This is a genomic window from Cohnella baijiui (genome assembly GCF_020731285.1).
Classification (GTDB): Bacteria; Bacillota; Bacilli; order Paenibacillales; family Paenibacillaceae; genus Cohnella.
In genome coordinates, this window is sequence record NZ_JAJFOW010000027.1 from 1 (window position 1) to 56764 (window position 56764).

General features: G+C 62.3%; 57 protein-coding genes and 1 other annotated feature (1 of these 58 cut by a window edge). Of the genes, 44 read left to right on the top strand and 13 right to left on the bottom strand.

Annotated elements, in window-relative coordinates; genetic code table 11:
* Positions 1 to 133 precede the first annotated feature (133 nt).
* Positions 134 to 955 (bottom strand): S-layer homology domain-containing protein, encoded by an 822-nt coding sequence (locus LKX83_RS21220; RefSeq protein ID WP_227884637.1) that lies wholly within the window; start codon positions 953 to 955, stop codon positions 134 to 136.
* Positions 956 to 1123: 168 nt separating this feature from the next.
* Between LKX83_RS21220 and LKX83_RS21225 the strand changes: the two genes are divergently transcribed.
* From LKX83_RS21225 to LKX83_RS21245, 5 genes are all read left to right on the top strand, one after another.
* Entirely contained in the window at positions 1124 to 2569 is a 1446-nt protein-coding gene (locus LKX83_RS21225; protein ID WP_227884640.1) for an extracellular solute-binding protein, read from the top strand.
* Positions 2570 to 2658: 89 nt separating this feature from the next.
* Positions 2659 to 3540 (top strand): carbohydrate ABC transporter permease, encoded by an 882-nt coding sequence (locus LKX83_RS21230; protein ID WP_227884642.1) that lies wholly within the window; start codon positions 2659 to 2661, stop codon positions 3538 to 3540.
* Entirely contained in the window at positions 3540 to 4370 is an 831-nt protein-coding gene (locus LKX83_RS21235; RefSeq protein WP_227884643.1) for a carbohydrate ABC transporter permease, read from the top strand. Before LKX83_RS21230 ends, LKX83_RS21235 begins: the two co-directional genes overlap by 1 nt.
* A gap of 23 nt (positions 4371 to 4393) precedes the next feature.
* Positions 4394 to 4573 (top strand): hypothetical protein, encoded by a 180-nt coding sequence (locus LKX83_RS21240; protein ID WP_227884644.1) that lies wholly within the window; start codon positions 4394 to 4396, stop codon positions 4571 to 4573.
* A gap of 44 nt (positions 4574 to 4617) precedes the next feature.
* Positions 4618 to 5154, top strand: coding sequence for a DNA-deoxyinosine glycosylase (locus LKX83_RS21245; RefSeq protein ID WP_227884646.1), 537 nt, complete (start codon positions 4618 to 4620; stop codon positions 5152 to 5154).
* A 96-nt stretch (positions 5155 to 5250) separates the two neighbouring features.
* Here the strand turns inward: LKX83_RS21245 and LKX83_RS21250 are convergent, their stop codons facing one another.
* The 4 genes from LKX83_RS21250 to LKX83_RS21265 all read right to left on the bottom strand — a co-directional run bounded on the left by LKX83_RS21250 (position 5251) and on the right by LKX83_RS21265 (position 9034).
* Positions 5251 to 6366 carry an HD domain-containing phosphohydrolase gene (locus LKX83_RS21250; protein WP_227884648.1) on the bottom strand — a complete coding sequence of 372 codons (1116 nt, stop codon included), beginning with the start codon at positions 6364 to 6366 and terminating at the stop codon, positions 5251 to 5253.
* 168 nt (positions 6367 to 6534) lie between these two features.
* The gene (pepF, locus tag LKX83_RS21255; protein WP_227884781.1) at positions 6535 to 8331 is read right to left on the bottom strand and encodes an oligoendopeptidase F; all 1797 of its coding nucleotides are present in this window, start codon (positions 8329 to 8331) and stop codon (positions 6535 to 6537) included.
* Between the two features lie 255 nt (positions 8332 to 8586).
* The gene (locus LKX83_RS21260; RefSeq protein ID WP_227884651.1) at positions 8587 to 8766 is read right to left on the bottom strand and encodes a hypothetical protein; all 180 of its coding nucleotides are present in this window, start codon (positions 8764 to 8766) and stop codon (positions 8587 to 8589) included.
* 34 nt (positions 8767 to 8800) lie between these two features.
* Positions 8801 to 9034: a hypothetical protein gene (locus tag LKX83_RS21265; RefSeq protein WP_227884653.1), complete on the bottom strand. Its 234-nt coding sequence runs from the start codon at positions 9032 to 9034 to the stop codon at positions 8801 to 8803.
* Positions 9035 to 9289: 255 nt separating this feature from the next.
* On the opposite strand from LKX83_RS21265, the gene LKX83_RS21270 reads away from it, so the two are divergent.
* Together LKX83_RS21270 and LKX83_RS21275 are read left to right on the top strand one after the other, a co-directional pair.
* Positions 9290 to 10006, top strand: coding sequence for a methyltransferase domain-containing protein (locus tag LKX83_RS21270; protein ID WP_227884654.1), 717 nt, complete (start codon positions 9290 to 9292; stop codon positions 10004 to 10006).
* A 105-nt stretch (positions 10007 to 10111) separates the two neighbouring features.
* Positions 10112 to 10309, top strand: coding sequence for a cold shock domain-containing protein (locus LKX83_RS21275; protein ID WP_227884657.1), 198 nt, complete (start codon positions 10112 to 10114; stop codon positions 10307 to 10309).
* 194 nt (positions 10310 to 10503) lie between these two features.
* Here LKX83_RS21275 and mnmA read toward each other — a convergent pair whose 3' ends face one another.
* Positions 10504 to 11634 carry a tRNA 2-thiouridine(34) synthase MnmA gene (gene mnmA / locus LKX83_RS21280; protein ID WP_227884659.1) on the bottom strand — a complete coding sequence of 377 codons (1131 nt, stop codon included), beginning with the start codon at positions 11632 to 11634 and terminating at the stop codon, positions 10504 to 10506.
* Between the two features lie 323 nt (positions 11635 to 11957).
* Here mnmA and cymR point away from each other — a divergent pair, with 323 nt between their 5' ends.
* From cymR to LKX83_RS34465, 15 genes are all read left to right on the top strand, one after another.
* Entirely contained in the window at positions 11958 to 12377 is a 420-nt protein-coding gene (cymR, locus tag LKX83_RS21285) for a cysteine metabolism transcriptional regulator CymR (protein WP_227884662.1), read from the top strand.
* A gap of 13 nt (positions 12378 to 12390) precedes the next feature.
* Positions 12391 to 13554 carry a cysteine desulfurase family protein gene (locus LKX83_RS21290; protein WP_227884664.1) on the top strand — a complete coding sequence of 388 codons (1164 nt, stop codon included), beginning with the start codon at positions 12391 to 12393 and terminating at the stop codon, positions 13552 to 13554.
* Positions 13555 to 13585: 31 nt separating this feature from the next.
* Positions 13586 to 14119: a PRC-barrel domain-containing protein gene (locus LKX83_RS21295; RefSeq protein WP_227884666.1), complete on the top strand. Its 534-nt coding sequence runs from the start codon at positions 13586 to 13588 to the stop codon at positions 14117 to 14119.
* 6 nt (positions 14120 to 14125) lie between these two features.
* The gene (locus LKX83_RS21300; RefSeq protein WP_227884667.1) at positions 14126 to 14326 is read left to right on the top strand and encodes a hypothetical protein; all 201 of its coding nucleotides are present in this window, start codon (positions 14126 to 14128) and stop codon (positions 14324 to 14326) included.
* A 151-nt stretch (positions 14327 to 14477) separates the two neighbouring features.
* Entirely contained in the window at positions 14478 to 15548 is a 1071-nt protein-coding gene (locus LKX83_RS21305; protein WP_227884669.1) for an AI-2E family transporter, read from the top strand.
* A 444-nt stretch (positions 15549 to 15992) separates the two neighbouring features.
* Positions 15993 to 18626, top strand: coding sequence for an alanine--tRNA ligase (gene alaS / locus LKX83_RS21310; protein WP_304518341.1), 2634 nt, complete (start codon positions 15993 to 15995; stop codon positions 18624 to 18626).
* 119 nt (positions 18627 to 18745) lie between these two features.
* The gene (locus LKX83_RS21315; RefSeq protein WP_227884673.1) at positions 18746 to 19021 is read left to right on the top strand and encodes an IreB family regulatory phosphoprotein; all 276 of its coding nucleotides are present in this window, start codon (positions 18746 to 18748) and stop codon (positions 19019 to 19021) included.
* A complete protein-coding gene (gene ruvX, locus LKX83_RS21320) occupies positions 19021 to 19437 on the top strand; it encodes a Holliday junction resolvase RuvX (RefSeq protein ID WP_227884675.1) in 417 nt (138 codons plus the stop codon). The genes LKX83_RS21315 and ruvX overlap by 1 nt, the downstream gene beginning before the upstream one ends.
* A gap of 9 nt (positions 19438 to 19446) precedes the next feature.
* Positions 19447 to 19761 (top strand): DUF1292 domain-containing protein, encoded by a 315-nt coding sequence (locus tag LKX83_RS21325; RefSeq protein ID WP_227884677.1) that lies wholly within the window; start codon positions 19447 to 19449, stop codon positions 19759 to 19761.
* A complete protein-coding gene (locus tag LKX83_RS21330) occupies positions 19745 to 20062 on the top strand; it encodes a DUF1292 domain-containing protein (RefSeq protein WP_227884679.1) in 318 nt (105 codons plus the stop codon). Before LKX83_RS21325 ends, LKX83_RS21330 begins: the two co-directional genes overlap by 17 nt.
* A 122-nt stretch (positions 20063 to 20184) precedes the next feature.
* Positions 20185 to 21579 (top strand): endolytic transglycosylase MltG, encoded by a 1395-nt coding sequence (gene mltG, locus LKX83_RS21335; RefSeq protein WP_370639108.1) that lies wholly within the window; start codon positions 20185 to 20187, stop codon positions 21577 to 21579.
* 125 nt (positions 21580 to 21704) lie between these two features.
* Positions 21705 to 22631, top strand: a complete 927-nt coding sequence (locus tag LKX83_RS21340; RefSeq protein ID WP_227884683.1) for a peptidase U32 family protein — start codon at positions 21705 to 21707, stop codon at positions 22629 to 22631.
* Between the two features lie 22 nt (positions 22632 to 22653).
* Positions 22654 to 23919, top strand: coding sequence for a peptidase U32 family protein (locus tag LKX83_RS21345; RefSeq protein ID WP_255654749.1), 1266 nt, complete (start codon positions 22654 to 22656; stop codon positions 23917 to 23919).
* Positions 23920 to 24225: 306 nt separating this feature from the next.
* Positions 24226 to 26355, top strand: a complete 2130-nt coding sequence (locus tag LKX83_RS21350; RefSeq protein WP_227884685.1) for a methyl-accepting chemotaxis protein — start codon at positions 24226 to 24228, stop codon at positions 26353 to 26355.
* Between the two features lie 194 nt (positions 26356 to 26549).
* Positions 26550 to 28403, top strand: a complete 1854-nt coding sequence (locus tag LKX83_RS34465) for a peptidoglycan D,D-transpeptidase FtsI family protein (protein ID WP_227884688.1) — start codon at positions 26550 to 26552, stop codon at positions 28401 to 28403.
* On the opposite strand, the gene LKX83_RS21360 is transcribed toward LKX83_RS34465, so the two are convergent.
* Positions 28386 to 29555 carry an AI-2E family transporter gene (locus LKX83_RS21360; protein WP_227884690.1) on the bottom strand — a complete coding sequence of 390 codons (1170 nt, stop codon included), beginning with the start codon at positions 29553 to 29555 and terminating at the stop codon, positions 28386 to 28388. The two genes, LKX83_RS34465 and LKX83_RS21360, sit on opposite strands and share 18 nt — an antisense overlap.
* A gap of 165 nt (positions 29556 to 29720) precedes the next feature.
* Here LKX83_RS21360 and LKX83_RS21365 point away from each other — a divergent pair, with 165 nt between their 5' ends.
* Positions 29721 to 31187 carry a polysaccharide deacetylase family protein gene (locus LKX83_RS21365; protein WP_227884692.1) on the top strand — a complete coding sequence of 489 codons (1467 nt, stop codon included), beginning with the start codon at positions 29721 to 29723 and terminating at the stop codon, positions 31185 to 31187.
* An 86-nt stretch (positions 31188 to 31273) separates the two neighbouring features.
* On the opposite strand, the gene modB is transcribed toward LKX83_RS21365, so the two are convergent.
* Together modB and modA are read right to left on the bottom strand one after the other, a co-directional pair.
* The gene (modB, locus tag LKX83_RS21370; RefSeq protein ID WP_227884693.1) at positions 31274 to 31939 is read right to left on the bottom strand and encodes a molybdate ABC transporter permease subunit; all 666 of its coding nucleotides are present in this window, start codon (positions 31937 to 31939) and stop codon (positions 31274 to 31276) included.
* Positions 31936 to 32727 carry a molybdate ABC transporter substrate-binding protein gene (modA, locus tag LKX83_RS21375; protein WP_227884695.1) on the bottom strand — a complete coding sequence of 264 codons (792 nt, stop codon included), beginning with the start codon at positions 32725 to 32727 and terminating at the stop codon, positions 31936 to 31938. Before modA ends, modB begins: the two co-directional genes overlap by 4 nt.
* A 174-nt stretch (positions 32728 to 32901) precedes the next feature.
* On the opposite strand from modA, the gene LKX83_RS21380 reads away from it, so the two are divergent.
* A complete protein-coding gene (locus LKX83_RS21380) occupies positions 32902 to 33888 on the top strand; it encodes a helix-turn-helix transcriptional regulator (RefSeq protein WP_227884696.1) in 987 nt (328 codons plus the stop codon).
* Between the two features lie 84 nt (positions 33889 to 33972).
* Here LKX83_RS21380 and ilvD read toward each other — a convergent pair whose 3' ends face one another.
* From ilvD to sigK, 4 genes are all read right to left on the bottom strand, one after another.
* Positions 33973 to 35658, bottom strand: a complete 1686-nt coding sequence (gene ilvD, locus LKX83_RS21385; RefSeq protein WP_227884791.1) for a dihydroxy-acid dehydratase — start codon at positions 35656 to 35658, stop codon at positions 33973 to 33975.
* Between the two features lie 108 nt (positions 35659 to 35766).
* Positions 35767 to 36999: a polysaccharide deacetylase family protein gene (locus LKX83_RS21390; protein ID WP_227884698.1), complete on the bottom strand. Its 1233-nt coding sequence runs from the start codon at positions 36997 to 36999 to the stop codon at positions 35767 to 35769.
* Positions 37000 to 37249: 250 nt separating this feature from the next.
* Positions 37250 to 37924 carry a 3'-5' exonuclease gene (locus tag LKX83_RS21395; protein WP_227884699.1) on the bottom strand — a complete coding sequence of 225 codons (675 nt, stop codon included), beginning with the start codon at positions 37922 to 37924 and terminating at the stop codon, positions 37250 to 37252.
* A gap of 220 nt (positions 37925 to 38144) precedes the next feature.
* A complete protein-coding gene (gene sigK / locus LKX83_RS21400) occupies positions 38145 to 38846 on the bottom strand; it encodes an RNA polymerase sporulation sigma factor SigK (RefSeq protein ID WP_227884700.1) in 702 nt (233 codons plus the stop codon).
* A gap of 252 nt (positions 38847 to 39098) precedes the next feature.
* Between sigK and LKX83_RS21405 the strand changes: the two genes are divergently transcribed.
* From LKX83_RS21405 to leuS, 20 genes are all read left to right on the top strand, one after another.
* Positions 39099 to 39560, top strand: coding sequence for a DedA family protein (locus tag LKX83_RS21405; RefSeq protein ID WP_227884793.1), 462 nt, complete (start codon positions 39099 to 39101; stop codon positions 39558 to 39560).
* 14 nt (positions 39561 to 39574) lie between these two features.
* Positions 39575 to 40147 carry a class I SAM-dependent methyltransferase gene (locus tag LKX83_RS21410; protein WP_227884702.1) on the top strand — a complete coding sequence of 191 codons (573 nt, stop codon included), beginning with the start codon at positions 39575 to 39577 and terminating at the stop codon, positions 40145 to 40147.
* Between the two features lie 45 nt (positions 40148 to 40192).
* Positions 40193 to 40882 carry a response regulator transcription factor gene (locus tag LKX83_RS21415; protein ID WP_227884705.1) on the top strand — a complete coding sequence of 230 codons (690 nt, stop codon included), beginning with the start codon at positions 40193 to 40195 and terminating at the stop codon, positions 40880 to 40882.
* Positions 40875 to 41954, top strand: coding sequence for a HAMP domain-containing sensor histidine kinase (locus LKX83_RS21420; RefSeq protein WP_227884706.1), 1080 nt, complete (start codon positions 40875 to 40877; stop codon positions 41952 to 41954). The genes LKX83_RS21415 and LKX83_RS21420 overlap by 8 nt, the downstream gene beginning before the upstream one ends.
* 68 nt (positions 41955 to 42022) lie before the next feature.
* Entirely contained in the window at positions 42023 to 42520 is a 498-nt protein-coding gene (gene spoVAC / locus LKX83_RS21425; RefSeq protein ID WP_227884708.1) for a stage V sporulation protein AC, read from the top strand.
* Entirely contained in the window at positions 42520 to 43524 is a 1005-nt protein-coding gene (gene spoVAD, locus LKX83_RS21430) for a stage V sporulation protein AD (protein ID WP_227884709.1), read from the top strand. The genes spoVAC and spoVAD overlap by 1 nt, the downstream gene beginning before the upstream one ends.
* A 27-nt stretch (positions 43525 to 43551) precedes the next feature.
* Positions 43552 to 43902, top strand: a complete 351-nt coding sequence (spoVAE, locus tag LKX83_RS21435) for a stage V sporulation protein AE (RefSeq protein ID WP_227884712.1) — start codon at positions 43552 to 43554, stop codon at positions 43900 to 43902.
* Positions 43903 to 44163: 261 nt separating this feature from the next.
* Entirely contained in the window at positions 44164 to 45117 is a 954-nt protein-coding gene (locus tag LKX83_RS21440; RefSeq protein ID WP_227884715.1) for an AAA family ATPase, read from the top strand.
* Between the two features lie 2 nt (positions 45118 to 45119).
* Positions 45120 to 46361 (top strand): DUF58 domain-containing protein, encoded by a 1242-nt coding sequence (locus LKX83_RS21445; RefSeq protein WP_227884717.1) that lies wholly within the window; start codon positions 45120 to 45122, stop codon positions 46359 to 46361.
* On the top strand, positions 46358 to 48607 hold the full coding sequence (locus LKX83_RS21450; protein WP_227884719.1) for a transglutaminase TgpA family protein: 2250 nt from the start codon (positions 46358 to 46360) through the stop codon (positions 48605 to 48607). Before LKX83_RS21445 ends, LKX83_RS21450 begins: the two co-directional genes overlap by 4 nt.
* Before the next feature lie 104 nt (positions 48608 to 48711).
* Positions 48712 to 49236, top strand: coding sequence for a YqeG family HAD IIIA-type phosphatase (locus tag LKX83_RS21455; RefSeq protein ID WP_227884720.1), 525 nt, complete (start codon positions 48712 to 48714; stop codon positions 49234 to 49236).
* A gap of 17 nt (positions 49237 to 49253) precedes the next feature.
* Positions 49254 to 50360 (top strand): ribosome biogenesis GTPase YqeH, encoded by a 1107-nt coding sequence (gene yqeH, locus LKX83_RS21460; protein WP_227884795.1) that lies wholly within the window; start codon positions 49254 to 49256, stop codon positions 50358 to 50360.
* Between the two features lie 17 nt (positions 50361 to 50377).
* Positions 50378 to 51229, top strand: coding sequence for a shikimate dehydrogenase (locus tag LKX83_RS21465; protein WP_227884721.1), 852 nt, complete (start codon positions 50378 to 50380; stop codon positions 51227 to 51229).
* Positions 51230 to 51275: 46 nt separating this feature from the next.
* Positions 51276 to 51566: a ribosome assembly RNA-binding protein YhbY gene (yhbY, locus tag LKX83_RS21470; RefSeq protein WP_227884723.1), complete on the top strand. Its 291-nt coding sequence runs from the start codon at positions 51276 to 51278 to the stop codon at positions 51564 to 51566.
* Between the two features lie 12 nt (positions 51567 to 51578).
* On the top strand, positions 51579 to 52172 hold the full coding sequence (locus LKX83_RS21475; RefSeq protein WP_227884725.1) for a nicotinate-nucleotide adenylyltransferase: 594 nt from the start codon (positions 51579 to 51581) through the stop codon (positions 52170 to 52172).
* The gene (yqeK, locus tag LKX83_RS21480; protein ID WP_227884727.1) at positions 52162 to 52752 is read left to right on the top strand and encodes a bis(5'-nucleosyl)-tetraphosphatase (symmetrical) YqeK; all 591 of its coding nucleotides are present in this window, start codon (positions 52162 to 52164) and stop codon (positions 52750 to 52752) included. The genes LKX83_RS21475 and yqeK overlap by 11 nt, the downstream gene beginning before the upstream one ends.
* A gap of 12 nt (positions 52753 to 52764) precedes the next feature.
* Entirely contained in the window at positions 52765 to 53106 is a 342-nt protein-coding gene (gene rsfS, locus LKX83_RS21485) for a ribosome silencing factor (protein ID WP_227884729.1), read from the top strand.
* Positions 53103 to 54038, top strand: a complete 936-nt coding sequence (locus tag LKX83_RS21490) for a CvfB family protein (protein WP_227884731.1) — start codon at positions 53103 to 53105, stop codon at positions 54036 to 54038. Before rsfS ends, LKX83_RS21490 begins: the two co-directional genes overlap by 4 nt.
* A 10-nt stretch (positions 54039 to 54048) precedes the next feature.
* Positions 54049 to 54846 (top strand): class I SAM-dependent DNA methyltransferase, encoded by a 798-nt coding sequence (locus tag LKX83_RS21495; protein ID WP_227884733.1) that lies wholly within the window; start codon positions 54049 to 54051, stop codon positions 54844 to 54846.
* 283 nt (positions 54847 to 55129) lie between these two features.
* Positions 55130 to 55384: a binding site (T-box leader), on the top strand.
* 70 nt (positions 55385 to 55454) lie between these two features.
* Positions 55455 to 56764 carry the 5' portion of a leucine--tRNA ligase gene (gene leuS, locus LKX83_RS21500; protein ID WP_227884735.1) on the top strand. 1126 nt of this gene lie beyond the right edge of the window, so the window shows 1310 of its 2436 coding nt (coding positions 1-1310); the start codon lies at positions 55455 to 55457; its stop codon lies off the right edge, out of view.

Below are 56764 nucleotides of genomic sequence, written 5' to 3' on the forward strand. Positions count from 1 at the left end.
CCCGCCACGCTTGCCCGCCACGCTTGCCCGCCACGCTTGCCCGCCACGCTTGCCCCACTACGCTTACCTCACCGCGATTACCTCGCACCACTTACCTTACCGCAGATGCCACGCTGCCTTACACTCCATCGCGTCACTCCGTCTCTTGCACCACCCCGGCTTGCAGGGGGCGCAACGCCGCGAAAGCCCGGTAAACCGTCACGACCGCTTGCTCCTGCGTGGTCAGGCCGAGCGGGTCGATCCGTCCGTCCTCGTCGCCCTTTAAGACGCCCAGGAGGACGGCGGAACGAACCGCCTCCTTCGCCCAGCCGCCGATCTCGTCTTCGTCGGCGAACGCGTCCGCCGCACGCGAGGAGAGCGGCGCATCGGGCCGGGCGGCCCGGATCGCGCGCGACAGCATCACCGCCAGCTCCTGGCGGGTGATCGCCGCGTTGGGGGCGAACAGATGCGCCTCCACCCCCTGCACGATGCCGAGCCGCCAGGCACGGATCGCGTCGGGGCTGATCGTATCCTCGAACGGAGACGCGGGGCTGTTTGCGTCTGCCGCTTCGGACGGCTCCGCGCCCGCGTCGGGCGACCCGGAGACCGTCGCGCCGTCATCGGCGCCGCCGGTCAGCGCCTCGTAAAGCCGCACGGCTAGGCCCGCGAAGCGCTCCCGCGAGATCGGCTGCGCGAACAGATCCAGCGCCGCCGGCGTCGTGAGCCCGGCCGCGATCGCGAGCCGCAGCTCGGGCTTCGCCCATTCGCTCGCGCCCGCGATCGCTTCGTCCGGATCGTCCGCGCCGGGACTGCTGCCGTCCTCAACCGTCCCGGCGACGGCAACGGTCCGTGCGGCGGCATAGGGCGCCGGGACTGCGGTTTCCGCGGCTGCGCGGAGCGGCAAGGCCGGAATCGCCGCCGCCGCGACGGCGGCGAACAAGAGAAACATCATTCTTTTGGACCAAATCGCATGCATCGCCTCATCCCTCCGGTACAAGACTTCAGATCTAGTTTACGAGCGGACGGACGATTCGATCACAAGATGATTGTATCCCTCCTTTAGGGAATTAACGTCCTTACTTCGACTGAAATTGCACTTACAATAAGAATGTGAAGCAAACCAATCTATGGGAGGGTCTTACAAGTGAAAAAGAAACTGACTTCCGTATTGGCAGTATCGATGGCCATGTCCGCATTCCTAGCAGCTTGCGGCGGCAACGGCGGCAACGACAACAAAAACGCGGCGTCACCTTCCGCCAGCGAAAGCGCCAGCCCGAGCCCGAGCGCGTCCGAGTCGGCATCCCCGTCTCCGAGCGAGTCGGCCGCGCCGAAGGTCGAGCCGTTCTCCATGACGGTGCGCCACATTCAGATCGGGGAGCCGCGCAAGTTCCGCCTTGCGATCCTGAACAGCGTACTCGACAACGTCAAGAAGGAGATCCCGGAAGTTTCGTTCGAGCTGGACGGCGTCGAAGACAGCGTCAACCGTTTCACCAAACTGCCAGCCGAAATGGCAGCCGGCAACCCTCCGAAAATTTTCTCCCTGTTTGCCGGCGCGGGCGACGCGCAGAAGTACGCCAAAGCCGGACGCTTGCTGGACCTGACGCCGATCATCGACGAACTGGGCCTGAAGGACAAGTTCCTGAATGTCCTCGACCCATGGTCCGTGGACGGCAAAGTGTACGGCCTGCCGATCGGCGGCAACACGGAAGGCATCTTCTATAACAAAGAGCTGTTCGCCAAATACAATCTCGAAGCTCCGACGACTTGGGACGCGATGATCAAAGCTGCCGACACCCTGAAGCAAAACGGCATCACCCCCATCGCGGTCGGCTCCAAAGCCGGCTGGGTGCCGAACATGTTCGTGAACACGCTTATCGGCCGCATCGCCGGCGAGAATACGAACGCGGGCTTCATCACGGGCGAGACGAAGTGGAACTCCCCGGATGTCGTCGCGGCTTACCAGCAATACGCCGACTTCGAGAAGAAAGGCTACTTCACAAAGGGTGAGCTTGGCAAAACGTACGACGACATGCTGAACGACTTCATCGCCGGCAAAGCGGGCATGATGTTTGACGGCTCCTGGCGGAACTCCGCGTTCACGGATCAGCTGGACGCTTCCGGCAAGCCGGCCGTCGGGGCGAAGCTGGCGGGCAAAGTATCCTACATCGCACTCGCGCCGGTGCCGAACGGCAAGGGCGACCAAACGGCGATGAACGCGAACTATGCCGAAGGCTACGGCTTCTCCGCAGACCTGAACGACAACGAAAAAGCGGTCGTCAAATCGTTCGTCAAAAACCTGTTCTCCGACGAAATGCAGCTCCGCGGTCTGCTCGAGGATGGCGTCCTGCCTTCCATGAAGCTGTCCGACGAAGCGTTGGGCAAGGTCACGAGCCCGCTGCTGAAGGAAGTGCTGGACGCGCTGAAAAACGCCAGCAAGACGTTCCCGCACTTCGACCAAATCATCCAGTCCAAGGTGTACACCGAAACCGAAACCCAGCTTCAAAAGCTGATCGCAGGCAAAGCTACGGCTCAACAAGTCGGCGACGCCATCCAAAAAGTCCAAGACGCCGAGAACGCCGCGGCTAAGTAAGATCGCCTCGCAGGAACGTAGAGAGGTCTCCGCCCGCCCCGCGTGGGCGGAGACCTTTTCTCGAGTCTGACGAAGCCGGGGGAGGAACCATGAAAAGCACGCTGAAAAATCCCTATGTATATCTGCTCTTTGTTCTGCCCACGATCGCGCTCTATTGCATGTTCTTCATTTATCCGACGGTGACGTCCTTCATCTACGGCTTTACGAACTGGGACGGCCTGAACCACAAAGAGTTCATCGGATTGGACAACTTCGTCAACGCCTTCAAGGACGCGGAGTTCCGCAGCTCGATCTGGAACAACCTGATCATCCTGCTGGTTTCCACGTGCATTCAAGTGCCGTTGATCGTCATATTCTCGCTGCTGATCAGCAGCGTCAAACGGTTTCAGGGCTTCTACAAGACGACGGTTTTCATGCCTTCCATCCTGTCCACGTCGATCATCGGGATTTTGTGGGGCTACATTTACAATCCGGACGTGGGGCTGCTCAACAGCATCTTGAAGAACTTCGGCGTGGAAACGATCTATTGGCTGGCCGAACCGAAGTTGGCGATGTTCTCCATTCTCGTGACAAACGCCTGGCAGTGGATGGGCTTCTACATCGTCTTGATCCTGGCCGCGATTCTCGCCATTCCGAAGGATATCGACGAAGCGGCGAAGATCGACGGGGCGTCCGGCGTCCAGCGCGCCTGGTATTTGACCGTTCCGCTCATCAAGCCGATCATCAACGTCGTCATCATGCTTTCGATTGCCGGCGCCCTGCGGGTCGTCGACATCGTGCTCGTCATGACGGGGGGCGGACCCGCGGGAAGCACGGACGTCATGGCTTCCTACATGGTCAACAAAGCGATCAAATACGGCGATTACGGCTACGGCTCGGCGCTGTCGATCATCATCTTCGTCATCGCGCTCATGTTGACCGCGCTGTATCAACTGCTGATCGCGAGAAGACAGGAAAGGATTGAGTACTGATGCCGGCAACCGTCAAAAAAGCCGTTCCGCACATTTTCATGCTGCTCTACGTTGTCGTCATCCTGGTTCCCTTTTTGTTCGTCCTGTTCTCGTCGTTTAAGCTGGACAACAACGAAATCACGCAGCATCCGTTCGGCCTGCCGAAGTCGCTTTCGTTCGACAATTACAGGGAAACTTGGGTCAAGGCGAAGATCAGCGTCTACTTCTTCAACAGCTTGTACTTGGCCTTCAGCGCGGCCGCCGTCGGCGTGTTCCTGGCTTCGGCTGCGGCATTCGCCATCACGCGGATGAAGCTGGTGGGGGTCAGCCGCGTCATCTATCAGTTCGTCCTGATCGGGATGCTCATTCCGGGCAACGTGCTTTTTATCGCACAGTACTTTCTCGTCCGCGACCTGCACATCTTGAACACCCACTGGTCGCTGTTCCTGCCGTATACGGCAGGCGCGCTTCCATTCAGCGTCCTGCTGCTCGCAGCGTTCATGCGGGCGATCCCCCACGAACTGGAGGAAGCGGGCACGGTCGACGGCATGGGCGCGATCCGGATGTTCCTGAAGATTATCCTGCCGCTGTCCATCCCGTCGCTCGTCACCGTCTTCATCGTCAATTTCCTCGGCAACTGGAACGAGTACCTGCTGTCGAATTTCTTCATCAACAAAGACTCCCTGCGCACGCTGCCGACCGGGATGGTCGGATTCCGCGACGCGTTCCAAATGAACTACGCGCTCATCTGCACGGGAATCGTCTTCAGCGTGCTGCCGGTGCTGGTCCTGTATGCGTTCCTGCAGCGCCAAATCATCGAAGGCTTGACGGCCGGCAGCGTAAAAGGCTAAACGTCCGCGGTGGAGGCCGCGGGTTGCGGACATCCACGACGCTCGTCGTCGCTACGATCGCCTGCAGCGGCGATTCCGCTGCTCCAGGGACGCGCCCTACGGGCGGACGCCGCTCGCCATCCCGCGCCTGGGATCGATTGCTGAACACGGACGAGTGCAAGGCCGCGCAAGAGCCCGCATTTGCCTTCTGCGCACGCGAGTGAGACAATAGGTCCACATTCGCGCGTACGGAAGGAGCATACGACCTATGGAATCGGCGCCACGCGTCCATTCGTTCCCGCCGGTCGTCGACGATCGCTCGCGATGCCTCGTCCTCGGCAGCATGCCGGGCGTCGCATCGCTGCAGCTGCATCAATATTACGGCAATGCCCGCAACTACTTCTGGCCGATTCTGTTCGCACTCCACGGCGTTCCTGCCGTTGACGAGCGGTACGAGGATCGGCTTGCGTTCGCGCTGGCGCATGGCTTCGCCATATGGGACACGATCGCGTCCTGCGTCCGGGCAGGGAGCCTGGACAGCGAAATCCGGGATTTGCTGCCGAACGACGTCCCCGAACTGCTGCGGGCGTATCCCGGCATTTCGGTCATCGCCTGCAACGGCGCCAAATCTCACGGCGAGCTGATGCGCCACTTCGGCGCGGCGCCGGAGGTGCAAGCCCGAACAGTGCTGCGGCTGCCGTCCACCAGTCCGATCCCGACGCCGAAATATCGCGGGCTCGAGGATCGCCTGGCGGCGTGGCGGGAGCTGCTCGCACCCCGGATCGAAGGCATCGCGGACACGTAAAGGAAGATAACGGCCTTTTAGAAAAAGAACAGCTGGGATAAAAAGAAATTCGGGGAGTACGGGGAGAGGGCGAAGCGAAACGAATCGGAAAGCGGCTCAGGCTTCGTCTTTCAGGCTTTCCCGAAGCTCGAGCAGGCGGGGAAGCTCATCGAAAAACGCGTCCACAACGACCGGGTCGAAGTGCCGCCCTCGTTCCTCGCGGAACCACCGTTCGATTCGCTCGATCGGCCAAGCCGACTTGTAGACGCGTTCGGTGCTGAGCGCGTCGAATACGTCCGCCACGGCGGTGATCCGGCCGAAGATGTGGATTTCTTCGCCTTTCAGACCGTTCGGGTAGCCGCTGCCGTCCCATTTCTCGTGATGCTGGCCGGCGACGATCGCCGCCGCCCCGAGCAGATCCCTGCGGGAGCCCTTCAGCAGCCGGTAGCCGATGTCGGTATGGGACTTGATGAGCTCGAATTCCGCTTCGGTCAGCTTGCCGGGCTTGTTGAGGACGGCGTCCGGAATGGCCACTTTGCCGATGTCGTGCATCGGCGATACGGTGCGAAGCACGTCCGCCTCGCGCGGGTCGAGGCCGAGCCGGAGAGCGAGTACATGGGAGTATTCGGCGACGCGGCGAACGTGAAGGGCTGTCTCCTTGGAGCGGCTCTCACCGATTTGTCCCATCGTCGCGATGATCTCGCGCTGGGTATCGACGATTTCCTGGTGCAGCATGACGGACTCCAGCGATTTGCCCGCGTAAGAGGCGGCGAGCGAGAGGAGTTCCAGGTCCTTTTCGGTAAACTTGCCGGCTGCCGTCATCTTGTTGACGGCTTGGTAGGCGCCGATGATGCGGCCGTCGTGGTTGCGGAACGGAATCGTGACGACCGAGCGGGTCACGTATCCGGTTTTGCGGTCGTTCTCGGCGTGGTGGCGGGGATCGGCGTACGCGTCGTCGACGATGCTCGGCTCGCCGGTCGCGATCGCGTGGCCGACGAGTCCGATGCCGTACGGAACGCGGATTTCCTTTACGCCGTGCGCGACGGTCGTGTACAGTTCTTCGTTCGCTTCGTCGATTAGCCAGACGGCGCAGCGGTCGGCCACGATCATCTCCCGGCCCATGTTGGCCATGAGAACGAGCACGCCCGCAAGCCGCGACTCGCCCGAGATTTTGGCCATATAGTCAAAAATCACGCTCAGCAATTGATCGGATGACAAGTCGGTTCGGACCAAGGGACGCTCACTCCTTCTATACCTCCCCAATGTATTCGCGCCATTCTCGTCGAATCCTGCCGTTTCGGGTCGAATTTCCATGCGGAGTTCCTCGGGTAGAAAAAAGGGCCGTCCCGAAAGTCGGAATGACTTCGGGACGGCCCTTCGCGCCACGGCCGGGTCCGGCCTTTACTTCGACGTCAGCTGCTCCATCTGCTCGATCAGGCTTTCGAACACGCTCATCGCCTGCTCGATCGGCTCCGGCGTGGACATGTCGACGCCGGCCTTCATCAGAATATTGATCGAGTAGTCGCTGCCGCCGCTCTTCAGGAAGCCCAGGTAGCGGTCGACCGCCGGCTGGCCTTCGTCGAGAATCTGCTTGGAGAAGCTCGTCGCGGCGGAGAAGCCGGTCGCGTATTTGTAAACGTAGAAGCTCGTATAGAAGTGGGGGATGCGCGCCCATTCCATCGCGATATCCTTGTCGACGACCATGCCGTCCCCGTAATACTTGACGTTCAGGTCGTAGTAGATGTCGGACAGCTCTTGCGGCGTCAGCGATTCGCCCGTTTCGGCCTTCGCATGAACGAGCTTCTCGAACTCCGCGAACATCGTCTGGCGGAATACCGTCGTCCGGAACTGGTCGGCGTAATACGTGAGGAGATACATTTTCTCCTTCGGATCCGTCGATTTGTCGAGCAGATAATCCATCAGCAGCGCCTCGTTCAGCGTGGAGGCGACTTCCGCCAGGAAGATCGTATACTGCGCGTCGCGGTATTCGTTGTTGCCGTCCGAATAGTGCGAATGCAGCGCATGGCCCATCTCGTGCGCCAGCGTGAACATGCTGTTCAGGTTGTCCTTGTGGTTCAGCAGCACGTAAGGATGGGTGCCGAACGCCCCCCAGCTGTAGGCGCCGCTGCGTTTGCCTTCGTTTTCGTAGATGTCGATCCAGCCTTGATCGAAGCCTTCCTGCAGCGCGTGGCGATAATCTTCGCCAAGCGGCGCAAGGCTGTCGTATACGATCTTCTTCGCTTCGTCGTAGGTGATGTTCATGTCGAACTCGTCGACGAGCGGCGCGAACAGGTCGTACATATGAAGCTCGTCGACCTTAAGCAGCTTTTTGCGCAGCGCCATGTAGCGGTGCATAAGCGGCAGATGCTTGTGAATCGTGGCGATCAGGTTGTCGTAAACGCTCTTCGGAATATTATCGCCGAACAGCGACATCTCGAGCGCGGACGGATAGCGGCGGGCGTTCGCGTAGAACAGGTTCTTCGTGACGTTGGCGTTCAGCGTGGCGGCGAGCGTATTGCGCCATTTGCCGTACGTGTCGTACATCGCCTTGAACGCTTCGCGCCGAACGTCGCGATCCCGGCTCTCGAGAAACTGGATGTAGCGTCCGTGCGTGAGCTCGACTTCCTCGCCTTTTTCGTTTTTGACCTTCGGGAACTTCATGTCGGCGTTGTTCAGCATGCCGAAAATCGTGTTCGGCGCTTGGGACAGATTGCCGACTTGCGCGAGCAGCGATTCCTCCGTCTTCGAGAGGACGTGCGGCTTTTGGCGAAGCATCTCTTCCAAGGTGTGCTTGTATGTAGGCTTGAGCGAAGGCGATTGGATGAGTCCCTTCAATTCGTCTTCGGAGAGGCTCAAAATTTCCGGGGTGATGAACGACAGCGCTTCGCCCACTTCGACGCTCAGCTTCTTGGCTTTCTCGGAGAGCGACTGGTACTTGCCTTCGGCCATGTCTTCGTGGTGACGCATGTTCGAATAGACGTACAAGCGCTCGGTCAGCAGCGACAGCGCGTCCTCGAGCTCGAAGCATTCGGCGATGGCCGAAGCGTCCTTCAGCTTGCCTTCGAAGCGGGACACTTCGCCCAGCTTGCGGCGCACCTCCGCATATTCGGCATCCCATGCGGCTTGGTCGGCGTACAGGTCCTCGAGCTTCCAGCAGTGCTCGGCGGACGACTCGCTACGTTTGGGCAGTTGGCTCATCGGTTCGGATAACCTCCTCGGCTTGAATAAATAACGGGCGGCTTCCGCCTGCTGCGGCCGCGCCGGCGCAACCGACGCCGCGGCGCGGGGCGGACGGGGGGCAGGGGGCAGCCCGGACGTGCACAGGAGCGACAAAGCCGTCGCGAGCGCGACGGGCGGCAGGACGCGATTGAACATCAACGGACCTCCGGATGGAAATGGCAATCCGTTCTAGTATGTCCCGCCCGCGCATTTCCTACATCCGCTCGCGCGGCCTTACGTACCAGCCGAATAGAAGCTGTATACGATCAGAAAAAAAGCAAAGGCGACCAGAAACAGCGAGACGAGCGCCATGCCGCGTCTCAACCGTTCCGGAATGGCCGACCGCTGCCAGATGAGCACGGCGGCGAGGCCGAATGAAGCGATGGCGTAAATAAGCGTAGTTTCAGCGTCCAAGGAACGGACAACCTCCTTCGGGCGAACTGTCGGGCTAGACGTTGCGCAGATGGCTCAGCACTTCGCCCATCTGCTGCTCGCCGCCGGGAAAGTCGCTCGGCAGGAAATGCTTCTCGGCCCAATGCATCATCTCGGGGCGGCTGAGGAAGCGGTGGCACTCCTCGCCCCACTGGTCGGAAATCTGGCGAACGACCAGCGTTTTGCCTTGCACCTCGACGGTCAGCATGTTGTAATTGTCGTGCTTGTAGATGACATGTTTGGCGAACAAAGGGATCGACCTCCCGTCAGGCAGTCGTCTGCCGGTGGATACGGCTGAGCCGTTATCATGATCATAGAAGAGATGGTGCCAGAAATCAACGTTCGAAGCCGCCTCTCGGCCGGATGCGATAACAAAAAGCGGAACCTCTTGACGGGAACTGGGAGCGTATGGCATTTTAATAGGAACCCGGAGCGCGGGCGGGAGCGCCCGCGACGGGGAGCCAGACCGAGAAGAGACGAGCGAAGACGAGAGGAGAAGAGCGAAATGAGCAAAGAAAGACCGGACATTCCGGCCTACCCCCAGAGCGGCGTCGCGTCGACGTGCCGCTCGTACGACGAGTACTTGACGATGTTCGATCTGACGGAGGCGCGCCTCCGCGAAGGACCGGTGCTGGACGCGGCCGGCGGAGCGTCCTCGTTCACGGCGGAGCTGTGCGCGAGAGGGCTCGACGCCCGGGCGGCGGATCCGTTCTACGCCGGAGAGCGAGAAGAGGTTATCGCCGCCGCAGCGCGGGAAATCGGCGTATCGTCCGCCAAGCTGGAGGCGAATCTAACTCACTACGACTGGAGCTATTACGGTTCGCCGACGCGGCACCGCGCGCTGCGGGAGGCTTCGCTGGCGAAGTTCGCGGCGCATTTCCGCGCGGACGCGGGCGAGGACCGCTATGCGGCGGCCGGACTGCCGCGCCTGCCGTACGCGGACGGGACGTTCTCGCTGGCGCTCTGCAGTCACTTCCTGTTCCTATATGCGGACCAGTTCGGGCTGGATTTCCACGCCGAGGCGCTGCGCGAGCTGCTGCGCGTCGTCAGACCGGGAGGAGAGGTGCGGATCTATCCGCTCGTGTCGCTCCGGTGGGAGCCCTATCCGCATTTGCCGGAGCTGCTCGCGTCGATCTTGCCGCTGGCGGAAGCCCGCGAGACGGCAGGCAAGCTGCCGTTCGTGCCAGTCGCCAGTCCCATGCTCACGCTGACGCGCAGGTAGCTTTTCCAAAAAGATCGAAAACTTTCACATATTGCGTCTTGACAGGTGATCGGTTATAATGATGTCATTCGCCGATTTACGGCGAGATTTTAGGAGGTTTTTCATTTGAGAGGAACAGTTAAGTGGTTTAACGCAGAGAAAGGCTACGGCTTCATCTCCGTAGATGACGGCAACGACGTATTCGTCCACTTCTCTGCGATCCAAGGCGAAGGCTTCAAGACCTTGGAAGAAGGTCAAGCGGTAGAATTCGAAATCACGCAAGGCAACCGCGGACCGCAAGCATCCAACGTGGTGAAACTGTAAGTCTCGCATCCGCGAAGACTTATCGCATATCACGAAAGAGCGCATATAACCGCAACCCCCGGCGTTCGCCGGGGGTTTTTCATGCGGTTCGCCGAGCGCCGGAAACGGTCACAAGGCGGCCTCGGATCCGAAAACGCCAAAAAGCCGCGCGGCCAGGTTCGTCCTGGCACACGCGGCTTGGGTTGAGGTTCGGATTAGGGAGCTTCGACCGCGGCGGTCTTGTGCACCTGCTCGATCGTGCCGCCGCCCAGGCAGACGTCCCCGTCGTAGAAGACAACTGCTTGTCCGGGCGTGACCGCCTTCTGCGGAACGTCGAAGTCGACGCGCCAAAGGCCGTTCGCTTGCGGGACGACGGTTACGCCTTGGTCGGGCTGACGGTAGCGGAACTTGGCCGTGCAGCGGAAGTCTCCTTCCGCCGCGCGCGGCGAGATCCAGTTCACGCCGCTGGCGGTCAGGCCGACGGAGTAGAGGCTCTCGTGTCGCTCGCCTTGGACGACATAGAGCACGTTGCGTTCCAGGTCCTTGTCGGCAACGAACCACGGCTCGCCGGTGCCCGAACCGCCGATCCCAAGACCTTGGCGCTGGCCGAGCGTATAATACATCAGTCCATCATGCCGGCCCTTCACTTCGCCGGAGGCGATGTCGACCATGTCCCCCGGCTTGGCGGGCAAGTATTGGCTCAGAAACTCCTTGAAGTTGCGCTCCCCGATGAAGCAAACGCCGGTGCTGTCCTTTTTCTTGGCGGTTGCCAGCCCCGCTTCCTCGGCGATGCGGCGCACTTCGGACTTCGGCAGATGACCGATCGGGAACATCGCCCGCGACAGCTGCGACTGATTGAGCGCATGGAGAAAATACGTCTGGTCCTTGTTGCCGTCGACGCCGCGCAGCAGCCGGTATTCGCCGTCTTGCAGCTCCACCCGCGCGTAGTGGCCGGTGGCGATCACGTCGGCTCCCAGATCCAGCGCTTTTTGCAGGAACTCGCCGAACTTGATTTCGCGGTTGCACATCACATCGGGATTCGGCGTGCGTCCCTTGCGGTACTCGTCCAGGAAGTAGGCGAACACCTTGTCCTGATACTGCTCTTCGAAATTGACGGTATAGGAAGGGATTCCGATCTGATCGCAGACGCGGCGCACGTCTTCGGCGTCGACTTCCGCCGTGCAGACGCCGTTCTCGTCGGTGTCGTCCCAGTTTTTCATGAATACGCCGATGACGTCGAAGCCCTGCTGCTTGAGCAGCAGCGCGGTCACGGACGAATCGACGCCGCCGGACATGCCTACGACGACCCGCGTCGAGGACGGATCGGCGAATCGGATATCGCTCATGCTCATCACTCCATTTCCTTACGTGGCGATCCTTGGTTTCGTCTTCGGACGGAACACGGTCTATTGTAGCACAAAGCGGATGCATTCTCACACGCCCGTCCGCCGGACCGGTTGCAAAATAACATGAATATGTCACGTATTTTTTGACCACAAATGAAGATGATGTGATAACATAGATGTGATATGGGGATACTCCCTTTTTTTAGCGTTTCAGCCAAGCGGCTCTTGTTCCCTCGGGAACGAAGGACGTTGGCGCCATGCCTACGAGACCTGGCATACGAAATAGACTATCTTGCAATCCGCATGAATTGAGGTGCGAACCGTTGAAGATTTCGACGAAAGGCCGTTACGGCTTGACGATCATGATGGAGCTGGCGGCCAAATTCGGCGAAGGTCCGATTTCCCTGAAGAGCATCGCGGAGAAAAACGGGCTTTCCGAGCATTACCTGGAGCAGTTGATCGCGCCTCTGCGCAACGCCGGCTTCGTTAAAAGCATCCGGGGCGCCTACGGCGGCTACGTGCTGTCCAAAGACCCCGAGATCATTACCGCGGGCGACATCATCCGCATCCTGGAAGGGCCGATCAGCCCGGTAGACTTTACGGAAGAAGACGATCCCGCCAAGCGCGACCTGTGGCTGCGCATCCGCGACGGGATCGCGAGCGTGCTGGATTCGACGACGCTGCACGACCTGGTCAACTTCAAGGACGAAGGCCAGCCCGACAGCTACATGTTCTACATTTAGGCAGGGTGAGCCTATGAGCGGGATTTACTTCGACCATGCCGCGACGTCGCCGATGCGCCCCGAAGCGCTGGAGGCGTACGTAGCGGCTGCTGGCGCTGGACCGGGCAACCCGTCCAGCTTGCATGCGTTCGGCCGGGCCGCGCGTTCGCGGCTGACGCGCGCCCGCGACGAGATCGCGGGTGTGCTCGGCTGCCGACCGGATGAGCTCGTGTTCACCGGCGGCGGCACGGAGAGCGACAACGCCGCGCTGTTCGGCGCCGCGCGCGCGATGCGCGCGCGCGATGGACGCCGCCTCGGCGTCGTGACGACGGCGGTCGAGCATCACGCCGTCCTCCACGCCTGCCGGGCGCTGGCGTCCGAAGGCTTCGAGTTGACCGTGCTGCCGGTTGACGAAACCGGCCGCGTCTCGCTCGAAGACGCCCGCGCGGCCATCGGTCCGACGACCGCGGTCGTCAGCGTGATGGCAGGCAACAACGAGGTCGGAACGCTGCAGCCGTACGCGGAGATCGGAGAGCTTGCCCGCGCCCACGGCGCGGTCATGCACGTGGACGCGGTCCAGGCGTTCGGCTACGAGCCGATCGACCTGTCAGCGCTGCCCGTCGATCTGCTGAGCGTGTCCGCCCACAAGATGGGCGGCCCGCAAGGCGTCGGCGCGCTGTACGTGCGAACCGGCACTCCGTGGCAGCCGTTGCTGTACGGCGGCTCCCAGGAGCGCAAGCGCCGGGCCGGCACGGAGAACGTGGCGGGCATCGCCGCGTTTGCGGCTGCCGCGAAGCTGGCCGCCGCAGAACGCGAGGCGCGCCGGGCGCATGCCGAGACCGTACGCGGCGCGCTCATCCGGGCGCTGACCGTGGAGCTCGGCGCGGACGCATTCGCCTTAAACGGCGAGCAGCGGCCGGAGAGCCGGCTGCCCCATATCGCCAGCATCGTCTTTTACGACGTACCGAACGAGACGATGCTGATGAGTCTCGACTTGGCCGGTGTCGCCGCTTCGGGCGGCTCCGCCTGCACTTCGGGTTCGCTTCAGCCGTCGCACGTGCTCGAAGCGATGGGTCTTGCGTCTCATTTTTGCCGCCAAGCGGTAAGATTTAGCTTCGGATTGGGCAATACTACGGCAGAAGCGGAAAAAACCGCAAAAATCATTGCAACCATTACGACGCGATTGCGTAATAGATAGCAGGCGCTTCGCAATCGGAGGGGCCAAGGAAATGCGAACCTTGCAACAGATGATCGGGCTGCCCGTCTTCTACGAGAACGGCAAGCTGGTCGGACGCGTTCTGGACGTCGGATTCGACGAGTTCTGGCAGCGGACGTGCATCGTGCTCGATACGAAGGTCTGGTTCCGCAAATCCGTCCGCATCGTCAAATGGGAGAACGTGAAGACGGAAGGCGAAGACGTCCTTCTGATCTCCGGTCCCGAAGCGATCGCAACGGTCCATCGCAAAGACTTGCAGCGTACCTTTCATACGGGCCTCATTCAATTGAAGGAGCTGCCCGTATTCACGATCGATGGACAAGAACTCGGCAGGGTTTCCGATGTTTATTTTCGCAAGTCGGAGGGTACACAGATAGCAGGATATGAATTGACGGACGGTTTTCTCGCGGACGTGTTCGAAGGGCGTCGGCGGCTCTATCTGCCGAACGGTCCGGAAGGCGTAACTCTCGGCGAAGACGCCATCCTCGTGCCTGCCTCCTACGAGCGGATACTGGAGAGAGAACCTAACGCGGAAAGTGACAGGTGATAAACCATGATGAGATGCCCGAACTGCAATTCCAAGGATATCGGCAAGATCGGTTCGCATCAATTTTACTGCTGGAGCTGCTTTATCGAGCTGACGGTGAACGGCGACAAGATGTCGGTTTACCAAGTCGAAGAAGACGGCACCCTCAGCTCGCTGGACGATCTGTTTTTCGAGGAGCCGATTCCTCCTCAAGTTCACGTGAACTGACCGAGATCGACCGAACAAGCCCATGCGACGCCCCGCGACTCCAGACTGGAGGAACGGGGCGTTTGTTGTGGCCGCTGGGTTTAGAGCAGGGGACAAGTACATATACTGGAACAGAGTGGCTGGGGACGAGTGCCGAAGCGGGGGTGGGGACATGAATCGGTTTGCCCAGAGCCGTCTGTTTGCGATATTGGTATATGTCATCCTCGGCTTGCTCGCGCTGTACCTGCTCACGCTCGTGCGGCCGATGCTGATGTCCGTGTACAACTTCATCAAGGCGGTGTCCGCCCCGTTCCTGGTGGCGATGATCATCGCCTACGTCCTGAATCCCGTCGTCGGTCTGCTGCACCAGCGGCGCATGCCGCGGACGGCGGCTGTCCTGCTCATCTATGCGGTGTTCGTGTGCTGCTGCGTCGTCATCCTCGTGAACGTCACGCCGATGTTCGTCGGCCAGGTACACGAGCTGAACGAGCATATGCCGGAGCTGACGATGCGGGCGCAAAGCCTGATGGACCACTTCAACAACAACGATACGCTGCCGGACAGCGTGCGCAGCGGGATTAACCGCGCGATCGCGGGGTTTGAAAGACAGATCTCGATGCGCATCTCGGATTTCGTCAACAATATTCCCGCCGTCGTCAACGTCTTTTTCCTGCTCATGATCGTGCCGTTTCTCGTCTTTTACATCCTCAAGGATATGGACGTCATTGAGCGGGCCGTCTTCAAATACGTGCCGCGCGCCCGACGTCACGGCCTGGTCCGGCTGCTCAAGGAGATCGACGCCGCGCTCGGCAGCTATATCCGCGGCCAGTTCATCGTCTCGCTCTGCATCGGCGTGGCGGCGTACGTCGGCTATCTTGTTATCGGCATGCCGTACCCGTTGCTGATGGCGGCGTTCGTCGCGCTGTTCGATATCATCCCGTATCTCGGGCCCTTCCTGGGCGCGTTGCCCGCTCTCGTCATGGCGAGCACGATCTCCTGGAAAATGGCGCTGTTCGTCGTCATCGTCAATACGCTGTGCCAGACGCTCGAAAGCAACGTCATCAGCCCGCAGGTCGTCGGCCGGACGATGCGGATGCATCCGCTCACGATCATCTTCGTGCTGCTCATAGGAGGAGAACTCGCGGGCGTGATCGGCCTGCTGCTCGCCGTACCCGTTTACGCCGCCCTGAAGGTGATCGTTCAGCATATGTTTGCATACTATATCAGGCGAAAAACCGTTTGACAGCGTCAAAAGCGATTGTCTATAATGAAAACGATTGTTCCTATCGCAACAAAGCTTTGAGGAAGCAAGAGTACCCCGAGGTCCGCAGGATCAGAGAGAGGATTCCCCAAGCATTTCGCTCGAATGACGAGAAGTTGTTCGCGGCGCGAAATGCCGGGCTGAGAGAATCTTCGCTGCGAAGGGCGGGGGAAGCCGGCTTCCGAGCTCGCCGTAATTGCGCGACGGGAGGGCCCGTTAACGCCCTTCAAGGCGATCGCCTGCCGGAACGGATCCCGCATCCGCCACCGTCCGGGCGATAACCAGGGTGGTACCGCGATCTCATCGTCCCTGACCGTTCAGGGGCGATTTTTATTTTGCCCCGGCCTGCGTTCCGCCGACGTTCATGAACCCGGCAGGCGGCTCCATGCCGTCGCCCATTCGAGGAGGATCACCGACATGCAACCGATGAAAGCCGCGGACATCCGCGCCAAATGGCTGGCCTTCTTCGCCAGCAAAAATCACCAAATCGAGCCGAGCTCCTCGCTCGTGCCGCACAACGACCCGTCCCTGCTTTGGATCAACGCGGGCATGGCGCCGTTGAAGCCGTACTTCGACGGCCGCGTGAAGCCGGAAAATCCGCGCATCGCCAACTCGCAGAAGTGCATCCGCACCAACGACATCGAAAATGTCGGCAAGACGCGCCGCCACCACACGTTTTTCGAGATGCTCGGCAACTTCTCGATCGGCGACTACTTCAAGGAAGAAGCGATCACCTGGGCATGGGAATTCCTCACCGGCCCGGAATGGATCGGCTTCGATCCGGAGCGCCTGTCGGTCACGATCCATCCGGAGGACGAGGAAGCGTTCCGCTACTGGAACGAGAAGATCGGCATCCCCGCCGAGCGCATCGTCAAGCTGGAAGACAACTTCTGGGACATCGGCGAAGGTCCGTGCGGTCCGTGCACCGAAATTTTCTACGACCGCGGCGACAAGTACGGCGATCTGTCCGATCCGGACTGCACGCCGGGCGGCGAGAACGAGCGCTTCCTCGAAGTATGGAACCTCGTCTTCTCCCAGTTCAACCATAACAAGGACGGCAGCTACACGCCGCTCCCGAACAAAAACATCGATACCGGCGCGGGTCTCGAACGGTTCGCTTCGATCGTGCAGGACGTCGACTCCAACTTCGACACGGACCTGTTCCAGCCGATCATCGCGCACACGAGCCGTATCGCAGGCGTAGCGTACAAAGCGAATCCCGAGTACGACGTCGCGCTCAAGGTCATCGCCGACCACGTCCGCACGGTGACGTTCGCCGTCGGCGACGGCGTCATGCCGTCCAATGAAGGGCGAGGCTACATTATCCGCCGCCTGCTCCGCCGCGCCGTGCGCTACGGCAAGGTGCTCGGCATCGACCGCCCGTTCCTGTGGGAGCTCGTCCCGATGGTCGGCGAGATCATGGGGGCGCACTACGCCGAAGTGGTGGAGAAGCGCGAATTCATCGAGCGGGTCATCCGCACGGAGGAGGAGCGGTTCCACGAGACGCTGAGCGACGGCCTCGCCATTCTGGCCGAGCTGTGCGCCAAGGCTCGCGACGAAGGCGCGCCGCGCATCAGCGGTCCGGACGCGTTTAAGCTGTACGACACGTACGGCTTCCCGTTCGACCTGACGGAGGACTACGCGGCCGAGCAGGGCATGACGGTCGACCGCGAAGGCTTCGACGCGGCGATGGAGGAGCAGCGCCAGCGCGCCCGCGCCGCACGCCAGGAGACGGAGAGCATGAAAGTGCAGGGCGGCCCGCTCGCGGACTTCACCGAGCCTAGCGCGTTTGTCGGCTACGAAGGTCTCGTCGCCGAAGCGCGCGTCGTCGCGATCGTGGCGGGGGACCGCTTCGTCGACGCGGCGGGCGCGGACGAGAACGTGCTCGTCCTGCTGGACCAGACGCCGTTCTACGCGGAGAGCGGCGGCCAGGTGAGCGACACCGGCACGCTGCGCGCGGCCGGCGGCGCCACTGGGGCCGTGAACGGCCTCAGCAAAGCGCCGCACGGCCAGCACGTCCACCAGGTGACGGTGACGTCGGGCACCCTGCAGGTGGGCGACACGGTGACGGCGTCCGTCAACGCCGCTGACCGCGCCGACATCGTGCGCAACCATACGGCGACGCACCTGCTGCACAAGGCGCTGAAGGAAGTGCTCGGCGAGCACGTCAACCAGGCCGGTTCGCTCGTCGAGCCTGAACGCCTGCGGTTCGACTTCTCGCACTTCGGTGCGATCACGGCCGAAGAGCTGGCCGACGTCGAACGCCGCGTCAACGAGCAAATCTGGCTCGGCACGGATGTCGACATCAGCCTGAAGCCGATCGCCGAGGCGAAGGCGATGGGCGCGATGGCGCTGTTCGGCGAGAAATACGGCGACGTCGTCCGCGTCGTCCGCGTCGGCGACTACAGCCTCGAGCTGTGCGGCGGCTGCCACGTGCGGAACACGGCTCAGATCGGCCTGTTCCGCCTCGTGAGCGAGAGCGGCATCGGCTCCGGCGTACGCCGGATCGAAGCGGTCACCGGACGCCACGCCTATGCCTACATGGACGATCAGCTTCAGCTGCTTCGCGGCGCCGCGGCGCTGCTGAAGACAGGCGTGAACGACGTGCCGAAGCGCGTCGAAGCGCTGCAGGCCGAGCTGCGCCAGTCGCAGCGCGACAACGAGTCGCTTCAGGGCAAGCTGAGCCGCCTCGAGGCGGCCGACCTGATCGGACAGGCGAAGACGGTCGGCGGCGTGACGCTGCTGGCCGCCCAAGTGAACGCAGGCGGCATGGACGCGCTGCGCGGCGTCGCCGACGAGCTGAAAGCGAAGCTCGGCTCCGCGGTGCTCGTGCTCGGCGCGATTGCGGACGACAAAGTCAACCTCGTCGTATCCGTCTCCCCGGACCTCGTGAAGATGGGCCTGCATGCCGGCAAGCTGATCAAGGAGCTGGCCGCAATATGCGGCGGAGGCGGCGGCGGCAAGCCGGAGCTCGCGCAGGCCGGCGGCAAAGACCCGTCCAAGCTCGGCGAAGCGCTACGCGCGGCCGAAGATCTCGTGCTGGCGCAGCCGCGCGCTTGATCGGCGACCGGCGGCCGCTCCGCGCGGCCGCCAGGCATGCCCGGAGCTTCCATTTCCTGTCCGGGCGAGATTATGGTATGATGAGGGCATGAAGTGTTTGCTAAGCGAGGTGCCTAAAGATGAGCTCGTCTGACAAAAACCATCTAGACAAGACGGTCAAGTTCGCGGTCGTGCCCGATGCCGAAGAGGTATCGTCCAAGGACATCCTGCTTGCGGTGCACGATGCTCTGGTGGAGAAGGAGTACCACCCGATCAACCAGATCGTCGGGTATCTCCTTTCGGGGGACCCGGCATACATTCCGCGCCACAACAACGCACGCAGTCTGATCCGGAAGAAAGAACGCGACGAACTCATCGAAGAGATGGTCCGGTTTTATCTTCAACAGCACCGTTAATGCCGCGCATCATGGGTTTGGACTATGGAGACAGGCGCACCGGCGTTGCCGTGAGCGACCTGTTCGGTTGGACGGCGCAAGGCGTGGAAGTGATCGAGCACAAGACCGAGGAAGCTTGTCTCCGCAGGGTGGAAGCGCTCGTGCGGGAGAACGAGGTGGAGGAGGTCGTGGTCGGCCTTCCGAAAAATATGAACGGTACCGTGGGACCGCGTGGCGAAATTTGCATGGCATTCGCGGAAGCGCTCCGGCAGAAGCTATCCATGCCTGTGCATCTGTGGGACGAGAGGCTGACGACGGTAGCCGCCGAACGCACGCTGCTCGAAGCGGACGTCAGCCGGAGCAAGCGCAAGCAAGTGATCGACAAGATGGCGGCGGCGATCCTGCTGCAAAGCTATCTAGATTCCCGTGGAAGATGAGGGATGGACATGACTGAACAGAACAATCGCCAAGAAGAAGAAGCGGAGATTATCTATATCCCCGACGAAGAAGGCAATGACGAAGCATTCGAAGTGATCATGCGCTTCGAGCTGGACGACGGCAGCGACCGCAAGTATATGATGGTCGTGCCTGCCGACAACGTCGAGGAAGAGCAGGAAGTGTTCGCTTTCCGCTACGAGGAAGAGGACGACGAGATCAAGCTGTACCCGATCGAAGAGCAAGAGGAATGGGATATGGTCGAAGAAACGTTCAATACGCTCGTAGCCGAGTTCGGCGATAACGAAGATGAAGGAACGCGCTAACGGGGCAGGCGGCCAGCCGGTATCCGCGCTACGCGCCCGGTACGGCGACGAGGTCGCGCTGACGAGCGAAGGCGGAGGCGACGAAGCTTTCCGCATCGTCGCGGAGCTGACCGTAGACGGCCGGGCATATGCCCTTCTCCAATCGGAGCGCATGCGCGCCGAGGGGGATATCGAGGTGTTCCGGGTGACGGCGGACGATGCCGGCGAGCCTCAGCTTGAGACGGTCGAGGACGACGACGAATGGGAAGCCGTCGCGGAAGCGTACGACGATCTTCAGTTCGGATCGGACGACCGGCCTTAGGCGGATACCCGAAGCGCAAGTGACATACGGGGAAGGATGGACGAAGATCCTTCCGGCGTCGTCGGGAAAGAGCGGGCAACCGCTCTTTTTCGCCAGATGTGGGCATTGCAGGAGGGAAATGGGTGGATAGAGACGAGGAAACCAAAGGCTGGAAGTCGGTGTACGCCGACGAAAAGCCGAACAAGCCGGATTCCGAGGAAGCGGAGGCCGATACCCGGCCGATGCGTGCCGTCCGGGAACCGGGCGAGTCGCCGCCGTTCGGCGAGCGGAATGGCGGCAGACCGGCCGAGGAGGCGCCCGAATTCGGGAACGAGCCTGAGGTCGGACTGCCGCCCCGTTCGCGAAGCGGCGAATCGGCGCGCGCATCGCGTCAAGAAGGACGTCCCTCGCCGGATCCCGACGCCGAGGCGGAGAAGCCGCAGCGGCGGGAACCCGAGCAGACTCCGTATCGCCGCAAAAAAGGGCATCCGGTCCTTTGGTCTTTTTTGATCGCATTGGGCTTGGTCGTCATCATCGCAGGATCGGCCTTATTCTATGTTTGGAACGGACTTCGTCCGACGAAGGCCGGCGAGCCCGTGCGCGTGACGATCGACAAGGGCATGCGGGCAAAGAGCGTGTCGGAGCGGCTGGAGCAGAACGGCTTGATCCGCAACGCTTTCTTGTTCAGCATCTGGATGAAGCTGAAAAGCGAAGGCTCCCGTTTTCAAGCCGGCGAATACGCGCTCTCGCCCGGCATGTCCAACGGGGAGATCGTCGCCAAGCTGAATAACGGCGAGACCGTAGCGGCGGAGACGATCAAGTTCACGATCCCCGAAGGATACACCGTCGTTCAAATCGCGGAACGCCTGGCCAAAGCCGGGTACGTGGACAAAGACAAGTTCCTGCAGGCCGTGAGCAATCCGTCCCGTTTCGGCAGCTCCAACTGGGCGAAGATGATTCCGACCGACGCCAAGCTGCGCTATCCGCTTGAAGGTTATCTGTTCCCGGAAACCTATGAGCTGAAGAAGGGCAGCTCCGAGGAGGACATCGCCAATCGGATGCTGAGCGAACTGGACCGCAAGCTGAACCAGCTGCCGGAGGATTGGCAGTCCGCCATGCAGGAGCGGGGATGGACGATGCACCAGCTGCTGACGGCCGCATCGCTCGTCGAGCGCGAGGTCGTGAAGGACGAGGAGCGTCCGATCGTGGCCAGCGTCATCGTGAACCGTCTGAACAAAAAAATGCCGCTGCAGATCGACGCGACGATCCAATATTTGCTCGACAAGCAGAAGGAAAAGCTCACGACCGCGGATCTCGAGGTCAAAAGCCCGTACAACACGTACAAAAACGCGGGCCTGCCGCCCGGGCCGATCGCGAGCCCGAGCCTCAAGTCGATCGAAGCGGTGCTGTTCCCGGCGGAAACCGATTATCTGTACTACGTGACGAAGAAGGACGGCAGCAACACGCACCTCTTCGCCGAAACGTACAAGCAGCATCTGAAAAACATTCAGACCAGCGAGAAAAACGCCAAAAAATAGACTGGCCCGCAGCTGGACCGCGAGCCGCAACGGCCCGGCGCAAGCGGGGCTCCGGAGGCCGCCGTACGGACGGCGCGAAGGAGCCGGCATGACGCCGGGTCGCACGTTTCCCCGAGGTGAAGACGATGAAACCAGAACTAATGACCGCAGCCGGCTCGATTGCGCAGATGGAGCGGTATGTCGCCGCCGGCGCAGACGCCGTGCTGATCGGAGAGCCGCGCTACGGCGCGCGGCTGCCGGGAGCGATTCCGGAAGACCAGCTGAAGGAAGCCGTCTCCCGCGCGCACGAGCTGGGCGCCAAGGCATACGTGGCCGTCAACAAGCTGCTGCGCAACCACGAGCTGTCCGGTCTGCCCGGCTATCTGCGCGCCGTCCGGGAGGCCGGCGCCGACGCGATCGTGTTCGGCGATCCGGCCGTCCTCCTGAACGTCAAAGAGGCCGCGCCAGGCCTGCCGCTGCATTGGAACGCGGAGATGACCGGCACGAACTCCGCCGCGGCTTCCTATTGGGCGCGCAAAGGCGCGACCCGCGCGGTGCTCGCCCGCGAGCTGAACGAGGAAGAGATCGCTTCCTTCAAGGCGAGCGTTCAAATGGAAGTGCAAGTGCAGGTGCACGGAATGACCAACATCTATCATTCGCAGCGTAATTTGCTGCAGAGCTATATGGAGCATTTGGGCCGCGAAGCGCGGCTTCTCGACCTGGGCCCGGCCGAAGGGCTGTTCCTGGTCGAGTCGGAGCGTCCGGACGAGCGGCTGCCGGTTTACGAAGACGAGAACGGCACGCACGTCATGAGCGCGGACGATATTTGCCTCCTGGAAGCGATCCCGGAGTTGTTGTCCGCAGGCGTCGACAGTCTGTACGTCGAGCCGCTGCTGAAGTCCGACGCGTACAACGAGACGGCGCTCCAGGGCTATCGGAAGGCCGTCGACGCATGGAGCGCCGACCCTTCCGCATACGAGTTTGACGAGGGCGCGCTGGAAGCGATTCGCGCGCTGCAGGACCCGCGCCGGGAGCTGAGCTTCGGCTTTTTGTACAAAGAGCAAGTGTATTGAAGAAATCGAGGAGGTGCTGTGCATGAGCAGCGCAAACATCGAGACGGCCGGACGCGCGCGCCGGCCGCTGCGGCGACACCGTCTGGATAAGCCGGAGCTGCTGGCGCCCGCCGGCAGCCTGGAAAAATTGAAGTTTGCCGTCCATTACGGGGCGGATGCAGTCTATATCGGCGGCCAAAAATACGGCCTGCGCTCCAACGCGGACAATTTCAGCTTCGAGGAAATGCGCGAGGGCGTCGCCTTCGCCGCGCAATACGGCGCCAAGGTGTTCGTCGCGACGAACATCTACGCCCACCAGGAGGACCTGGAGGGGATCGCCGACTACCTGAAGCAGCTGGAAGCCGCCGGCATCGCGGCGATCATCGCCGCCGACCCGGCGATCGTGGAGATCGCCATGCGCGAGGCGCCGGGGCTGGAGGTTCACCTCAGCACGCAGCAGTCCACGATGAACTGGCAGGCGGTCCGGTTTTGGAAAGAGGAAGGACTGCCCCGGGTCGTACTCGCGCGGGAGACGTCCCTCGAAGAAATCCGCGAAATGAAGTCGAACGTGGACATCGAGCTCGAAGTGTTCATCCACGGGGCAATGTGCTCGTCGGTATCGGGGCGGTGCGTGCTGTCCAACCATTTCACCGACCGCGACTCCAACCGGGGCGGCTGCTGCCAGTCGTGCCGCTGGATGTACGATCTGCACCTGGATGCCTCCCCGACGGCCGACGCCGGCGACAACCCGTTCACGATGGGGAGCAAGGATCTGTGCATGATCCAGCATATTCCCGACCTGATCGACGCCGGCGTCGACAGCTTCAAGATCGAAGGACGCATGAAAAGCATCCACTACGTCGCTTCGGTCGTGAACGCGTACCGGCAAGCGATCGACGCGTACATGGCCGATCCGGAGGGTTACCATCTGCGTCCCGAATGGGTGTCGGAGATCGGGAAGGCGGCGAACCGGCCGCTCAACACGGGCTTCTTCTACAGCACGCCGGGCGCCGGGGAGCACATCTACGAACCCGAGGAAAAGCCGGCGCCTTACGACTTCGCGGCGGTCGTGACGGATTACGACACGGCGAGCGGCATCGCCACGATCCAGCAGCGCAGCCCGTTCCGTCCGGGCATGGAGGTGGAGTTCATCGGTCCCGGTGGGCGCAGCTTCCACCAGACGCTAGGCGAGCTCGAGAACGACCTGGGCCAAAAGGTCGACGTTGCCCGCCACCCGCTGCAAACCATCCGTTTGCGCACCGAAAAGCCGGTTTTCCCGCTGGACATCATGCGCAAAAAGATGCTGTAAAAAAAGCCTAGATTCTAAGCAAAAAGTACTAAATATGAAAAAAGAAAGCGTTTCAAAAGGATTATTTATCGACTTGTCGAATTATCTCTGATAAAGTTAATTGTTGCCAAATGGTGGCGTGCAATTTCCTTTTCTCAGGGGTAACCCGGCAAGTCTTTTTTAGTCATACAGAATTTATAAGTTTTCACGTCTTTCCATTTCTGTATGACCAACGATAAAAACGTGTTGCCGTCTAGGAAGACGGCAAAGCCGTTTTTACTTGTTTCTGTCGATATCGTCACTATGAGTCGGAGGGTGTGTCAGCAGATGAAGCAATCGTGGCGCGACCGTGTGAAGACGGTCGAATGGAAAAAGGGTTCGGAGAAGGTCGGCGGTTTCGCAAAGCGCTTCGGACAACAATTCAAAGAAACGAAAATGGAGAACCCGATCCGATCGGTCGGCATGAAGCTGTTCCTTTTGGTCTTTTGCGGCATTTTGGGTTGCGTTCTGCTGCTGGGCTGGTTCTCCTACGATAGATCCCGCTCGGTCATCGAGAAAAAAGTTTCGGAATCGAGCGTGCAGACGGCCAAGCAAATATCGGGCCGCATCGACCTGATGCTGAGCAGCTACGAGCGCAAGACGATGGAGTTTTTGTCCGACGCCGAGTTCATTTCGCTGCTGGGCAACGCGATCAACTCGAAGGACGACTTCGAGCGGTTCGACAGCCAGCGGACGGTCAATACGAAGCTGTCCACCAGCATCATTTCGGACAATATGATCGCCGGCATGTATCTGTTCCCGACCGAAGAGGGCAAGGACATCATCGGGACGGCGGCTTCGGGCGGCATGCCGGACCTGTCGAAGGGGCAGCCGGCGTTCTTCCAGCAGATGGTCGAGGCGGCGGGCAAGGTCGTCTGGGTTCCGACGATGCCGACCGGCATCTCGGGCAAGACGTCGGAGCCGACCTTCGCCGTCGGGCGGGCGATGATGAACGTCAACAGCGCGAAGCCGTACCTGCTCGTCATCGAGCTGAATTACCGGGCGCTCGATTCGATCCTGAGCACCGCGAGTTTCGGGGACGCGAGCGACACCTATATCGTCGCGCCGGACGGCACCGTCGTCTACGCCAAGGACCACGACGAGCTCGGCAAGCCGTACGGAAACGAGGTGCCGGATGAGAGCGGGTCGTCGACGATCTCGATCAAAGGTAATCGCGTGCTGTCGGTCGGTTCCGTCGCACAGGCGGGCGGATGGCAGCTGATCGGGAACATCCCGGTATCCGAGCTCGTCAAGGATGCCGTCGTCATCCGCAACTTGACGATCATCATGTCCGTCCTGTCCATCGTCATCGCCGCGCTCATCGGCGCCTTCATCATGCTGAGCGTGGGACGTCCGCTCGGCCAGCTGCGCAATCTGATGAACGAAGGCGAGCGGGGCAATCTGACGGTCCGCTCGACGATCCGCAAGAAGGACGAGATCGGCCAGGTCTCCGACAGCTTCAACTTGATGATGGAGCGCATCACGACCTTGGTCCGCCAGACGAACGATTCCGCCCAGGAGGTGCTCGCCACGGCGAGCGCGCTTACGGACGCGTCGCGCAAGACGGCGGAGGCCGCCAAGGAGATCGCCGTCGCCACCGAGGAGATCGCGAGCGGCGCCACCAACCTGGCGTCCGAATCCGAACGCGGCAGCGAAATGACCGGCCAGATCGGCGACAAGGTGCAATCGGTCATCGTTTCGAACACGGAGATGGAGCAATCGGCATCGGAAGTCGAGGAAGCCGGACGCCGAGGAACCGAGTACATGTCCGGACTGATCGACAAGACGGGGCAGACCGAGGAAATGACGCGTTCGATGGTCGAAAAGGTGGACAAGCTGAAGGACAGCACCCGCTCGATCCGCAAAATTCTCGACGTGCTCGGCAATATGACGAAGCAGACGAACATCCTGTCCCTGAACGCCACGATCGAAGCGGCGCGCGCGGGCACGGCCGGCAAAGGTTTCATGGTCGTCGCCGACGAGATCCGCAAGCTTGCCGACCAGTCCCGGCAATCGATCGGCGTCGTCGGAGAGATCGTCGAGAAAATCCAGCGGGAAATCGACGAGACCGTTCAGGTGCTGTCCGACGCCTATCCGCTGTTCCAGGAACAGATCGAATCGGTGCGTGACGCGAATCAGATCTTCCACGACGTGCAGCTGCATATGAACGGCTTCAACCACCGGCTGCAGTCCGCGACCGAATCGGTCGGCCATCTGGAAGAAGCGCAATCGACGCTCTCCCTGGCGATGACCAACGTAAGCGCCGTGGCGCAGCAAGCGTCCGCGACGTCGGAAGAAGTCGCCTCGCTCAGCAACGAGCAGCTCGGCATCAGCGAAGGGCTCGTCCAGCTGTCGAACCGGCTCGAAGCGGTTTCGGTGCAGCTGCGGGAGTCGCTCTCCAAATTTACGGTCGCCTAGCGATAAACGCGGCGAGCGGCATGCCTCGGCCTTCGGGTCGGGGCTTTTTTTCGTCTGATAGCCGATAGAGACCTTTATTCATAGAATTCGGAAAGGCTCATCCGGTTCAGGGGGTCGTCCTTCTTTCTCGCTTTTGAAGCGCGAGGTTCCTGGGAATAATAGGAACATTTGCAGACGAGGGAAGGGATGAACGGGTGAATCGGCTCATACCGTTGCGATTGTTCAAAGTGATGCTGCTTCTCGCGGCGGCGTTCGGGATTCTGGAAGCGAGACTGGCTTGGGTTCAGCTGGGCGGCATGGGACGTGCCGAAAGGACCGTAGTCGGGTTGGACCGACAAGCCTATTTGCAGCGTTCGGACGAGCTGACGCTGGACAACGGGAGAGGTCAGTTCTTCGACCGCAAAGGGCGCGCGCTGACTGGCGCGACCGTAAGGGCGCTCGCGGCGTTTCCGACGGGAGGCATGCCCCGCGGGACGCCCGGGCAGATCGATCGGCTCGCCGACGTGCTTGGGGCCGATCCCGCGGCACTGGAGAAGTGGCTCGCCGGAATCCGGACGGCGGACGTCTGGCGGGACGGGGACTCGAACCGCGTGCGGGGGCTGACGGCTTCTCAGGCCGAGGCGATCGAAGGGATGGGGTTGACGGGCGTGGCCGCGATTCCGTTTCGCGATCGGTATCCGACTTCTGCCGACTGGTCGCCGATGCAGGCGATCGGCTATGTGTCGCAATATCCGGATCGGCTGAAAAAGCTGTACGGCAAGCAGCTCGCTTCCCGCCGGATGAAGGAGACGGATTTGACGGGAGGCGCGGGGCTGGAGCTGTCGCTCGACCGGCTGATCCGGGGCATCGGGGAGACGAAGGCGATCGAAATGACGGATGCGGCCCGGCGGCCGTTGGCGGGACTGGGACTTCGGGTGTTCAGCCCGAGCAATCCGCATTACCCGCTGCGGGTGAACACGACGATCGACCTGTCGATCCAGCGGGCGGTCGAAGACGTGCTCCGCAAGCACGGCATCCGCGAAGGCGCCGCCGTCGTGCTCGACGCGGCCAACGCCGACGTACTGGCCATGGTTTCGCTGCCGGCCTTCGATCCGAATCGGATCGGAGCGCCGAATACCGACGAGGCGAACCGCGCGCTGATCGCTGTGCCTCCTGGCTCCATCTTCAAGACGGTGACGCTGGCGGCGGCGCTGGAAGCCGGCGTGACGACGCTCGAAGAGCGCTTTCGCTGCACGGGCGATTACGGGCGTTACGGACTGCACTGCTGGCGGGAGCACGGTCACGGCGTCCTGACGGTGGAGCAAGCGTTCGCGGAGTCGTGCAACGTCGTCTTTGCGGCGCTCGCCGAACGGCTGGATCCGCGCCAGCTGCAGGAGACGGCGGACAAGATGGGTCTCGGGCGGCAAATCGGCTGGTCCGCCTCCTCCTTCGTCGACGGCAAGCCGCTGCGGCTGCTGGAGGAAGAACAGGCCGGCGCTGTCTTCGCCAGCTTGGAGGCGGGCAAGGACGGCGGCGTGCGGACGGGCACCGGCATCGGCCAGCGCGACGTGCGAGTGACGCCGCTGCAGGCGGCGAACCTGGCCGTCACGCTGCTGCACGGCGGACGCGTGCAAGCGCCGAGGCTCGTCAACGAGATTCGCTACGCGGACGGCGGGCTGTTCGCCCGTTTGCCGGAGCAGGACGCCCCTTCGAAGTACGGCGGCATCCAGCCGCAGACGGCTGCGGCGCTTCGGAAGGCGATGCGGCTCGTCGTGACGGACGGAACGGCGGAGCACGCCTTGCAGGACGCGGGGTGGGCGCTGGCCGGCAAGTCCGGCACCGCGGAGCTGGGCGACGGCAAGCCCGCGCGCAACGATCATTGGTTCGTCGGCTACGGTCCGGCGGACGGAAAAGCCCGGTATGCGGTGTCCATCCTGCTGGAGAACCAGCCGGCGGGCGTCCGCAACCGGGCCGGGGCGGCGTTCGGAGAGGTGATGGAGGCGCTGCGTCAGCTGGACCCGAAGGCCGCTCCGCGGGGGGCGAAGCGCGACTCAGCGCTCGTCCGATGAACGCTCGGCCGCGAAGGCTTCGCCGGCCGTCGAGCCGGCATCGGCCTGCTGGGGCGCGAGCGGCGAGACGGTGAATTCGCTCGCCGGCCAGCGGATCCAGCGGTGGAAGTAGCTTTGGTCGTACAGCGCCTTGAGCAGAATCATCAGGATCGGCGCCAAGATCAGGCCGGCGACGCCGAAAAAGGACAGGGAGACGATCATGAAGGCCAGCATCGTAAAGGCCGAGACGCCGACCGTTTGCCCGGTGATTCGCGGCTCGAGAAATTGGCGGGTCAGGGTGACGAGTCCCAGCAGCCCGGTCAGCCACAGCGCCAGCGCGGTGTCGCCCACGATGAACAGGTAGACGATCCACGGCACGAAGACCGTGCTGACGCCGAGCAGCGGCAGGACGTCGAAGATGCCGGCCAGCAGCGCGATGGCGAAGGCATTGTTCACCCGGAGCGCGAGCAGCGCGGCGAAAATGACGAGGAACGTGACGCTGACGAGCTTGGCTTGGGCTTTAAAGTAAGCGCCGATTCCTTTGAACACGTTGTCCCGGAGGAAACCGAAGGCGACCTTGAACGTTTTGGGCGAGCGATCGTTCGCCAGACGTTTCCACATGTCGATCTCGACGCTGAGGAAATACGCGAGGATGATCGCGATGGAAAAGCTGACGATAAAGGAAGAGAACGAGCTCAGGAAGCCGACGAGCCAGTGGAACAGCGAAGTCGCCCATTTCGTCCCGAGTCCCGCGACGAAATCGACGGCGTTTCTCAGCTTCTCTTCCACGCCGGCGGGAAGCCGGTCCATCTGATCGTACAGCCGCTCGACGAGGAGCGGAATTTGCTTACCGAGCTGTTCCTGGTATTCGGGCAGGCGCTTGACCAACTGATCCGTTTGCGAATAGAAGATGAAGCCGAGGCCGGCAAACAGGGCCAGAATGACGACGGTGAAGAGCAGGATGCTGATGCCCGAAGCGAACGCCTTGCGGATGCCGAGGCGGTGCAGGCGCTTCGCCAGCGGCTCGATGCAGAGGAAAATGAGGAACGACAGGAAGACGGGCGTGGCGATTTGGTACAGATAGCTGAAGATGAACATGACGAGCCAGACGGTCAGGACGATGACGCCGATATCGAATGCGGTGCGCCAATACTTTTGGTACAGCGAGAACATGGACGGTTTCCACCTTTGCTTTAATGGGCCTAAGCTTTCCCTATTTTACACGATTCCAAAAAAGATGCCCACAAACATGCCTATTTTACGGAGACGTATGATAAAATAGAGTAAAGCTTAAACTGCGGCTCTAAAAAATACAGTAAGCAAGTTGGTGGGGAAGGCATGGACAAAATCCTTTGGTGGGGATTTTATTTTTTGACGTTCTACGCCTTTCTGCCGGGCATTTTCAGTCGAATTTTCGGGTTTCGCGTCTTTTCGAAGGGGAAGACGGAAAAGGAAGTGGCCTTGACGTTCGACGACGGCCCGGACCCGGTGTATACGCCGAAATTGTTGGATCTCCTGAAGCAGCACGGGGCGAAAGCGACCTTCTTCGTGGTCGGCTCCCACGCGGAAAAGCATCCCGAAGTGATCAAGCGGATGCACGACGAAGGGCACATCATAGGCATTCATAATTACGTCCACCGGAGCAATTGGATCATGCGCCCGAAGACGGTGAAACGCCAGGTGCACCGGACAAGCGATATCGTGAAGAGCATCACGGGCGAACGGCCCAAGTACTATCGCCCGCCTTGGGGCATCGTGAACATTTTTGACTTCGCGAACAAGGGCAATCTGCAGATCGTGCTTTGGACGTCGATGTTCGGTGACTGGAAGCAGCGCGTCGGCGCGGATCGTCTGTACCGGAAAATGCGCCGCAAGCTGCAGCCCGGTCAGGTGCTGCTGTTGCACGACTGCGGCGATACGTTCGGCGCGGATCACGACGCTCCGGCGAATACGATCGCCGCGCTCGAACGCCTTTTGAACGACGGCCGCGAGCTCGGGCTGCGGTTCGTCGGGATCGATCGGATGATCGAGACGACCGAGCGTGCCCGCGCCAAGCGGAAGGCTGCGCGCAGCGGCGCGGAGGAACCGGCCGACGAGACGTCCCGGACGGCGGAGCCGCACCGTCAGGGACCGATCAAGCGGGCGGTCGTCGCGCTCTGGATGCAGTGGGAGCGCATCTTCCAATGGCTGTTCCGCCTGCGGGCAGTCGGCGACGGCAAAGCGTTCCACTACCGCGTCGTCAAGTACGGCGGACCGGAGCTGCTGCTGAAAAACGGCGAAGCGCTCCGGCGGGGCGATTATGTCATGGAAATTCACTTCGTCAACAAAATGATGTACGAGTTCGGCATGACGTCGCGATCGGAAATGCACACGGCCATCCGCGTCATCCAGGCGGTGAAGCACGCGCTGCCCGAAATGGCTTCGGAGCTGGCGAACGCGCCGCACGGTTCGGAGATCAAGGCGCTCTACGGCGTCACGATGATCAATCGCGGCGCCGAAGGTCTCGGTTTCGAATCGTTTGACCTGCCTCGCGGGATGTTCTCATTCCTGACGAATTGGTATTTGCGCCTGCTGACGGTCATTATTCATCCGGATGGCAGGACGAGGGTGAAAAAGCACGGAGAGCGGATGACGCCCCGCGCGCTGATCATGCGCCGGGAAGTGCTGCTCTCGTGGGGCGACAAACCGGCGGACGCGCCGCGTCCCGAACGGCGCGGCCAGGCCGCGAAGGCCAAGGCGAAGCGGTCGGTCTACGAAGAACGGCTGGACTTTGCCGAGGAGGAGCCAGTCGGCGATACCGTCTAGAGACGGACAAGAAGCTGTTCCGCAGGCAGATGCCTGCGTGAACAGCCTCTTGTCCGTTTGGGCGCATTGGAGCGTGCGTTGGGGTGTCAGGTTCGATCCCGCCCCGCCCGTTCCGCGAACCATAGCATCGCGAACGAGATCAGGGCGATCGTGCCGGCCCAGGCCCATGCCTGCGCGGTGCGCCCGCCGTCCACTGCAACGTAGATCGCGGTAGGGATCGTCTGGGTACGCCCCGGGATGTTGCCGGCGATCATGAGCGTCGCGCCGAACTCGCCAAGCCCCCGGGCGAAGCCGAGGATATAGCCGGCGGTCAGCGCGCGGGAAGCGAGGGGAACGCTGATGTAGCGGAACACCTGCCACTCACCTGCGCCCGCGGCCCGCGCGGATTGTTCCAGCTCGGGATCGACGCTCTCGAACCCCGCCTTCATCGTACGGTAAGCCAACGGATAGGCGACGACGACGGCCGCAAGGACCGCCGAGCCCCAAGTGAAGACGATCGGCAGGCCGAAGAGCGACTCAAAGGCGCGCCCGATCGGGCTGCGCCTTCCGAAAGCCGCAAGCAGAACGAAACCGACCACCGAAGGCGGCAGGACGAGCGGCAGCAGCAGCGCCGTCTCCAGGACGCTTTTGCCCGGGAAATCGATACGCGCCATCTTGCGAGCCGTCGTCGCCGCCAGCGCGAAGACAAAGAGGCTGGCGATGACGGCGATTTTGAGCGAGAGGAGGATCGGCGGGAGCAATCCGCCGATCATGGCTTGGCGAAGCCGTAGCGCGCGAAGACGTCCTGGGCGGCGTCGCCCGACAAATACGCGAGGAAGTCTTGCGCGACGTCGCGATGCGTCGACGCGGAGACGACGGCCGCCGGATAGACGATCGGACCCGCCGCCGACGAATCGACGTCGAACGCGACGCGGACTTTCTCGGACGTCAGGGCGTCCGTCCGGTAGACGAACCCGGCGTCCGCATTGCCGGTCTCCACGTAAGTAAGGACTTGGCGAACGTCCTTGCCGAAGACGAGCTTCGGCTGCAGCGCGTCCCACAGCTGCGCGCCTTGCAGCGCGGTCTGGGCGTATTGCCCGGCCGGGACGGATTCGGGCTGGCCTACAGCGATCTTTTTCCACGCGTCGCTCTTCAGGTCGTCCAGCGACGCTGGCGCGGACGAGGCGTCCTTCGGCACGACGACGGACAGGCGGTTGGCGAGCAGGTCGTTCGGCGCCTCGACGAGCTTCGCCTTGGCGAGCGCGTCCATCTGCTTGCGGCCGGCGGAGAAGAACAGGTCGGCGGGCGCGCCTTGCTCGATTTGCTGCTCGAGCGCCCCGGAAGCGCCGTAGTTAAAGGTGAGCTTGACGTCCGAATGTTCGGATGTGTAAGATTTGGCGATCTCGTCCAGGCTGTCTTTGAGGCTGACGGCCGCGGATATGACGAGCTCCGTCTGTCCCCGATGCGAGGCGCCGCCGGGTCGCACGATCGCGAACGTCGCCGCTGCCGCGACCAGCACGACGATCAGGGCGATCAAGCTGTTGCGAATTCTGGGAGTCAAATGAGTCCACCGCCTTTTCCTTTTTCTCGCGGATCCCCTTCCGGATTCAACCGTCGTCGTTGGTTATGGTAGCACAATTGCCGGCGAAAATAAATCGGTTTGGTATGGTTTTGTGAGGTTTAGTTATAATTCGTATGGTAAAATCAGCGTGAAACCGAAGCGGAGGAGAATCGGATGTCGGAAGAGGTTTCCTACACGGCCGAGGAGATCGCCAAGCTGCTCAAAATATCGAAGCTGACGGTCTACGATCTGATTAAGCGCGGGGAGCTGCCCGCCTATCGGGTCGGCAAGCAGATGCGCATCGATGCGTCCGATCTCGAGCGGTACAAGCGCGCGGCGAGAACCGGTGGCGTCCCGCCGGAAGCGGAGCGCGCTGCGGCGGCAGAGTCGGGACAGGGCTTGCCGGCGGGCGCGAACGGGGCGTCTCTCGCCGCAGGTGCGATCCGCGAGGCGGCGCGCGGATTCGTACTGACCGGCCAGGACGTCAGTCTCGATCTGCTGGCGCGCCGCCTGGAGGCGGAGCTGCCCGACCGGCGGGTTTTGCGGTCTTACGAAGGCAGCATCAACGGCTTGATCGCCCTGTACCGGGGTGAAGCCGATGCGGTCAGCGTCCATCTGTGGGACGGGGATACGGGGACGTACAACGTTCCGTATATCCGCAAGCTGTTGGGCGGCTTCCGCTATACGGCGGTCCGGCTGCTCATCCGCAAAGCGGGGCTCTACGTGCGTGCGGGCAACCCGCTGCAGCTGCGCGGATGGTCCGATCTGAGCCGATCCGGCTTGCGGTTCGTCAACCGGGAGAAGGGGGCCGGCGCCCGCGTGCTGCTCGACGAGCAGCTTCGGCTTGCAGGCATCAAGCCCTCGTCTCTGAACGGCTACGAGCGGGAAGCGACGAACCATATGGCGGTCGCGGGCATCGTGGCGAACGGAGAAGCGGACGTTGGCGTCGGCGCGGAAAAGTCAGCGCAGCTCGTTGAGGGCATCGACTTCGTTCCGCTCATCGAGGAGCGGTACGATCTCGTGCTGCTGCGCGGCGGGGAGGCGGAAGCCCACGCCCAGGCGGTGCTGCGGGTCATTCGGTCCGAGGCGTTCCAGGCCGCGCTCCGGCCGCTCGGCTACGATCTGTCCGAGACGGGGCGCATCGTGGCGGAAAACGAATAAAGAAAAACGAAAAGCGAAAGAGCCTCCGGCGCGCGGGACGCGTGCGGAGGCTCTTTCGCTTTTCGATCGTTTCAGAATGCCCGATCAGATCTTCATGACGCCGCCTTGGCTGGCGTTCGTGACGAGCGCGGAGTAGCGGGCGAGGTAGCCGCGCTTGATCTTCGGCTCGAAGCCTTTCCAGTTGGCGCGGCGGCGTTCCAGCTCTTCGTCGCTCACCTCGAGGGTGATCGTGCGGTTGTTCATGTCGAGCTCGATGATGTCGCCGTCTTCGACGAAGGCGATCGGACCGCCTTCGGCGGCTTCCGGCGAGATGTGGCCGATGGCGATGCCGCGGGACGCGCCCGAGAAGCGGCCGTCGGTGATCAGGCCGACCTTGGTGCCGAGGCCCATGCCGACGATTTGCGAAGTCGGCGCGAGCATCTCCGGCATGCCGGGACCGCCCTTCGGCCCTTCGTAGCGGATGACGACGACATGGCCTTCCTTGACTTTGCCTTCGGCCAAGCCTTGCAGGACTTCGTCCTGCGAGTCGAAGCAGATGGCAGGGCCGCGGTGGTAGCCGCCGACCGACTTGTCGACCGCGCCGACCTTGATGATCGAGCCGCCCGGCGCCAGATTGCCGAACAGGACGGACAGTCCGCCTTCCTTGGAATGCGGATCGTCGATCGGACGGATGACCGCGTGGTCGAGAATTTCGGCGCCTTCGACGTTTTCGCGCAGCGTCTTGGCAGATACGGTGAGGACGTCGCCTTGCAGGGCGCCTTCCTTCTTGAACAGCTCGTTGATGATTGCGCTGACGCCGCCCGCGTTGTGCAGGTCTTCGATGTGGTGATCGGAAGCAGGCGCAAGCTTCGACAGGTAAGGCACGCGCTTGGCCACTTCGTTGATCCGTTCGATCGGATATTCGATGCCGGCTTCATGCGCCAGCGCCAGCGTATGCAGCACCGTGTTGGTAGAGCCGCCCATCGCCATGTCGAGCGCGAAGGCGTTGTCGATCGAGTCCAGCGTGACGATGTCGCGCGGCTTGATGTCCTTTTGGATCAGCTCCATCAGCTGCATGGCCGACTTGCGAACGAAGTCTTTGCGCTCGGGCGCGACCGCAAGGATCGTGCCGTTGCCCGGCAGCGCGAGGCCGAGTACCTCGGCGAGGCAGTTCATCGAGTTGGCGGTGAACATGCCGGAGCAGGAGCCGCAGGTCGGGCAGCCATATTGCTCGAGCTCGGTCAGGCTCTTTTCGTCGATCTTGCCCGTCATGTAGGCGCCGACGCCTTCGAAGACGGAGGTCAGCGAGATCGCGCGGCCGTCGCTCGTGCGTCCGGCTTTCATCGGGCCGCCGCTGACGAAGACGGTCGGGATGTTGACGCGCAGCGCCGCCATCATCATGCCGGGGGTGATCTTGTCGCAGTTCGGAATGCAGACCATGCCGTCGAACCAGTGCGCGTTTACCATCGTTTCGACGGAATCGGCGATGATCTCGCGGCTCGCCAGCGAGTAGCGCATGCCGATATGGCCCATGGCGATGCCGTCGTCGACGCCGATCGTATTGAATTCGAACGGAACGCCGCCCGCTTCGCGAATCGCTTCCTTAACGATCTTGCCGAATTCTTGCAAGTGGACGTGGCCCGGGACGATGTCGAGGTAGGAATTGCAGACGGCGATGAACGGCTTGCCGAAGTCTTCTTCTTTGACGCCGGCGGCGCGCAGCAAGCTGCGGTGGGGCGCGCGGTCAAAGCCTTTCTTGATCATGTCGGAACGCATTTTCTTGGCCATGATGGAAGGTCCCCCAATCGATAGTATAGCGAGATCCATATAATTTAAGAGTTTATCACAAAAAGGAGGAATCCCGCTATACAAGTTGCGGGGTTCACGGCCCTTCGTCCGTCAGTGCGCGTCGCGCGCCGGGTCGAGCGCGGGCTCGTCGCCGAACAGCGGCTTCAGCCGGTCCCGCTGCGTCCGCAGCGCCATGCCGTCGATATGGCGGCGGTCCATCATGAAGATGCTTTTCTTGAACGCCTTGTACGGAGCCGGGCCGACCGAGCAGAAGACTGCGAAGCCCTGCGACCGGAGATAGGCGATTTTCGGGTCGTCCGCTTTGACGCTGCTGCCATACGGGTAGACGAAGACGTCCGTCGGCCCGACGAGCGGCTCGACTTCGTTTTTCCACTTGGTCGCGTCCCGCTGGAGCCGGTCCAGGGACACCTTGTTCACGTCGACATGACCCCAGCTGTGGGAGGCGAACGTCCAGCCGCTCTCCTTGAGCCGGCGGATGACGTCCTCGGCGGCTTGTTTGTCCTCGGCATAGGTCGGGCTGTCAGGTTCGTTCGTGCGGTAGCCGAGCACCCCTTCGTAGCCGGTCAGCGCCAGCACGCCTTTGGCGCCCTGCCAGGAGAAGTCGGGATGATCCCGCACGAAGTCGTCCAAGATCGGAACGAGTTCCCAGTCGCGCGACGTTTTTGCCTCGCCGTCCGGCGTCTTCGCCCACGCCGTGATGCGCCCGTCGGCGTCGGGGACGAGCTTCCAGGCGTTTCCGTTCTGCCGCATGTAGTCGTAGTAGTTGATGTCGTCGACGGACAGGACGAACGGCCTTTTGCCCTTCGGGAAGGAGAATGAAGCCTCGGCGGCCGTCGGCAAGCCGTTTGCATCCTTGCCCGGCACGTAAAGCTTGTGAATGTCGATGAGGACGTAATCCCGCTCGTAAAGGGCGTTCAGCATCGCCTTGAACTCGGGGACGGTGACGAACCAGTCGTCGAAGCCTTTGGAGATGCTGTCGCCGTCGAACGCCAGCTCCGGAAACGCGACGAGCGGGTGGAAAAACAGGTGCTCGACCGGTCCGCGGTAGTCCACCGTCTCGACCTCGGGCGTCGGCGAGGGAGACGGAGTCGGCTCGGGGGTTCCGGACGGGGAAGCCGATGCGCCGGCTTCGCCGGACGGCCCCGGCGAGGCGGTCGCGGACGGATCGGCGGAGGCGCCCTGGGAAGGGAGGGGCGCTTCGCTGCCGCCGGAAACGGTGGAGCCGTCGGCGGGGATCGCCGAGTCGCCCGTCTGACAGCCGGCCGTGACGGCGGCGAGGGCGGCGAACAGCAGGACAAATAGACCCATGCGGCGTGGTCTCATGCGATACATAGCCTCCTAAGCGGATTGGATACCGATTAGACGAAGCGGGCGGGCTGAGAGTTCAGTGCTATGCAGCGCCGGGAGGTCGAGCGAATAGGGAACTGTGGAGGAGCGATCACGAAGCCGGAGCCGTGCGAAACCCAAAACGGCGAACCGTACCCCAAAGGGTCGGTTCGCCGTTTTGCGGCTGCTATGCCGGATGACATCGTATTGGCAACCCGGCGAAGTTCGTTCATCAGCCAGCGTTCGTTCAGGTAGAGGTGCGGTCGTCCGGGATCAGACCCGCCAGCCCGGCGAACGGCAAGTTCTCGAAATGGTCGGTTTTGTAGACGACTTCCGTCTCCAGCTTCGTTTCCTCCGAAAGCTTGTTGATCTTGAATTGGAGGCGGTCGAACAGCTTCACGAGAATTTGCGCCGTATTGAGCGCGTCGTCGAGCGCCCGGTGGTGGGAGCCGGAGAAGGGAATCTCCAGCATTTCGAGCGCCGGCTTCAGCCCCATTTGCTGATGTTTCTCGAGCTTGAATATTTTGGACAGCATCTTTTGCAGGTTGTTGTGGTTGACGATCCAGTCCGTCGGAATCCGATGCTGTCGGCATTCCTGCACCAGCTGGCGCTGATCGTCGGGCCCCCAGGCGCACAAATAATACTCGCCGGGACCGATCCAGTCGGCGAAACCGCGGACGACGCCGGCAAGCGTGCCCGCCTCGTTCACGTCGTCTTGCGTGATTCCCGTAAACGAGGTCGTATCGGCGGTAAGCTGCGGAACGACGACCGGCTTGACGAACGCCTGATACGTATCGACGATGCCGAGGACCCCTTCGACGGCCTGCACTTTGGCCGCTCCGATCTCGATGATTTCCGCGATCTGGCCCTTTTTGCGCCGGACCGTCATCTCCAGGTCGTACACGATATAGGACGATTGCAAAATGGCAACACCTCAAGACGAATTGCGCGCATCGGCAAACTGCGAACCGCACCTTGTTATTATAGACTTCCGCCTTCCGTTTGTCATGATCCATCGCGCGTCCGCCATCACAGGCCGGATCCGCGTCCGACTCTCCTCATTTCAATCTCCGGAAAAACGAAAAAGGCCGAAACGGGAACCCGCACGCCCCCGTCTCGGTCTTTTCCGATGCCTTTCCCCGTCAACGCTTCGCCTTGTAAAACTCGTGATACAACTTCATGAGCGCGCGCTTTTCGATCCGAGAGACGTAGGAGCGCGAGATGCCGAGCTCCCGGGCGATTTCCCGCTGCGTCCGCTCGTCTCCTCCGCCGTCGAGGCCGAAGCGCCCGCGGATCACTTCCTGCTCGCGGTCGTCGAGAATGTCCAGGTTCTGATAGATCTTGCTTTTCTCAATCTTGAGCTGAACCTTTTCGACGACTTCGTCAGGTTCGGTGCCGAGAATGTCCTGCAGCGTAATTTCGTTGCCCTCTTTGTCCGTCCCGATCGGGTCGTGCAGCGATACGTCCTTGCGCGTTTTTTTGAGCGAGCGGAGATGCATCAGGATTTCGTTTTCGATGCAGCGCGCGGCGAACGTCGCGAGCTTCGTACCTTTGCCGACCTGAAAGCTCTCGATCGCCTTGATGAGGCCGATCGTGCCGATCGAGATCAAATCTTCGAGATCCTCGCCGGTGTTGTCGAATTTCTTGACGATATGCGCCACAAGCCGCAAATTGTGCTCGATCAGCAGATTGCGCGAGTGCGGGTTGCCTTCCGCCATTCGCGACAGGTGCAGCGCTTCTTCTTCGTCGGTTAGAGGCTGGGGGAAGGCGTTGTTTTTAACGTACGAGACGAGCAGCGACAGCTGCTTCAGGAAGAGGGCGATGGTCGTGATCAATCCGGGCACGGTCAGGTCACCTCCGGCAGAATGGTCGATCGGTCGAACGGGCGGAACGGAGCATTACCATTCTATGTGGGTGATCGCCTACGCGTGCCTGTACGGACGAACGGTGTCAGAAAAAAGCGGGAGGCGCCCTTCAGAATTTCTTCAGATTTTCCTCCGTCGGTTCCTCAGATTTGAACCTTATGCTGCATGTATCGGCTCGCAGGGCCGACGATCCGAAGACGCAAGAGAAAGGAGAGGTTTCCGTTGTCCGAGATGATCCAAGCATGGATCGACGCGTACGGCAGCGTCTTTTTCTTCCTGGCGTTCGGCCTCGGCCCCTTCGGCGTTCCCGTGCCGAACGAGGTTATGATCCTCGCGGCGGGCGGACTGTCGCGGGCGGGGCTCATCGACCCGCGGGAAGCATACGGAGCCATCGCGGGCGGATTGTTTTTCGCCATGCACGCGGGGTACGCGCTGGGGCGTCTGTTCGGCGTCCGGCTGGTCGCACGGATCCGGAAGCCCCGGTTGAGGAAGTACGCGGATCGGGGGCGCCATCTTCTCGACCGCTTCGGCAGCGTGGCGCTAACGATTGGATACTTTCTCCCCGTCGTCCGCTACCTCATGCCCTTGCTGGCGGGCGCCGGCGGCATGCGTTACCGGACCTTCGCTCCTTATGCCTACGCGGGCGCCTTGGTTTGGACCTTGCTGTATTTCGGGATCGGGATGATCCGATGAGAGGACGATGTGAAATGACGATGAACGACCGCTGGCTGTTTATGAGAACGTTTTGGAAGCGGCCCAGGGAAGTGGGCAGCGTAACGCCCAGTTCGGTTTATCTGGCGCGCGCGATGGCGAAAGCCGTCCCGTGGAGCGAAGTCCGCGCGTTTGCCGAGCTGGGAGCCGGGACGGGCGCCATTACCCGGTATCTCGACCGGATGAGGTACGACGATACGGCAGGCCACTTGTTCGAGAAAGATCCGGCCCTTCGCCGCCGCTTGTCCGAAGCGTATCCGCACTACCGCTGCCATGACGACGCGCTTGGGATGACGTCCGTGCTGGCGCGGGAGCGGCTGCCCGCCTTCGACTGCATTTTCAGCGGCCTGCCGTTTTTCAACTTCGAGCAAGGGCTGCGGGACCGGCTGTTGGCGCAAATCTCCCAATCGCTCGCGCCGGGCGGCTACTTCGTCGCTTTCCAATATTCCCTGCAGATGCGCGGGCAGCTTCGCCGCCACTTCGATATTCAGGAGCTGCGGTTCGTCGCCGCCAACTTTCCGCCCGCATTCGTCTACGTGTGCAGGAAAAGACCGGACCGAATGGAATAATGAAAGTATCGCGTTATCGGAAAGCCGGAAAGGGGCGGGACAACGATGAAAGAAACGGTGCTGGTCGTCGACGACGATCCGGAAATCCGGGACGTGATCCGCATGTACTTGCGTCAGGACGGTTACGCGGTCGTCGAGGCGGAGGACGGGGAACAGGCGCTGCGCCTGCTACGAACGGATCCGTCCGTCGGCCTGGTCATTCTCGACGTCATGATGCCGAAGCAGGACGGCCTCGTGACGTGTCTGAAGATCCGGGAAGCTTCCCGGGTCCCGATCATCATGCTGTCCGCCAAAGAGTCGGACCTGGACAAGATTACCGGACTGACGACGGGCGCCGACGATTACGTGGCGAAGCCGTTTAACCCGCTGGAGCTAATGGCGAGGGTCAAGGCGCAGCTGCGCAGACAAAGCTACGCGGCGCAGGAGCGGGTCGAGGACGACCTCATCGAAATCGGGGGTCTGGTCGTCGACAAAATCAGGCACGCCGTCTCGGTCGACGGGCGTCACATCGCGCTGACGCCGCTCGAATTTGCGATCTTGGCGCTGCTGGCCGGGCGGCGGGGGCAGGTGTTCAGCGCCGAAAAGATCTATGAAGCGGTGTGGCGCGAACCGTTCGGCTATACGGACAATACGGTGATGGTGCACATCCGCAATATCCGCGACAAGATCGAGCCGAATCCGAAGGAGCCTCAGTATATCAAAACCGTATGGGGGGTCGGCTACAAAGTTGAGTAAGCGGCGCGGAATGGGCATTCGGGGGAAGTGGCTGGGTTCGCTGACGCTGAGCTTGATCGTCGGGTTCGTCGTATCCTGGCTGACCCCGAGTTTTTTTGGCACCCCCTACGGCGTCGTGTTGCAATTTTTGCCGTTGGCGACGTTTTTCGCCGCGTTTTTTTTCACCTACTTCTTGCTGACCCGGCCTTTCATTCGCTATCTCGAAAAACTCGGCCAGGAGTTGAATGTGCTCGCCGGCGGCAATCTGAGCCACCGCGTTCCGGTGCTGCGGCAGGACGAGCTGAGCGAAGTCGCCGTCAACATCAACGCGATGGCCGAACGGCTCGAAACGCAAATCGAGAAGGAGCGGCGCGAGGAGAAGGCCAAAATGGACCTGATTACCGGCCTGTCGCACGATCTTCGTACACCGCTGACGAGCATCGTCGGTTACTTGGGGCTGCTGAAGAGCCGTTCGGATCTGGACGAGGCCGAGCGCGAGCGGATCGTGGACAATGCGGAAAACAAAGCGCGGCAGCTGAAAACGCTGATCGACGATTTGTTCGAATATACGAGGCTGACGACCGGAGAAACGGACTTGCGGCCGCTGGCGTTCGATATTCGCGCACTCGCGGCGCAAATGGCGACCGAGTTCGAGCCGCTTGCCGCCGAGCGCGGCGTCGCCGTCCGCTTGCGGCTGACGGATTGCGACTCGGCTCCCGTCTTCGCGGAGCCGGATCGCATCCGGCGAGCGCTCGACAATCTGCTCATGAACGCCCTGAAGTTCAGCGACAAGCCCGGCGAGATCGCCATCGCGGTCGCGGTGGACGCGGAAGGCGCGGAGGTCGCGGTAACCAATCGCGGAACGCCCATCACGGCGGAGCAGGAGAAGCTATTGTTCGATCGGTTCTACAAGGCGGACGCCTCCCGTTCGGGGGACGGCATTCAGCCAGGCGCCGGACTCGGATTGACGATCGCCCGGCAAATCGCGGAGCTGCACGGCGGCACCGTCCGGCTCGACCACGAGGCGGGCAGCTTCACGTTCGCGTTGTGGCTGCCGCTGGATCGCCGATCCCCCAATTATTTCCCCTCATAAACGCCCCCTCTCCTGACCAATAATGATTGGGACGACATGTTCCATTTGGAAGGGGGGACCTTCGCAAGATGACCACCAATGAAATGAACAAAGGCGGTTCGCCTGCCTACAAGCCGGTCTCGATGACCCCCAAAGAGTACAAGCAGTTCGCCAAAAAGCGGGAGCCGTCCCGCTCCGTCGGGCGCAACTGCTTGCGTGCGTTTCTGGTCGGCGGCCTGATCTGCCTGATCGGCGAAGGGGTTCAGCAATTTTTCATGGCCGCGTTCCACATGTCGAACCGCGAGGCGAGCAATCCAACCGTGGCGACGATGATCCTGATCTCGGTCATCCTGACCTGCCTGGGCGTGTACGACAAAATCGCCCAGTGGGCCGGCGCGGGCAGCGCCGTGCCGGTGACGGGGTTCGCCAATTCGATGGCTTCGGCCGCGATCGAGCACCGCAGCGAAGGACTGGTGCTGGGCGTCGGCGCCAACATGTTTAAGCTCGCGGGCTCCGTCATCGTGTTCGGGACGGTGGCGGCGTTTTTCGTCGGCATCATCAGCTGGCTGATCGGAGTGTGGCGGTAATGCTGCGCGGCAGACGGACCTGGATGTTCGATCGGCCGCCGGTCATCCTGGCGACGGGTACCGTGGTCGGGCCGGACGAGGGCGAAGGACCGCTCGCCGCCGATTTCGATCTGGTTCATCCGGACATGGAGCTCCAGCAGCCGAGCTGGGAGAAGGCGGAGCGGGCCTTTCTGGAACAGGCTTCGGATATCGCCGTGTCTTCCGCCAAGCTGTCCAAGGATAAGATCAACTTTTACGTCGGCGGCGATCTGATCAATCAAATCATCAGCAGCACCTTCGCGGCGCGGACGCTGGGCGCCCCGTATTTGGGCGTCTTTGGCGCCTGCTCGACCTCGATGGAGTCGCTCGCGCTCGCCTCGCTGATCGTCTCGTCCGGCGCGGGCGACTACGTGCTGGCCGGCACGAGCAGCCACAACTGCACCGCCGAAAAGCAGTTCCGCTATCCGACCGAATACGGCTCCCAGAAACCTCCGACCGCCCAGTATACGGTGACGGGCGCGGGGGCCGCCGTCGTCGGCCGGACGGGACAAGGGCCGAAAATTACGTCCGCCACGATCGGCAAAATCGTGGATCTCGGCATCAAGGATCCGTTCAACATGGGGGCGGCGATGGCGCCCGCTGCGGTGGATACGATCCAGTCCCACCTCGAGGAGACCGGCCGGAAGCCGGGGGATTACGACCTGATCGTCACGGGAGACCTGGCGGGCGTCGGCCACCCGATCGCGGCCGAGATGCTCAGACGCAACGGCGTGCCGATCGGGGATACGCAATTTCTCGACTGCGGGCTGATGATCTACGACGTCGCCAAGCAGAAGGTGCAAGCGGGCGGCAGCGGCTGCGCCTGTTCGGCGACCGTCACGTACGGGCATCTGCTGAAGCGCATGGCGAAAGGCGAGCTGGGGCGCATCCTAGTCGTTGCTACGGGGGCGCTGCTCAGCCCGTTGTCCTACCAGCAAGGCGAGACGATCCCGTGCATCGCGCACGCCGTCTCGATCGAAGCCTAACCACTTGGCGGAAGGAGGCAAGCGAACATGCAGTATTTGTGGGCATTTGTGATCGGAGGCGCCATCTGCCTCGTCGGTCAGCTGCTCTTCGATTGGGCGAAGCTGACGCCCGCGCATACGATGGCGACGCTCGTCGTAGCCGGGGCGATCATCGACGGCCTGGGCTGGTACGACCCGCTTATCGACTTCGCGGGCGCCGGGGCGACCGTGCCGATCACCAGCTTCGGCAACGCGCTCGTCCACGGATCGCTGACCGACATGCAGCGCGACGGATGGATCGGCGTCATTACCGGCATCTTCAAGATGACGAGTGCAGGCATCTCCGCGGCGATCGTCTTTTCGTTCCTCGCGGCGCTCGTCGTCAAGCCGAAGGGCTGACGCGCGGCAATAGTTTCGTCTCGGGCGGCCGCAGCGGCGGCTCCGCCCGGCGTCTTTTCGTCGATAATCGGACCTTTCGCAACTTCGCAAAGCGACGTTTCCCTCTCCGACACCCGCAAGAGCCGATTCCGGGCCAAGCCCGAATTGGCTTTTTTTCTATGTTTATTTGTAGGAATACTAAATTGTAGAAACTCTCCTAGATCAGGTATAATTGAAGGTAGTTTCGACATGACTAGGCAAGATTCCGTAGGAGGGACCGGAATGGAACAACAGAGCGCGATGCAAATGCTGGATCATATCAGGCAGAATATGGAATCTTGTATTTACGGCAAAAAGGAAGAAATCGCTTGGCTGCTGACCGCGCTCGTCGCAGGCGGCCACGTGCTGATCGAGGACGTGCCGGGCACCGGCAAAACCCAGCTCGTCAAGGCATTGGCGAGGTCCATCGGCGGCACGTTCCATCGGATTCAGTGCAACCCGGACCTGCTGCCCACGGATATTACAGGCGTCTCTATATATCATCCCAAACAAGAAGAATTCGTCTTCCGTCCCGGGCCGGTCATGGCCCACGTGCTGCTCGCCGACGAGATCAACCGGGCGACGACGAAGACCCAATCCGCGCTGCTGGAAGCGATGGAGGAGCGGCACGTGTCGGTGGACGGCGTGACGTACGCGCTGCCCGCGCCGTTCGTGCTGTTCGCCACGCAAAACCCGATCGAGTTCGAAGGTACGTACAGCTTGCCTGAAGCGCAGCTGGACCGGTTTCTGATGAAAATCTCGCTCGGCTACCCGGACGAAGCGTCGGAGAAACGGCTCGTACTCGAACCTGGCACGTCCCGCGCGGCGGAGCAGCTGGCCGCAGTCGCCCAGGCGTCCGACATCGTCGACATCCAGAAGCTTGCCGAGAAGGTGCACCTCGACGGCAGCGTCGTCGACTACCTCGTCGGTTTGATCCGGGGCACGCGCCAGCATCCGTCCGTGCTGCTCGGCGCGAGCCCCCGCGCATCGGTTGCGATGGCGGCGTGCGCCAAGGCGTACGCCTTCCTGAACCACCGCAACTTCGTCTTGCCCGACGACATCAAGGCGACGGCGCCGCTCGTGCTGAGCCATCGCCTGCATCTTCGCTCCGAGGCGAGGATGCAGGGAGCCACGACGACGAGCGTGCTGCAGGACGTCCTGCGGCAGCTGCCGGTGCCTGTCGCGATGGAGCGCTGACGATGCGGCGGATTCCGATCCCGCGGTTCGGGTGGGTTTGTTCCGTCCTGTATGTGGCTTCTTTGCTGTTCGTCGTATTTCAGGGCGGCAAGACGTCGCTCATGCTGTTCGTCATGATCAACGCGCTCGGGCTTTATCTGCTTCTCGGACGATGGAGCGGCATCGGCGGCGTCAAGGGCGTGCGCTCGGTGGAGGGCTTGTCCGGCACGATGGGGATGCTGTCCGCCGGCTCGCGCATTCGGGTTCGGCTGCAGATGCAGGTGCCGGGCTTCTGGCCGCTCCCCTACGTCATCGTGCGCGAAAAGCTCGCGCGCGTCACCGGGAGCGAGACGCAGGATTACGAGCTGAGCTTCGTGCCGGATTACCGTCGGCGCGGCGCGATCGTCTACGAGACGGCCCCGCTGCGGCGCGGACGTTATCAATTTCTGGCGACCCGCTGCTCGACGCGCGATATTTTCGGATTGTTCGAGCACAAGGGAACGTTTTCGGAGCCGCTCGCGCTCCGCGTCATGCCCCGCACGATCGACCTGCAGGAATGGCGTCACATGAAGCGGTCCCGCACCGGCGCGTTCCAGCAAAAGGTTACGTCCCTTTGGGCGAAGGAGACGACCCAGATCGACGGGGTGCGCGAATATATCCGCGGCGACCGGATGTCCCGCATCCACTGGAACGCGACAGCCCGGACGGGGCAGTGGAAGTCCAAAGAATACGAGCGGGAGGCGCTGCCGCGATTCGTCCTCGTCCTCGACTGCGGGGAGAACGCCTACCGAACGGCCGAAGGATTCGAGCTCGCGGTATCCGTCGCTGCCTCGCTGCTGGACCTGGCGCTTCGCCGGGGCATGCCGGTCGGCTTCGTCTCGGCCGGCGCCCGTCGGGCTTGGTTCGGTGCCGGCCGGGCGCCCGTGACGCGGGAGCAGATCATGGATCACCTGATCGACATCGAGGCCGACGGCCGGGACGGCGTCGGCGAAGTGCTGCACGAGGCCGCCGCGCGGTTCGAAACCGGCGCCAATCTGGTGCTGATCAGCCCCGATACCGGAGAGGCGACCGCGCAGGCGCTTGAAGCGCTGGACGGACGCCGGATCGGTCCGAGCCACGTGCACATCGCCGAGCGCGCGCCGACGCCCGAAGAGTCCAAGCGGCTCGCCCAATGGAGCCGGGTGTTCCAGGCGCAGCACTGGGAGCTCTGCTCCGTCGCCCGCCTGGAGGATCTGCCGCGCGCGATGGAGGCGGGTTCGGCATGAGCACGACGACCTTGAAGCCGACCCGTCCCCTCGAATCGCGATTCTGGCGCAAGCTCGTCCTGGAACGGCTGCACCGGCTGTTCGCCATCGTGATCGTGCTGCAGCTGGTCCAGTGCTTCCACGATTACTGGTGGGAGGAGACGTACGCCGTCATTTACGCTACGCTGGGCGTCGTGGCGGTGACCGAGCTGCTGATCAGCCGGTCCTACTTTGCCCGCCTAGGGATGCAGATCTTGACGGTGCTGCTCGCGACGGTCACCTATACGCCGTTCCATTGGTACGGCTGGCCGGAGAGCTGGCGGGACGGAGAGGCGGTGCGCCACTTCCTCAGCTGGCATGCCGAGCAGCTGCATCCGTACGTCGAGATCGCAGCCTGCGTCGTCCTGGCCGTTCATTATTTGTCGGCCTGGGGAACGACGCGCGGCCGCGCGATCCTGCTGCTCCTGTGTTCGATCGTTGTGATGGCCGGGGTAGATTCGTTTTTTCCGTTCGAGCTGTGGACGAATATCGCCTGGACGGTGCTGGCGGGGCTCGGCTGGCTCGTCGTCCTTCATCTCCGGCAGCTGCGCGACCGGCACTACGACAGTTGGTCCGCCTTGGCCGAGCGGCCGCTCGAGCTTGCCATACCCGCGGTGCTCGTCATCGGCTTGCTCATGCTGGCGGGAATCGCCGTGCCGCGCGCCCCTGTACTCCTGGAGGACCCGTACACGATCTGGCTGGAATCGCAGAACAAGGAAGTGCCCGCCTTCGCGGGAGAGGGCGGCTATCTGAGCAACGGCAGCAGCGTCTCCGGCGGCCCGTCCGGCTCTTCCAAATCCGGCTACGGACGCAACGATTCGAAGATCGGCGGCGGGTTCCAGTTCGACTATTCCCCCGTCATGCAGGTCACGACCGACCAGAAGTCCTATTGGCGCGGGGAAAGCAAGTCGGTTTATACCGGCCAAGGATGGACCGACCGCAAGGGAACGCCAACGACGCCGGTCACGCCCGGCGAAGTGCCGCTGCCGATGGACCCGCCAAGGCCCGCCGGCGCCGAAACGAAAATGGTGTCGCAAACGTTCACGCTGCTGCGCAAAGAGCGCATCCCGGTTCTATTCGCGGCCGGTGCGGCGCGTACGGTGAACGAGCTGCAGGGCGTCGGCGGCAGCGCCAAGCTAACCTGGAACCCCGAAGAATGGGAGCTCAAGTTCCAGAGGCCGGTCCAACCCGACTCGTATACCGTCACGTCCGAGGTGCTCGTGCTGGATGCGGCCAAGCTTCGCGAAACGAAGGCCGGCGGAGCGGGCGACGGCTACGATACCGACCCTTACATGCAGCTGCCCGATTCGCTGCCGGAACGGGTCGTCCATCTGGCCAAGGAAGCGACCGCGACCGGAACGAACGACTATGACCGCGCCAAACTGCTGGAGCGCTATTTGCAGCTCAACTATCCTTATACGAATTCGCCGGACACGAGCCGGCAGAAAAGCAGCGACGTGGTAGACGCTTTCCTCTTCGAAATCAAAGAAGGCTACTGCGACTACTATTCGACGGCGTTCGTCGTCATGGCCCGCTCGCTGGGACTCCCCGCCCGCTGGGTCAAAGGCTACACGTCCGGCTATAACCCGCAAGACAACGAAAACCTGAGAATGGGCGGCCCGTACGTGCCGGACCCGAACGGCGCGGGCACGTACACGGTCCGCAACTCGGACGCGCACTCCTGGGCCGAGATTTACTTCGAAGGCACCGGCTGGGTGCCGTTCGAGCCGACCGCGGGCTTCAGCGTGCCGCAGCCGATCCACCAGGACGCGCTGCCGGACTACGAGCCGACCGCGCCGAACGCGAATGACGGCGCGGACGCCGAACCCGCCTCGGGCGGAGGAGGCTCCGGCTGGATCGGGATCGCTTCGGCGATCGTCGGCGGGCTCGCCGTGCTCTCCGTTCTCGTCTGGTTGCTGCTTCGCCGCCGTTCCTGGAACGACGTCTGGCAGCAGGTTCGCTACCGCGGCGCGACGCCGAACCAGCGGATCGTCCGCGAGATGGAGCGCCTGCTCGCCTACCTGAACCGCCGCGGCCTGAAGCGGCAGTCGCACGACACGCTGCGCGAGTCGTTCGCGCGGTGGGGCGGCAAGTTCGCCTCGCTGCGGGCGGATCTCGACGGCGTGCTGCAGCGGTTCGAGAACGCCCGCTACGGCGGGCAGGCCGGCCAGGAATCCGACTTTCAGCAGTTCTCGCAGCTCGCGGCCAAGATCCGCAAATCGCTCTAACGAACGGGAAAGCCTCGCGCGTCGCGGGCTTTCCCGTTTTTGCAAGGCGGGGCGGGGTGTGGTATATTTTGATCAATCATGATAGAGACGGGAGCTTCCAAAGGATGTTTCAACGCCTGTTGCCGCATCAGATCGTCAACACCGTATACGATATCGATCTGCCGAAGCTGAAGGCGGACGGCGTACGCGGCATCATTACCGACCTGGACAATACCTTGGTCGGCGCCAAGACGCCGCTCGCGACGCCCGAGCTGATCGCCTGGCTGGACAAAGTCAAGCAAGACGGCTTTCAAGTCGTCGTCCTGTCCAACAATAACAGCGCCCGCGTCTCGAAGTTCGCGGAGCCGCTCGGCATTCCATTTATCCCGGCCGCGCGCAAGCCGTTCAGCAAGGCGTTCCGCGAGGCGCTCCGCCTCTTGGACCTCGCGCCCGAGCAAGCGGTCGTCGTAGGCGACCAAATGATGACCGACGTCTTCGGAGGGCGGCGAATGGGACTGCATACCATCCTCGTCACGCCGATCGCGATCGGAGAGGAAGGCTGGGGCACCCGCATCAACCGCCGCATCGAGAAGATCGCATTAGCCCGCCTCCGGAGGCAGGGCCTGTGGCCGAACAAGGAGGAACGCTAGATTTGCCTGAAACTCAAATGAACGCCAACAAATGCGCTGGCTGCGGCGTCGCGCTGCAGATTGAGGACGCCGGACGTCCGGGCTTCGTGCCGGAGGCCGCGCGCGAGCGCGATCCGGTCATCTGCCAGCGCTGTTTCCGAATCAAACACTACAACGACGCTTCGTCGGTCGCCATCGACCAGGACGATTTTTTGCGTTTGCTGGGCGGCATCGCCCAAACCGACAGCCTCGTCGTGCACATCGTGGACCTGTTCGATTTCGAAGGAAGCATGATCTCCGGCCTGCAGCGGTTCGTAGGACATAATCCGGTGCTGCTCGTCGTGAACAAGATCGACCTGCTGCCCCGGGTGACGAACTGGAACCGGCTGCGCAACTGGGTGCAGCGCCAGGCGAAGGCGAACGGCCTGAAGGTCGCCGACATCGTGCTGTGCAGCGCGCGGCGCAAGCTCGGCTTCGACCGCGTCGTCGAAGCGATCGCCGAGCTGCGCGGCGACCGCGACGTCTACGTCGTCGGCGCGACGAACGTCGGCAAGAGCACGCTGGTGAACCGGCTCATCTCCGACTACAGCGATCTGGAGCGCGAGCTGACCGTGTCCCGCTACCCGGGCACGACGCTCGACGCCGTCCATATCCCGCTCGACGACGGGCACGCCATCATCGATACGCCGGGCATCGTCTACAAATCCCGGCTCAGCGAGGTCATTCCGCGGGAAGCGCTGCAGGCGCTGCTGCCGGACAAGCCGCTGAAGCCGCTCACTTACCAATTCTATGAACCGCAGACGCTGTTCTTCGGCGGGCTCGCCCGCTTCGACTTCCTGGAGGGCCAGCGTCAGTCGTTTACGGCTTACGTTTCTCCGGGCATTCCCGTCCACCGCACCAAGCGGGAGCGCGCGGACGCCCTCTACGAGAATCACCGCGGCGAGATGCTGTCTCCGCCGTCGAAGGCGGACCTGGACGAGATGCCGCCGCTCGCGCGGCATACGCTGCGCATCCCGCCGGGAGCGCCCCAGGACATCGTCATATCCGGCCTCGGCTGGATCGCGGCCAACGGCACGGAAGGCGCCGTCGTCGACGTTTATGCGCCAAAAGGCATCAAGGTTCTGCTGCGGGAATCGATCCTGTGACGGGAGGAGTGGGGCAAATGGACAGCCATACGGTCCTGTACGGGGTCATCGGAGATCCGATCCGCCATTCGCGGTCGCCCGTCATGCTGAACCGGGCTTTCCGGGCGGCGGGCATCAACGGGGCCTACGCGGCCTTCCACGTAACGCCCGAACGGTTGGGCGAAGCGATTCGGGGCATTCGGGCACTCGGCTTCCGGGGCTTGAACGTGACGATCCCCCACAAGATCGAAGTCATGGCTTATGTGGACGAGATCGACGAGGGGGCCCGCGCCATCGGCGCGGTCAATACGATTGTGAATGACGACGGCAAGCTTGTCGGCTACAACACGGACGGCATCGGCTACGTTCGGTCGCTCAAGGAAGAGGCCGAGCCCGAGCTGCGCGGCAAGAAGATCGTCGTCGTCGGCACCGGGGGCGCGGCGCGCGGCATCGTCTGGGCGCTCGCCCGGGAGAAGCCGGCGTCGATCGCGCTGGCGAACCGCACGGCGGAGCGCGCGCAAGCGCTCGCCGAAAGCTTCTCCGCCGAGGCGCAGGTGTCCGCGATTGCGTGGGATGCGCTGTCCGAGGCGTGTGCGGAAGCCGACGTCGTCATCAACACGACGTCGGTCGGCATGTCGCCGGACGTCGAAGCCGTGCCGGTCGATCCGTCCTGGCTGCGTCCTGGTGCCGTCGCGAGCGATCTGATCTACAATCCGCTCACGACCGCCTTCCTCCGGGGCGCCGCCGAACGGGGCTGCCGGATTCACGGCGGGCTCGGCATGTTCGTCTATCAGGGCGCCTATGCCTTCGAATACTGGACCGGGCGGCCGGCGCCGACGGACGCCATGCGCGAGGCGGTGCTCGCCTCGTTCGAACCGCAACACATTTAATAACTGTATCCTTTACGGAATACGAAGAAAGCGCAGGTAACCACCCATGCTGACCGGCAAACAAAAACGATTTCTCCGCGCCGAAGCGCACCATCTCACCCCGATTTTTCAGGTGGGCAAAGGCGGCACGAACGATCACCTGATCCGCCATATCGAAGAGGCGCTCGAAGTGCGCGAGCTGATCAAAGTGTCGATCCTGAACAACAACGACGACGATCGCCACGAAATCGCGAGCGAGCTGTCGGAGCGCTCCGGCGCGGAGCTCGTGCAGGTGATCGGGAAAACGATCGTCCTCTACAAGGAGTCGCGCGACAACAAGCAGATTCAGCTTCCCTAGGGAGGAAGAGCGATGACCAAGCGCCGCATCGGATTGATGGGCGGCACGTTCGATCCCATCCATCTCGGCCATCTGCTGGCCGCGGACGCCGCGCGCGAGGCGGCGGGACTGGACGAGGTGTGGTTCGTTCCGAACTCGGTGCCCGCCCACAAGCCGCAGCCCGGCGCGGACGGCGACGAACGGCGCGAGATGGTGGAAGCGGCGATCGGCGGCGTGCCGTACTTCCGGCTGGAAGCGTCGGAGCTCCATCGCGCGGGCGTCTCCTACACGATCGACACCGTCGCCGAGCTGCAGGCGCTTCACCCTGACGCCGCCTTCTACTGGATCGTCGGGGCGGACATGCGCAACAGCCTGCCGACGTGGCGGCGGATCGAGGAGCTGGCCGAACGGGTCACGTTCATCTGCCTGGAGCGGCCGGGCGAGCCCGACGAGACGGCCACGCTGCCGGCGTTTTTGCAGCCGAAGCTGGTGCGGGCCGGCATGCCGCAGATCGGCGTCTCCTCGACCGACATTCGCGCCCGCCGCCGCGAGGGGCGTTCGATCCGCTTCATGGTCCCGGAGACGGTGCGAGACTATATCGAGAGGAAGGGCTTGTATGAATCGTGAAGCCTTGATCGAAGCGACGAAGCGCCAGATGCCCGAAAAGCGGTTCAAGCACGTGATGGGCGTCGTCGAGACGGCCGTTTCGCTCGCGGAGCGGTTCGGCGGCGACGTCGACCGCGCCTGGCTGGCCGCGCTGCTGCACGATTATGCCAAAGCATGGCCGATCGAACGCATGGAGCGCGTCATCCGGGAAGAGGGACTTCCCGCGGAGCTGCTCGAGCACGACAAGGAGCTGTGGCACGCGCACGTCGGCGCTTGGGCGGTCCGGCAGGAGCACGGCATCGACGACGAAGCGGTGCTGGACGCCATCCGCTACCACACGTCGGGCCGGGAAGGGATGACGCAGCTTGACGTCATCGTCTGCCTGGCGGATTACATGGAGCCGGGGCGCGACTTTCCCGGCGTGAATAAGATCCGCAAACTCGCGGAGCATAAATTGGAAGAAGCGTTGGTGGCGGGATTCGATTCGACGATCTTGCACCTGGTCGATAAAGGAAGGCGCATCTTTCCGCTCACGGTGCTGGCCCGCAACGACCTGTTGCGGCAGATCGAACATCGGCGGCAAGAGAGCGCGCACATTTAAGGAGGCTGAGGCATGGCATTGTCCGATCAATTGTTGCAAGCGGTCGCTGACGCGGCTGAAGATAAGAAAGCCCATGAAATCGTTGCCCTGAACCTACAAGGCATTTCGCTGGTCGCGGATTATTTCCTCATCTGTCACGGGAATTCGGATACGCAGGTGCTCGCGATCGCGACGGAAATCCGCAAGCGGGCGGAGGAGATGGGCGCGCGCGTCCGGCTCGAGGGCATGGATACGGCTCGTTGGGTGCTGATCGACATGGGCGACGTGGTGGCGCATGTCTTTCACCGGGACGAACGGGAGTACTATGGTCTGGAGCGACTCTGGTCCGACGCGAAGGCAGTGGAATTCGCATGACGCTGATCGCGGGCACGATCGCGACACTGCTCGTGCGGCGCGAGGTTCCGCCCTACGGATGGTTCCTGGGCGAGACCGACGAGGAGGATGCCCCCGAAGTGCTGCTCCCCTATGCGGAAGCGGTCTCGGGCCGCCCGCAGGTCGGGGACGCAACAAACGCTTTTCTATTCCACGACGACAAAGGACGCCTCGCGGCGACCTTACGCAAACCGCTGCTGCAGCTTGGTCAGATGGGGCGGCTCGTCATGGCCGACTTTCACCCGCGTTTCGGCTGCTTCCTGGAGCTTGGCATCGGGCGCCAGCTGCTTCTTCCGATCAAGGAACTGCCCGACCAACGCGAGCAGTGGCCTCGTCAGGGGGACGAGCTGCACGTCGTCATGAAGCACGACAAGGAAGGCCGCATGCTCGCGCGTCTCGCCAAGCTGGAAGACTACGAACGCATCGTGTTCCATGCCCCTTCCTCTTGGCATCATGAGCAGCGCGACTGTTGGGTGACCGACATTTTCCGCGACGGGGTGTTCGTGCTCGTGGATGGGGGCGTGCTCGGCTACGGCGCGCTCGGCTACATTCCGACGGCTTCGACGCCGCAGCCGCTGCGGCTGGGCGAGAAGATAAGGGCACGCGTCACGCAGGTGCGGGACGACGGCAGGGTCACCCTGTCGCTCCGGCCTTCCAAGGAAGTCGGCCGCCTCAAGGACTCGGACCGGATTCTCGCTTTTCTGAAGGGACGCCCCGGCGGCGCGATGCCGTACTCGGACGCTTCCCCCGCCGACGTCATTCAAAAACGGTTCGGGCTCAGCAAATCCGCCTTTAAGCGGGCGTTGGGCAAGCTGATGAAAGACCGTCTCGTCAGGCAGGAAGGCAACTGGACGAAGCTGGTCGAGACGGATGCCGATCCCGCCGCCAACGACGAATCCACTACATCGACATAGGGAGATGGAGATGCGCTCTTACCGGGAATTCGCAACTGTTTACGATCGGTTGATGGAAGAAATGCCGTACGCGGAATGGATGAGCTTCGCCAGACGCTGCTGGGAGCGGTACGGCATGCCGCGGACGGTCGTGGACTTGGGGTGCGGTACCGGGAATATCGCCATCCCGCTCGCCAAATCCGGCTTTGCCGTGTTCGGCGTCGATCTGTCCGCGGACATGCTGTCCGTCGCGCGTAGCAAGTGGGAGTCCACGCCCCGCCACGGGACGATCCGCGCCCGGGACGAAGATGGCTCGATCCGCTGGCTGCAGCAGGACATGCGGGATTGGGAGCTGCCGGAGCCCGCGGACGCCGTGATCAGCTTTTGCGACAGCCTCAATTATTTGACCGAGCCGGAGGACGTCGTCGCGACGTTTCACAGAACGTATGCCGGGCTGGCTGCCGGAGGGCTGTTCCTGTTCGACGTCCACGCGCCGGCCCAGCTGGCCCGCTACGGCGAGGAGCAGCCGTTCGTGCTGGACGATCGGGATGTCGCCTATTTGTGGACTTGCGATTACGACCCGGCCCGGCAAGAGGTCGAGCACGACTTGACGTTTTTCGTTCGGGAGGAGGGCGCCGCGGGCGGCGGACAGCCGTTGTACCGCCGCTTCGAAGAATCCCACGTCCAACGCGCCTACGAGCCGGATTGGCTGGCGCGGCAGCTGCGGGCGGCCGGCTTCGAGCTGCTGCATCGCTGCGCGGACTTCGGCTTGGACGAGCCGGACGATGCGTCGGAGCGGCTGTTCTTCGTCGCGCGGAAGCCCGCATGATCGCGGCCCCCAACAGCAAGAAGCCGCATGACCGGCGTGCCGGTCATGCGGCTTCTTCTTCGTATTCGGGCGCCCGGAGTTAAGCCGATTCGGTCTCGGTCCGGACGCTTGGGCCCCTGCTGCCCGGCCGAGCAGCAGCGTAATCCGGTGCTTCTGCCCCACGCGTTTTCCGCGCTTCTCATGCTCGGCGACCGGACAAGCGACGGCCATCGCCATTTTCCGCGCAACTGGGGGTCTCTCGCCTTGACATCGATTGCCTCGATTGGCTATAATCAGGGCAATAAGTCAGGCTGTGAAGAGGAATAGTACGCGTCCCGCGTCATCCAGAGAACCGGCGGCAGGTGCAAGCCGGCTGTCGCGGACGAAGAACTCGCCTCGGAGCTCCGCGCCCAATCCGGCAGACGGCCCGCCACGAGCGGCGTTTCTGCGGCAAGCGCGGCGTTGCCTTCTCGTTACGAAGGACAGAGTGGACGGCATGCCCAAGCAGGGATCCCGTCAACTAGGGTGGTACCACGGGAATAATCCTCTCGTCCCTAGCGTTGTCGCTAGGGCGGGAGGTTTTTTTTGTTTGACATTGACGCATTTTGTTGAGAGGGGCTTCCTAGACCATGACCCAAGAGCACACGAACGGCTACAAGCCGCAAACGATCGAACCCAAGTGGCAGCGCTACTGGGACGAACACAAGACGTTCCGCACGACCGAGGAGCCGGGCAAGCCGAAATTCTACGCGCTCGACATGTTCCCTTATCCGTCGGGCGCAGGGCTGCACGTCGGCCACCCCGAAGGCTACACGGCGACCGATATTGTCAGCCGCTTCAAGCGGATGAGAGGTTTCAACGTTTTGCACCCGATGGGGTGGGACGCCTTCGGCCTCCCGGCCGAGCAGTACGCGCTGCAGACGGGACGGCATCCGCGCGACATCACGGTGGAGAACATCGACAACTTCCGCCGCCAGATCAAATCGCTCGGCTTCTCCTACGACTGGGACCGCGAGTTCAGCACGACCGATCCCGACTACTACAAGTGGACGCAGTGGATTTTCATCCAACTGTATAAGAAGGGGCTCGCTTACGTCGCGGAAGTGCCCGTGAACTGGTGCCCGGCGCTCGGTACGGTGCTGGCCAACGAGGAAGTTATCAACGGCCTGAGCGAGCGCGGCAACCATCCGGTCATCCGCAAGCCGATGCGCCAGTGGATGCTCAAGATTACCGAATACGCCGAGCGCCTGCTGGAAGACCTGGAGGAGCTGGACTGGTCGGAGAGCATCAAGGACATGCAGCGCAACTGGATCGGCAAGTCGACCGGCGCCGAGGTGACGTTCGCGATCGACGGCCATCCGGAAGCCGCCCTGACGGTGTTTACGACCCGTCCGGACACGCTGTTCGGCGCGACGTACTGCGTCCTGGCGCCGGAGCACGAGCTGGTCGGCGCGATCACGACGGCCGATCAGCGGCTCGCCGTCGAGACGTACATCGAGCAGGCGTCCCACAAGAGCGATCTTGAACGCACGGACCTGGCGAAGGACAAGACGGGCGTGTTCACGGGCGCGTACGCGATCAATCCGGCAAACGGCGAAAAGACGCCGATCTGGATCGCGGATTATGTGCTGGGCGGTTACGGCACCGGCGCGATTATGGCCGTACCGGCGCACGACGAGCGCGACTGGGAATTCGCGAAGAAGTTCGGTCTGCCGATCGTCGAGGTCGTGAGCGGCGGCAACGTCGCCGAAGCGGCGTTTGCGGGCGACGGCACGCACGTGAACTCCGGCTTCCTGGACGGACTCTCCACGCCGGATGCGATCGCCCGCATGATCGCCTGGCTCGAGGAGCACGGACACGGCCAAGGCAAAGTCACCTACCGGCTGCGCGACTGGCTGTTCAGCCGCCAGCGCTACTGGGGCGAGCCGATCCCGGTGCT

Bases quoted from the DNA above. Each gene is read 5' to 3' on its own strand.
- LKX83_RS21220 (WP_227884637.1), bottom strand. From the start codon at position 955: ATGCATGCGATTTGGTCCAAAAGAATGATGTTTCTCTTGTTCGCCGCC.
- LKX83_RS21230 (WP_227884642.1), top strand. From the start codon at position 2,659: ATGAAAAGCACGCTGAAAAATCCCTATGTATATCTGCTCTTTGTTCTG.
- LKX83_RS21235 (WP_227884643.1), top strand. From the start codon at position 3,540: ATGCCGGCAACCGTCAAAAAAGCCGTTCCGCACATTTTCATGCTGCTC.
- LKX83_RS21245 (WP_227884646.1), top strand. From the start codon at position 4,618: ATGGAATCGGCGCCACGCGTCCATTCGTTCCCGCCGGTCGTCGACGAT.
- pepF (WP_227884781.1), bottom strand. From the start codon at position 8,331: ATGAGCCAACTGCCCAAACGTAGCGAGTCGTCCGCCGAGCACTGCTGG.
- LKX83_RS21270 (WP_227884654.1), top strand. From the start codon at position 9,290: ATGAGCAAAGAAAGACCGGACATTCCGGCCTACCCCCAGAGCGGCGTC.
- mnmA (WP_227884659.1), bottom strand. From the start codon at position 11,634: ATGAGCGATATCCGATTCGCCGATCCGTCCTCGACGCGGGTCGTCGTA.
- LKX83_RS21290 (WP_227884664.1), top strand. From the start codon at position 12,391: ATGAGCGGGATTTACTTCGACCATGCCGCGACGTCGCCGATGCGCCCC.
- LKX83_RS21295 (WP_227884666.1), top strand. From the start codon at position 13,586: ATGCGAACCTTGCAACAGATGATCGGGCTGCCCGTCTTCTACGAGAAC.
- LKX83_RS21300 (WP_227884667.1), top strand. From the start codon at position 14,126: ATGATGAGATGCCCGAACTGCAATTCCAAGGATATCGGCAAGATCGGT.
- LKX83_RS21305 (WP_227884669.1), top strand. From the start codon at position 14,478: ATGAATCGGTTTGCCCAGAGCCGTCTGTTTGCGATATTGGTATATGTC.
- alaS (WP_304518341.1), top strand. From the start codon at position 15,993: ATGAAAGCCGCGGACATCCGCGCCAAATGGCTGGCCTTCTTCGCCAGC.
- LKX83_RS21315 (WP_227884673.1), top strand. From the start codon at position 18,746: ATGAGCTCGTCTGACAAAAACCATCTAGACAAGACGGTCAAGTTCGCG.
- ruvX (WP_227884675.1), top strand. From the start codon at position 19,021: ATGCCGCGCATCATGGGTTTGGACTATGGAGACAGGCGCACCGGCGTT.
- LKX83_RS21325 (WP_227884677.1), top strand. From the start codon at position 19,447: ATGACTGAACAGAACAATCGCCAAGAAGAAGAAGCGGAGATTATCTAT.
- LKX83_RS21330 (WP_227884679.1), top strand. From the start codon at position 19,745: ATGAAGGAACGCGCTAACGGGGCAGGCGGCCAGCCGGTATCCGCGCTA.
- LKX83_RS21340 (WP_227884683.1), top strand. From the start codon at position 21,705: ATGAAACCAGAACTAATGACCGCAGCCGGCTCGATTGCGCAGATGGAG.
- LKX83_RS21345 (WP_255654749.1), top strand. From the start codon at position 22,654: ATGAGCAGCGCAAACATCGAGACGGCCGGACGCGCGCGCCGGCCGCTG.
- LKX83_RS21350 (WP_227884685.1), top strand. From the start codon at position 24,226: ATGAAGCAATCGTGGCGCGACCGTGTGAAGACGGTCGAATGGAAAAAG.
- LKX83_RS21360 (WP_227884690.1), bottom strand. From the start codon at position 29,555: ATGTTCTCGCTGTACCAAAAGTATTGGCGCACCGCATTCGATATCGGC.
- LKX83_RS21365 (WP_227884692.1), top strand. From the start codon at position 29,721: ATGGACAAAATCCTTTGGTGGGGATTTTATTTTTTGACGTTCTACGCC.
- modB (WP_227884693.1), bottom strand. From the start codon at position 31,939: ATGATCGGCGGATTGCTCCCGCCGATCCTCCTCTCGCTCAAAATCGCC.
- LKX83_RS21380 (WP_227884696.1), top strand. From the start codon at position 32,902: ATGTCGGAAGAGGTTTCCTACACGGCCGAGGAGATCGCCAAGCTGCTC.
- LKX83_RS21390 (WP_227884698.1), bottom strand. From the start codon at position 36,999: ATGAGACCACGCCGCATGGGTCTATTTGTCCTGCTGTTCGCCGCCCTC.
- LKX83_RS21405 (WP_227884793.1), top strand. From the start codon at position 39,099: ATGATCCAAGCATGGATCGACGCGTACGGCAGCGTCTTTTTCTTCCTG.
- LKX83_RS21410 (WP_227884702.1), top strand. From the start codon at position 39,575: ATGACGATGAACGACCGCTGGCTGTTTATGAGAACGTTTTGGAAGCGG.
- LKX83_RS21415 (WP_227884705.1), top strand. From the start codon at position 40,193: ATGAAAGAAACGGTGCTGGTCGTCGACGACGATCCGGAAATCCGGGAC.
- spoVAC (WP_227884708.1), top strand. From the start codon at position 42,023: ATGACCACCAATGAAATGAACAAAGGCGGTTCGCCTGCCTACAAGCCG.
- spoVAD (WP_227884709.1), top strand. From the start codon at position 42,520: ATGCTGCGCGGCAGACGGACCTGGATGTTCGATCGGCCGCCGGTCATC.
- spoVAE (WP_227884712.1), top strand. From the start codon at position 43,552: ATGCAGTATTTGTGGGCATTTGTGATCGGAGGCGCCATCTGCCTCGTC.
- LKX83_RS21440 (WP_227884715.1), top strand. From the start codon at position 44,164: ATGGAACAACAGAGCGCGATGCAAATGCTGGATCATATCAGGCAGAAT.
- LKX83_RS21445 (WP_227884717.1), top strand. From the start codon at position 45,120: ATGCGGCGGATTCCGATCCCGCGGTTCGGGTGGGTTTGTTCCGTCCTG.
- LKX83_RS21450 (WP_227884719.1), top strand. From the start codon at position 46,358: ATGAGCACGACGACCTTGAAGCCGACCCGTCCCCTCGAATCGCGATTC.
- LKX83_RS21455 (WP_227884720.1), top strand. From the start codon at position 48,712: ATGTTTCAACGCCTGTTGCCGCATCAGATCGTCAACACCGTATACGAT.
- yqeH (WP_227884795.1), top strand. From the start codon at position 49,254: ATGAACGCCAACAAATGCGCTGGCTGCGGCGTCGCGCTGCAGATTGAG.
- LKX83_RS21465 (WP_227884721.1), top strand. From the start codon at position 50,378: ATGGACAGCCATACGGTCCTGTACGGGGTCATCGGAGATCCGATCCGC.
- yhbY (WP_227884723.1), top strand. From the start codon at position 51,276: ATGCTGACCGGCAAACAAAAACGATTTCTCCGCGCCGAAGCGCACCAT.
- LKX83_RS21475 (WP_227884725.1), top strand. From the start codon at position 51,579: ATGACCAAGCGCCGCATCGGATTGATGGGCGGCACGTTCGATCCCATC.
- yqeK (WP_227884727.1), top strand. From the start codon at position 52,162: ATGAATCGTGAAGCCTTGATCGAAGCGACGAAGCGCCAGATGCCCGAA.
- rsfS (WP_227884729.1), top strand. From the start codon at position 52,765: ATGGCATTGTCCGATCAATTGTTGCAAGCGGTCGCTGACGCGGCTGAA.
- LKX83_RS21490 (WP_227884731.1), top strand. From the start codon at position 53,103: ATGACGCTGATCGCGGGCACGATCGCGACACTGCTCGTGCGGCGCGAG.
- LKX83_RS21495 (WP_227884733.1), top strand. From the start codon at position 54,049: ATGCGCTCTTACCGGGAATTCGCAACTGTTTACGATCGGTTGATGGAA.